43 protein-coding genes (1 of these 43 only partly in view) are annotated in these 45,161 nt (G+C 35.3%); 5 read left to right on the forward strand and 38 right to left on the reverse strand.

Going from position 1 to position 45,161, the window contains the following annotated elements:
• The 3 genes from pth to TY13_RS18650 form a co-directional block, all read right to left on the reverse strand.
• Positions 1-425, reverse strand: the 5' portion of a protein-coding gene (gene pth / locus TY13_RS18640) for an aminoacyl-tRNA hydrolase (RefSeq protein ID WP_042479071.1). It extends 139 nt beyond the left edge of the window; the window shows 425 of its 564 coding nt (coding positions 1-425); it begins with the start codon at positions 423-425; its stop codon lies beyond the left edge, outside the window.
• Between the two features lie 649 nt (positions 426-1,074).
• Positions 1,075-1,539, reverse strand: a complete 465-nt coding sequence (locus TY13_RS18645; protein ID WP_230199481.1) for a DUF6389 family protein — start codon at positions 1,537-1,539, stop codon at positions 1,075-1,077.
• A 131-nt stretch (positions 1,540-1,670) separates the two neighbouring features.
• Complete coding sequence (locus tag TY13_RS18650; RefSeq protein WP_042479072.1) at positions 1,671-2,501, reverse strand: hypothetical protein; 831 nt, start codon at positions 2,499-2,501, stop codon at positions 1,671-1,673.
• Positions 2,502-3,218: 717 nt separating this feature from the next.
• Here TY13_RS18650 and TY13_RS20785 point away from each other — a divergent pair.
• On the forward strand, positions 3,219-3,407 hold the full coding sequence (locus tag TY13_RS20785) for a hypothetical protein (RefSeq protein WP_154661644.1): 189 nt from the start codon (positions 3,219-3,221) through the stop codon (positions 3,405-3,407).
• Between the two features lie 442 nt (positions 3,408-3,849).
• Here TY13_RS20785 and TY13_RS18655 read toward each other — a convergent pair whose 3' ends face one another.
• From TY13_RS18655 to TY13_RS18670, 4 genes are all read right to left on the reverse strand, one after another.
• On the reverse strand, positions 3,850-4,401 hold the full coding sequence (locus tag TY13_RS18655; protein WP_042479073.1) for a hypothetical protein: 552 nt from the start codon (positions 4,399-4,401) through the stop codon (positions 3,850-3,852).
• Between the two features lie 1,075 nt (positions 4,402-5,476).
• Positions 5,477-6,748 carry a hypothetical protein gene (locus tag TY13_RS18660; protein ID WP_042479074.1) on the reverse strand — a complete coding sequence of 424 codons (1,272 nt, stop codon included), beginning with the start codon at positions 6,746-6,748 and terminating at the stop codon, positions 5,477-5,479.
• Positions 6,749-6,759: 11 nt separating this feature from the next.
• Entirely contained in the window at positions 6,760-8,430 is a 1,671-nt protein-coding gene (locus TY13_RS18665; RefSeq protein ID WP_042479075.1) for an HlyD family efflux transporter periplasmic adaptor subunit, read from the reverse strand.
• 11 nt (positions 8,431-8,441) lie between these two features.
• The gene (locus tag TY13_RS18670; protein ID WP_042479077.1) at positions 8,442-10,634 is read right to left on the reverse strand and encodes a peptidase domain-containing ABC transporter; all 2,193 of its coding nucleotides are present in this window, start codon (positions 10,632-10,634) and stop codon (positions 8,442-8,444) included.
• 385 nt (positions 10,635-11,019) lie between these two features.
• Between TY13_RS18670 and TY13_RS18675 the strand changes: the two genes are divergently transcribed.
• The 3 genes from TY13_RS18675 to TY13_RS18680 all read left to right on the forward strand — a co-directional run bounded on the left by TY13_RS18675 (position 11,020) and on the right by TY13_RS18680 (position 14,868).
• Positions 11,020-11,220 (forward strand): hypothetical protein, encoded by a 201-nt coding sequence (locus tag TY13_RS18675; protein ID WP_042479079.1) that lies wholly within the window; start codon positions 11,020-11,022, stop codon positions 11,218-11,220.
• A 28-nt stretch (positions 11,221-11,248) separates the two neighbouring features.
• Positions 11,249-11,410: a hypothetical protein gene (locus tag TY13_RS20790; protein WP_154661645.1), complete on the forward strand. Its 162-nt coding sequence runs from the start codon at positions 11,249-11,251 to the stop codon at positions 11,408-11,410.
• Positions 11,411-12,603: 1,193 nt separating this feature from the next.
• Positions 12,604-14,868 carry a S9 family peptidase gene (locus TY13_RS18680; RefSeq protein WP_052344388.1) on the forward strand — a complete coding sequence of 755 codons (2,265 nt, stop codon included), beginning with the start codon at positions 12,604-12,606 and terminating at the stop codon, positions 14,866-14,868.
• 50 nt (positions 14,869-14,918) lie between these two features.
• Here TY13_RS18680 and TY13_RS18685 read toward each other — a convergent pair whose 3' ends face one another.
• From TY13_RS18685 to metG, 18 genes are all read right to left on the reverse strand, one after another.
• A complete protein-coding gene (locus TY13_RS18685) occupies positions 14,919-15,533 on the reverse strand; it encodes a response regulator transcription factor (protein ID WP_042479081.1) in 615 nt (204 codons plus the stop codon).
• 7 nt (positions 15,534-15,540) lie between these two features.
• Positions 15,541-17,706, reverse strand: coding sequence for an ATP-binding protein (locus TY13_RS18690; RefSeq protein ID WP_042479082.1), 2,166 nt, complete (start codon positions 17,704-17,706; stop codon positions 15,541-15,543).
• Positions 17,707-17,739: 33 nt separating this feature from the next.
• Positions 17,740-17,904, reverse strand: coding sequence for a competence pheromone ComX (gene comX / locus TY13_RS20795; RefSeq protein WP_326586623.1), 165 nt, complete (start codon positions 17,902-17,904; stop codon positions 17,740-17,742).
• An 11-nt stretch (positions 17,905-17,915) separates the two neighbouring features.
• Positions 17,916-18,812, reverse strand: a complete 897-nt coding sequence (locus TY13_RS18695) for a polyprenyl synthetase family protein (RefSeq protein ID WP_230199482.1) — start codon at positions 18,810-18,812, stop codon at positions 17,916-17,918.
• A gap of 921 nt (positions 18,813-19,733) precedes the next feature.
• Positions 19,734-20,924, reverse strand: a complete 1,191-nt coding sequence (locus TY13_RS18700; RefSeq protein WP_042479083.1) for an MFS transporter — start codon at positions 20,922-20,924, stop codon at positions 19,734-19,736.
• Positions 20,925-21,059: 135 nt separating this feature from the next.
• Positions 21,060-22,019, reverse strand: coding sequence for a ribose-phosphate diphosphokinase (locus tag TY13_RS18705; RefSeq protein ID WP_042479084.1), 960 nt, complete (start codon positions 22,017-22,019; stop codon positions 21,060-21,062).
• A 24-nt stretch (positions 22,020-22,043) separates the two neighbouring features.
• Positions 22,044-23,408, reverse strand: coding sequence for a bifunctional UDP-N-acetylglucosamine diphosphorylase/glucosamine-1-phosphate N-acetyltransferase GlmU (gene glmU, locus TY13_RS18710; protein WP_042479088.1), 1,365 nt, complete (start codon positions 23,406-23,408; stop codon positions 22,044-22,046).
• Positions 23,409-23,560: 152 nt separating this feature from the next.
• On the reverse strand, positions 23,561-23,851 hold the full coding sequence (gene spoVG, locus TY13_RS18715; RefSeq protein ID WP_042479090.1) for a septation regulator SpoVG: 291 nt from the start codon (positions 23,849-23,851) through the stop codon (positions 23,561-23,563).
• A gap of 281 nt (positions 23,852-24,132) precedes the next feature.
• A complete protein-coding gene (locus TY13_RS18720) occupies positions 24,133-24,507 on the reverse strand; it encodes a RidA family protein (protein WP_042479091.1) in 375 nt (124 codons plus the stop codon).
• Positions 24,508-25,335: a pur operon repressor gene (gene purR / locus TY13_RS18725; RefSeq protein ID WP_042479092.1), complete on the reverse strand. Its 828-nt coding sequence runs from the start codon at positions 25,333-25,335 to the stop codon at positions 24,508-24,510. It lies immediately after the preceding gene.
• Positions 25,336-25,638: 303 nt separating this feature from the next.
• Complete coding sequence (gene ispE, locus TY13_RS18730; RefSeq protein WP_042479094.1) at positions 25,639-26,505, reverse strand: 4-(cytidine 5'-diphospho)-2-C-methyl-D-erythritol kinase; 867 nt, start codon at positions 26,503-26,505, stop codon at positions 25,639-25,641.
• 328 nt (positions 26,506-26,833) lie between these two features.
• The gene (locus tag TY13_RS18735; protein WP_042479095.1) at positions 26,834-27,022 is read right to left on the reverse strand and encodes a small, acid-soluble spore protein, alpha/beta type; all 189 of its coding nucleotides are present in this window, start codon (positions 27,020-27,022) and stop codon (positions 26,834-26,836) included.
• Positions 27,023-27,155: 133 nt separating this feature from the next.
• Positions 27,156-27,413 (reverse strand): biofilm formation stimulator Veg, encoded by a 258-nt coding sequence (veg, locus tag TY13_RS18740; RefSeq protein ID WP_042479096.1) that lies wholly within the window; start codon positions 27,411-27,413, stop codon positions 27,156-27,158.
• Between the two features lie 146 nt (positions 27,414-27,559).
• Positions 27,560-28,447 carry a 16S rRNA (adenine(1518)-N(6)/adenine(1519)-N(6))-dimethyltransferase RsmA gene (gene rsmA / locus TY13_RS18745; RefSeq protein WP_042479098.1) on the reverse strand — a complete coding sequence of 296 codons (888 nt, stop codon included), beginning with the start codon at positions 28,445-28,447 and terminating at the stop codon, positions 27,560-27,562.
• Entirely contained in the window at positions 28,440-29,003 is a 564-nt protein-coding gene (gene rnmV / locus TY13_RS18750; protein WP_042479099.1) for a ribonuclease M5, read from the reverse strand. Before rnmV ends, rsmA begins: the two co-directional genes overlap by 8 nt.
• Positions 29,004-29,531: 528 nt before the next feature.
• Positions 29,532-30,731 carry a G5 and 3D domain-containing protein gene (locus tag TY13_RS18755; protein WP_042479100.1) on the reverse strand — a complete coding sequence of 400 codons (1,200 nt, stop codon included), beginning with the start codon at positions 30,729-30,731 and terminating at the stop codon, positions 29,532-29,534.
• 133 nt (positions 30,732-30,864) lie between these two features.
• Positions 30,865-31,641 (reverse strand): TatD family hydrolase, encoded by a 777-nt coding sequence (locus tag TY13_RS18760; RefSeq protein WP_042479102.1) that lies wholly within the window; start codon positions 31,639-31,641, stop codon positions 30,865-30,867.
• A gap of 252 nt (positions 31,642-31,893) precedes the next feature.
• Positions 31,894-33,852 carry a methionine--tRNA ligase gene (gene metG, locus TY13_RS18765; RefSeq protein WP_042479104.1) on the reverse strand — a complete coding sequence of 653 codons (1,959 nt, stop codon included), beginning with the start codon at positions 33,850-33,852 and terminating at the stop codon, positions 31,894-31,896.
• Positions 33,853-34,391: 539 nt separating this feature from the next.
• Between metG and TY13_RS18770 the strand changes: the two genes are divergently transcribed.
• Positions 34,392-34,670 (forward strand): AbrB/MazE/SpoVT family DNA-binding domain-containing protein, encoded by a 279-nt coding sequence (locus TY13_RS18770; RefSeq protein ID WP_042479106.1) that lies wholly within the window; start codon positions 34,392-34,394, stop codon positions 34,668-34,670.
• A gap of 61 nt (positions 34,671-34,731) precedes the next feature.
• On the opposite strand, the gene rsmI is transcribed toward TY13_RS18770, so the two are convergent.
• The 13 genes from rsmI to TY13_RS18835 form a co-directional block, all read right to left on the reverse strand.
• Complete coding sequence (gene rsmI, locus TY13_RS18775; protein WP_042479107.1) at positions 34,732-35,601, reverse strand: 16S rRNA (cytidine(1402)-2'-O)-methyltransferase; 870 nt, start codon at positions 35,599-35,601, stop codon at positions 34,732-34,734.
• 328 nt (positions 35,602-35,929) lie between these two features.
• Positions 35,930-36,217 carry a GIY-YIG nuclease family protein gene (locus TY13_RS18780; RefSeq protein WP_042479109.1) on the reverse strand — a complete coding sequence of 96 codons (288 nt, stop codon included), beginning with the start codon at positions 36,215-36,217 and terminating at the stop codon, positions 35,930-35,932.
• Entirely contained in the window at positions 36,201-36,950 is a 750-nt protein-coding gene (locus TY13_RS18785; protein WP_042479110.1) for a tRNA1(Val) (adenine(37)-N6)-methyltransferase, read from the reverse strand. The genes TY13_RS18780 and TY13_RS18785 overlap by 17 nt, the downstream gene beginning before the upstream one ends.
• Before the next feature lie 212 nt (positions 36,951-37,162).
• Complete coding sequence (gene yabA, locus TY13_RS18790) at positions 37,163-37,510, reverse strand: DNA replication initiation control protein YabA (protein WP_042479111.1); 348 nt, start codon at positions 37,508-37,510, stop codon at positions 37,163-37,165.
• A 109-nt stretch (positions 37,511-37,619) separates the two neighbouring features.
• A complete protein-coding gene (locus tag TY13_RS18795; protein WP_042479112.1) occupies positions 37,620-38,435 on the reverse strand; it encodes a PSP1 domain-containing protein in 816 nt (271 codons plus the stop codon).
• Positions 38,428-39,432 (reverse strand): DNA polymerase III subunit delta', encoded by a 1,005-nt coding sequence (gene holB, locus TY13_RS18800; protein WP_042479113.1) that lies wholly within the window; start codon positions 39,430-39,432, stop codon positions 38,428-38,430. Before holB ends, TY13_RS18795 begins: the two co-directional genes overlap by 8 nt.
• A gap of 119 nt (positions 39,433-39,551) precedes the next feature.
• Positions 39,552-39,989: a YaaR family protein gene (locus TY13_RS18805; protein WP_042479114.1), complete on the reverse strand. Its 438-nt coding sequence runs from the start codon at positions 39,987-39,989 to the stop codon at positions 39,552-39,554.
• Positions 39,990-40,044: 55 nt separating this feature from the next.
• Entirely contained in the window at positions 40,045-40,374 is a 330-nt protein-coding gene (locus tag TY13_RS18810) for a cyclic-di-AMP receptor (RefSeq protein ID WP_042479116.1), read from the reverse strand.
• Between the two features lie 70 nt (positions 40,375-40,444).
• Entirely contained in the window at positions 40,445-41,074 is a 630-nt protein-coding gene (tmk, locus tag TY13_RS18815; protein WP_042479117.1) for a dTMP kinase, read from the reverse strand.
• Positions 41,075-41,092: 18 nt separating this feature from the next.
• Positions 41,093-42,517: an aminotransferase class I/II-fold pyridoxal phosphate-dependent enzyme gene (locus TY13_RS18820; RefSeq protein ID WP_042479119.1), complete on the reverse strand. Its 1,425-nt coding sequence runs from the start codon at positions 42,515-42,517 to the stop codon at positions 41,093-41,095.
• Positions 42,518-42,801: 284 nt separating this feature from the next.
• Positions 42,802-43,680, reverse strand: coding sequence for a hypothetical protein (locus TY13_RS18825; RefSeq protein WP_042479121.1), 879 nt, complete (start codon positions 43,678-43,680; stop codon positions 42,802-42,804).
• Entirely contained in the window at positions 43,673-44,050 is a 378-nt protein-coding gene (locus TY13_RS18830; RefSeq protein ID WP_052344389.1) for an RNA polymerase sigma factor, read from the reverse strand. Before TY13_RS18830 ends, TY13_RS18825 begins: the two co-directional genes overlap by 8 nt.
• Before the next feature lie 97 nt (positions 44,051-44,147).
• Positions 44,148-44,345, reverse strand: coding sequence for a sigma factor (locus TY13_RS18835; protein WP_042479122.1), 198 nt, complete (start codon positions 44,343-44,345; stop codon positions 44,148-44,150).
• Positions 44,346-45,161 lie beyond the last annotated feature (816 nt).

The raw sequence follows: 45,161 nt of genomic DNA on the forward strand, positions 1-45,161 counted from the left end.
ACCTTCATACCTGCTGGTGGGCGGCTAACACCAATACGAATGCGATTAAATTCCTGTGTGCCTAAATGCTGAATTAATGATTTAATACCGTTATGCCCGCCTGCACTACCTTTTTGACGCAGACGCAGCTTGCCAGTTTCTAAATCTAAATCATCGTAAATAACGATAATATCCTCTACCTCAATATCAAAATAATCCATCATCGGGCGCACACACTCACCTGATAAATTCATATATGTCAACGGCTTTAATAGCATTACTTTTCCTTCAGGACGATGCACAGTTGCATACATGCCATTAAATTTCATTTGGTTTAATGGTGCTCCCCATTTCTCCGCTAACGCATCAATAACATCAAAGCCAATATTATGACGTGTATGTGCATATTGCTTACCAGGGTTGCCTAAACCAATAATTAATTTCATCTATTTTCACCCTTTTATTTTTTATCTAACTTATGCAATTCTAGCCTATTCTACCATAGAAACGAATGAGTGTCCTTTGTTGTTGATTTTCTCACAACACCGCAATAATTTTATGCGGAATCACGCAATTGCTTTTCAATTTGCTCTAGATAGAATTAAAAGAAAAGGAATGTACATATCTATGGCAAATAAAAAAATTACAACTGTACTACTGATAGTATGTGTTCTTGGTACAATTGGTACTTTCTATACCGCAATTTTAGATAGGAAGCTAGATTGGTCTGCTTGTTACTTAGCTTTATCATCAAGCTACTTTTTATGGTATATTAAACGCAAACGAACGAATAAGACAACTACTTAGCCTTAAATACACTTTCTCACATCAAACATAAGGAATAGGACTCTAAATAATGAATAAAAATGTATTAGCAAATCTATGCTTGATATTATGTGCGGTGATTTTCTTAAATAATCTCATTGCTATCTTGTTAAAAACAGAAATTAATAAAACAACTTTTATGATGTCCATGCTATTAGCTATTTTGTTACTTATTAACGGCATTGTATATAAACTAAGGACTAAAAACAATTAAGATTTTCAGTTATATTGGTTGATGTACTTAATAGAATATTGCCCTTTTTAAACGACTTACGGTGTGAGTGCTTTAAACTCTTCTGATCCATAGCCATCTTCTCCAAAGACTTCAGCAGGTATATTAGATTTTGTGCCACCATAGGATTTCCAGAGTTCTTCAAGCCATAGGAAGCAGGTATCTACAATCACGTCATTGACTTCAAATGGTGGATTGAACGAATTGAATAGCGGAACTTCAGGCTCTAGCTCCCCCTCTTCACCATATTGAACATCAAACAACGTTCGATATGCTTCAATCGCTTTATTGAGAACATATAAATCTGGTCCATCCAAATGAATCATAACAGTAAACGTACCGTCCTGTTCTTGATTTGGATGAATACCAATCTGAATAGCGCTTGTTTTTTCTGGTAAAACCGTGTCTAACGCTTGCAAGGTTATCAAGGCCTGTTCAGAATGGGCTCTAAGAATGGCAAGCAATTCTTTTTGGTAGCTTTCCACACTTATTAATTTATCCAATAGTAAAACCCCTTTCTTTTGTTTATTATCTAAATCTGCTCAATTATTTTCAATTAGCATCTAAATAACTCCACAACTCATATAACGATTAATTTTTTTAAATATTTGGGTGTTTTGATTTTCATAGTTCCTTAGCTATCAAATATCGAGAGTAATGCAGGCCAAATTTGTATCGGCACACCACACGAAAGACAATTTATTTCACTCGTCAAATATGGTAAATCACGAACGAGATTATGTTCACCAACCGTCTCTGCTTGCTCCATCAGCATCTTTTGCTCTACATTCGAAAATTTTGTAGAGGGGATAACAATGTGCGCCTCCTGTTCTTCATTAAATACAGGATCCTGCGCAAATGCATGTATGCATGTACCTTCTTCATTTGGCCATAAATATACATCTTGCGTGCATCTTGGGCATGCAAAAACGTACTCATCTCCCATTGTAAATGTCATCAACATATTCGCCACTTCATACAACCCTTGATAAGCTACGTTAGCACTAAGAATGTAACGCTTCTCCACATTATCCTCTACAGCATGTGTTGCATAAGCAAGCACCTTATGCCCTAGTAATGCCATCTCACGTATCGCTTTTATATATCCACTATAAATGTCTGCACAGGTCGATTCTCCGACATCCTCTGCTAGCTGTGTCCAAGTTGTTGGGAATGGTGCAGTATCATTTCGATCACGACTCGCTTCAATAATGCCGCACGTAGTAAATAGCTCAGACCTCACCTTAAGATCTTTTGTTGCACAAGCAATATGTGCCAGATAAGGAACGGCTGCATATGTAACTGTATAAATTGTATTTTGGTGAAACAAATATTCTTGAAAAAGCTCATCAGCTATTTCTTGATTGTATTCCTGCATCAATTGCTGTAATAGCGCTGGCACACCTTCCCCAGAGCCATATGGTCCCATCAGCTTGCCCCACACATCACTAGTCCATTCAAGCAAAACAAGCGCCTCCTTTTGTTAGGATCTATTTTATCTATTAATATACTACATCGACCTCTATTTACTAATAATTTAGATAATTCCATAACGAATCCTCTTTTTAAAAAGAGGATTTCGAGAGAAGGTTCTATTGTTTCATTACTTAAGTAAGAGAATGAAGTTATTGAAAGCATACGTTACTTGTGCAGAAATGTCTTTGATTAAATACGTTATCTACTGCCCTAGAATTGTGTTAAACGACCTGATTCACTAGCATAGATACTTCCTATTTTAGGACTTTTACTTTGTACTTTTTTATGATTATTAACCAAATAAATAACAAGTAGGAAAAAGGCGGCAAACAAACCCCGGAAAAATAAGCTTAAAGCTAAATTATATTCACTAAATAAATTATTGAATGCTACAAATGTTGATAAAAAGCAAATAACAAAAACTATACCATTGCGAATTATAATATTTACCTCACCTTCTGCACTTTAACTATTCACCGAGTAAAATAATCATGCAGTATTTTTCCTCTTGTTTTGGCAATAGCAATGTTTTCTCTATAGCTATATAAAGAGAAGTTTTTCTTAAATTATTTCATACTACCATTACCTATATCAAAATAGCCATTGCGTGATTCCGCATGAAATTTATGCGGAATCATGCAATTGTTAATGCGGGGCTAGTTATGTATATTTTTAACTAAGAGATAAACATGAAAAAGGAGCAAACATGAAACGGATTATAATTGGCATACTATTTGCCGTTTGCTTTATGTCAGGTATGTGGTTGATTGACCAATTGATGGAGAAGAATTTTTATAGATATTTAGCGGTTGGATTATTATGCTTCCTGCTCTATACAATCCATCGGTTATTTATCTCAATTAACAGCTATAAAAAAGTAGAGGGAAAGTGCTAAGGTATATGTTCAAAAAAATATTAATTATTCTACTATTTATTTTAACAAATATATGCGGTGGTCTAGCCATCAATCATTTCTTTAAAGATAACGGATATATTCGCTTTCTTTTTTCTCGACATATTCATTACAACACTGCTCACTGTATTCCAAGCTATAACTAGAAAAATATAAGAAAGGAGCTGCCCCATCACAATGTTCTCATTCTATAAACAAGACCCAACATATATTAAATGTTCACTAGTCAGCATGTTATTTTTAATAATGGTCTTCATAACCACAGCTATCCTTGCCATTATAGATAAAGATCTATTCTTTATTGCGCTTTATTTAACAGGGGTTTTAACAAGCTCTATTTCTAGTATAGTTTTATATCGCAGATATAAGAGGCTTCCGAAATGCTAAAAAACAAAATATATTTGTTTATATTTCAGGCTTACTCTCATCCGATATATCCTGCTAATACAAGAGCCTCTAAATATTCTTGAAACCATTCATCTTCTAAATTGATATCCTCTTTAGTAATTGTTGATCCCGCTACAAATAATTCTGCAGCAATTTTTTTACACTCACCTTGCTGTGTGTAACCTAATAAAGTGTTATTATCTTTACTTTCTAGTGCAATTCGAATTAATTTTCCTTGCATTATATTAATAGACAATAAATCATTTTCAGTTTCAACTATAAAATCTTCACTAGCTAGTGCTTTTTGTGTCTGTCTCTCTTCGTCAGAGTATAGGCTGTTTAATATATTAGAATCAGATATTTCATACATCTTAACAATATTACTTACATCAACCATTAGGTCATCAATTAAACCGAAATAAGTATGATCGTTTACTATTTCTTTAGCTAGATACTTATTTTTAAAAACCTCTTCTATCTCTTGTAATGTAAATGCTTTATAGGTTATACTCAATTTTTTATATTTTTCAAACAATTCTTTGATTCTTTCAAGGTACTTGTCATTTTCATCGTATCGTCTAAAATACATTGTGTTTCTCCTCATATTTAGTAGCATGCGCTTCAAGTGATGCATGGAACCTATCATTGCTGCTAATGATAATGTTTGTGTTTCATTTAAAGCAGCCAAATTAAATTTAAATCTTTTGTTTAGTAGATTTCTCATCAGACGCTAAATATCACCAAAATATAGATTCGCATTAAATACTATAGTGTATAGCTGGTTCTTTAACTTCTATGTTCTCTTCCTGCTATCAAACAAACCCCTTAAAAGAAAAAACACTACAAAAAACGCCAATGATTGTATAATATTTTCTCCCCATAAAATGTTTCCTGTCCTACGATAATCAAAAAAGATGAAGCTAGTAAGTAAAAGAATAAATAAAGGAATTAAAATCAAAACTCTTTTTATCTAAATCACATCCATAATTATCTATATAGTATTTTTTCTGGTATTCATAATTACTATAACACAATTCATATCTCTTAATTTTTTCAGCTCTACTAATCAAACTACATCTAAAGGAGGTGGGGGGACTCTTTCAGAAAATATGTAATAACAAAAATCGACATCACATTCCTATCGCTAAACATATGTATTAATCAACTACCCACGATGCCATTATTAACAAAACCCCTATTACAATGGTAATATATAGAGGGTTACCAATTTTGGATTTACTAAAAACTACGTATACTATTCCTGTAAGCCCCATTATTACAAATAATTTTATCATTTTCATTCCTCTACATACTTCGTTTTAGCCATATTTCTTACTCTACTCTATTTTAGCTCAAATAAATCAAAAGACAATTGGATGATACCGCACCGGAATCACGCAATTGTTAATGCGAGGATGAGTGTGTATAGTTTTGGGTATAGGCAGATTTAACAGGTATTGTGACAGACTCTATTTCGTTTATAGTTTTATATAGAAAATACGTAAAAGCTAAATGAATATTCTTCCTTGTACACTCATAATTCAACAAAAACAATTGTTTTGCCAAACATTTAATATAGAGACAGGGTATTTAGAAAGATTTTGCCATTCTAAACACCCTGATTTTTCAGCGGACATCGTAACTATATAAAAGAGGCAACTAATTTACATCAAATAGCCATTCAATGCTCGACTAAATTTTTCATACAATAAATAATATTGATACTTACACATATTTATTTTAGATTCGGCACGCTGTATATCGCGATTTATTTTATCTATTTCTATCCTTGTAACAAATCCTAGATTAAACTGAATTTCTAAATCCTCTTTATCTATTATTAAAGCCTCTTTAGACCCTTGTAAATCTTCCATCTGTGTGAATATCGTATCTTGCTCTAAATCTAATTTTTTTACTTTAGCCTGTATTTCTTTCAAAAGCGTTTCTTTTTCATATTGTGTCGCCTGCCAGTTATAATAGTAGTAGTCTTTTAAATGCGTTTTATCAGAATCAGTATTCGTATAATGTTCTTGACCTAATCGAATATCCTCCTCTATGGCTCTCACGCTAAACATCCTATTAATTTGACTTTCTAAATTGCTAATTGATAATTTTTCTATTGCTACATCTATTTTTTCAAGATTTATTTTTTGATCAAATGGTAATCCTATTTCCGATTTTAACTCTTCCATATAAAATTGATATGCTCTTTCTTTTTCACTCAATTTCTGTTCTAGCATTTGAATTTCATTACTCTTTTTTTCAAAATCCTTATAATGAATTAAGCCATGTTCCTTCATTACAGTAAAATCTTGAATATCACTTTGTATATACAATAACTCCATTTTAAGCTGCTCTATTTCTTCCTCCAATAATAGCAACGTAATATATTTTTGAGAAATATAATATTTAATTGCCTCGGTTGTTCGCTCTAGCTCAATTTGACTTTTATTTTTATCTATTTCAGCTGTAATAGCCGCTTTATTTAACTCTTCTCTTTGCAATTCGATTTTTTCCTGTAACGCTTGATTCTGCGCTAGTGTTTGTCCTTCAATTAATTGATTTAGTGATGTATTTATTAAAATTTGCGTTGTAATGAGTTGGTCCACAGCTATTTTCTCCTCTTCAGCCATTTGATCAAACTCTGGAAATTGCTCTATAAAAAATTCAATGCTTGTTGGTAACATATTTAAAGTTGGTTGTTCAATATTTTCTAATTCTTTTCGCTCATTTTCTATATAATTTTTTTGCGATTGCAATGCTTTTATCTTTACCTCCAAAAGTCTCACATTGCCCTGATTCTTTAATGCAAGGTCGATAGCCTCATCCTTCGTAATTATTGAAATAGGAATCTCTTCAACCGCTTGCACTACTTGCGATATAGGCAAATTACAAAACAAACAACAAAGGCAAGCTATAAGAAATTTCATTCGCATATTGCATGCTCCTAATCTATAAAATTAACTTTTTCTAAAAGGTAATAAATAATTTTTTTAGACTCTGTAATAACAGAGGCATCTGCTGTCATTCCAACCTTCACTTCTGCCTTTTCACCTTGTTTATTAGAGAGCTGTTTAGTTTTCAAAGAAGCTTTTACAGAATAGTAGCTCATGCCATTTTCCCCTACAGAAGAATCCGAACTAATTGAAGTAATTTCTCCAGTCAAATAGCCAAAATTTTGTTTTGGAAAAGCACTAAAATGAAAATTAACATTATCCCCAATGCGTATTTTTCCTATCTCTTGATTTGTTACAGCTAACATCACTTTGTATTCAGATTCATTATCAGGAATGATTGTTAAAATCGTTTCCCCAGATTGCACAAATTCCCCTACATTGATTTCCTTCACAATATTAATAGTTCCCGTAGTCAAGGCTGTAATCGCCCCATTATTTAATGCTATCTCGAGGCGCTCGATATTTTCTTCTATAGCTTTCTTTTTATTTTCCTCTACTTCTAACAAATTATTGATTTCTACAAACTTATCAAGCTTAAATTTATCTAAAGCTACTTGTTCACCTTGATTTAATAAACCTTGTTGATTGTTCATGCTTTGAATATTTTTATTTAGGTGTTCTTTTTCTAAATGTAACCCTTCATTATTCACCGTTAAATCGGTCATTTTGTTTAAGTTTGTTAAATCAGCTTGCACTTGCTGAAGTTGCTTTTCTAATTGCTTAATATTCGTATCTAACTCAAATAATGTCTTATTCTCGAAGCTTTCTAGCTCGATTAATGCATTTTCATACTGTGTTTTTTCTTTGTCGAGTTGAACTTTTGATACAAAGCGTTCGCCAAGTTCAAGTGAACGATCGTACACCTTTTTATAATCTTCAGCAGCAAGAGTTAATTGCTCTTTATTTTTTTGATAACCGATTAACTGTGCATTACGTACTGTATCACTTGGTTCCAGATGATTTTCTGACGTTACAATAGATTCTCTTAGTTTATTTTCGTTATCTAAATCAAATGTCAGTTGATTGATTTTTTCCTCTAATGTTGCTACTTCCACTTCATATCTATTTGTTTCATTTTTTAACGTTCTTTCATTTTCAAGTATATTAACATCAACTATTTCACTTGATTGCTCTAAACTTCTTCTTTTTTGTTCAACATCAATAGAAGCATTCTCAAAATCCAATTGTAATTTATTGTAATCAACTATGTATTGATCTACTAACTCAGAATATCGATTCTCCTCCGAGCGTTTAAAAAGATTTTTCTTTGCCTGAATACTTTCCTTATAAGTATTCAATAAAGTTAATTCTTTTTTTATTCCCTCAAGCTCTGCTTTTCTATTCTCTAACTCCTTCAAAACTTCAGCCTGCTCTATTGAAAATAAAGTATCTCCTAACTCTACCCTTTGCCCTTCCTTTACATACACCTCTTCAATTTTGCCGAAAAGAGGTGCCTGTACAGTGTGTATTTTTTCATTAGGGCGAACTATACCATTTGCCTTTGCGACTACATCCATCTCTCCGAAATAGCTCCAAATTAAAGCTCCTATAATGATTACCACTAGTATAGAAATGAACATCGGTACAAATGGATGTGGCTTAGACTCTAAAATTTCACGACTATCAGTTAATTCATTTAAATTATTTATTTTTACTCTCATTTGCCATCACCTTAATTAAAAACTAGCTCTTGCTGTTTTTCATTATCCGTCATTTGATTTTTCCATAGTTCATAATATCTTCCTTGGTTCTGCAACAATTCTTCATGTGTGCCAATCTCAATAATTTGCCCTTGCTCTAAGACACAAATTTTATCGCATTTTTTGATTGTGCTCAGTCTATGAGCAATTAATATGGTTGTAATGCCTTGGCAGTAGTCATCAATCATTTCAGATATTGCCTTCTCTGTTACCGAATCCAAATTGCTCGTCGCCTCATCTAAAATTAGTATGTCAGGCTTTTTCAAGATAGCTCTTGTAATGGATAATCGCTGTCTTTGTCCACCAGATAAATTAGAGGCATTCTCCTCTAGCATCGTACTGTATCGCAATGGCAATGTATTAATGAAATCGTGTGCCTTTGCCATTTTGGCTGCTTCAACAATATCTTCCAACGTAATCTCATCACCTGTTCCAAGCGATAAATTTTCTTCAATTGTGCCACTAAAAAAGAAGCTTTCTTGGGAAACATATGCCACCTTTTCACGCAATTGATGAAAGTCTAAATCTTGAATATTATTGCCATCAATTAAAATTTCACCTTTCTCAGGCTGATAAAAATTGAGCAATAGCTTAGCTAATGTAGTTTTTCCAGAGCCACTTTCTCCAACAAAGGCTATTTTTTCACCCTGTTTAATGGAAAGATTTATATCTTTTAAAATAAGGCTTCTTGAACCATATCTAAAGTCCAGTGCTCGAATGTCTATATCCCCTTTTAAGTGTTGAGGAGTCATTCTTTTTCCTTTATGCTTATCCTCTTCAGTTTCTAAATCTAGTATTTCTCCTAATCTTTGTGAAGCAACAACAGCGGATTGAAGCATCGGCTGCAAATTCACTAAGTTTTGTAAAGGGGATAAAAAATATGCTAGTAAAGCATTAAAGGCAATTAACTGCCCTGCTGTCATCTCACCTTTCAGCACTTGATAAGAGCCTATCCATAAAATAACAGTACCACTTGCTAAGCTTAAATAATTTTTTAATGAGTTTTGATAATTATCAATTAATCCATGCTTGAAAATACTTTTTAAAAACTTAATAAATCTCTTCTCTAGCTCAGCATTTACTGTTTTTTCAGCATTGTACGCTTTCAATGTTTCAATACCATTAAGCGATTCAACAAGATATGAAGTCAATTGTGCATTATCCTCCATTTCTTTACGATTAATATTTTCATACGCCTTTTTGAATGCCCAAACAATTAGAATATAGATTGGTACAATAACAAGCGTAACGCCAAATAAAAAGGTACTTTGTGCATACAGTATAGCAGCTCCAACAACCACCATAATTGTATCTAAGACGATAGTTAAGGTAGCCCCTGATAATGCCTCTCGTACCTTGGATGCATCCATGAAACGCGAGACAATTTCCCCAACCTTTCTTGTACTAAAAAAATTCATTGGTAATTTTAAAACATGATTGTAATAGCCCAAAATAAGTGAAATATCAAGCTTTTGACTTATATGCAGTAAAAGATAATTCCGAAAGGCGTCTAATAAAATTTGAAATGTGTAAAGTATAAGCACGCCTAAAGAAATAAAATGCAATGACTTCTCTAGATTAAATACAAGAATCTCGTCTATTAAGAATTGAAAATAAAATGCTCCTGCAATTCCTAGCAACGTATATAAAATAGAGCCAATAAAAATTTGAAAAAATAAGCTTTTTTGTGGCTTTAATAAATGCCAAAATCGTGAAATTAATCCCTGTGTTTCGTCACCTTTTTCAAAGTTAGTAGCAGGTGCAAGTAGTAGCAAAATGCCTGTCCAAATTTGAAAGAATTCCTCAGGTGTATATTTCACAATTCCCTTTGCAGGATCTGCAATAATGACTTGTGTTTTGGTGATTTTATGAATAACAACATAATGTAGAAATTGATTATCAATAACACAATGGGCAATTGCAGGTAATGGAAATTCTTGAAAAAAAGCTGTCGCATCTCCCTTCACAGCTTTAGCTGTAAACCCAATCTCTTCAGCAGCTTTTATTAAGCCAAGTACATTCGTTCCCTGCTTATCAGTACCTGCAACTTCCCTTAATTTTGAAATTGGCACTTTTAAACCATACTGTTTTGAAATTGTTGCTAAACAAGCAACACCACAATCCTTCTGATCGTGTTGCTTGATACAAATATATTTTTTAAACATCTACTTCTATCCCTCTACTCTTATTAAATTAGTTGAAGTAAGAAAATCAATTATGCCTTTAACCTACTTGTAAAAGCACTTTTGTTTCTATTTAAAGACTTAGCTTCATTCAGTGATTGTTTAAACATTCTATGAAGCTAAATAGAAATAAGTATTTATCCCTACATCTATAGAGCTAAAGATTTTCTACTTATTATTTATTCTTACCTCAAACTATTTTTACTTGAAGTAGACCAAAATACAATTGCGTGATTCCGCATAAATAACATGCGGAATCACGCAATTGCTAATGCGGAGGGTGGGTGTGTATAGTTTTGGCTAGAGGCAGATATCACTATCCTAAAGGATACTTTGTCTTCAAAATAAATTTTAGGGAGGTTTTAATTTGAATAAGTTAGGAACTTTAGAATTTAATTCATCTTTAGATGAATTAAATCAAACAGAATTGATTGAAGTTGAGGGTGGGGCTGTATCTGCTCTAACAGTTGCGGGACTTGTTGGTGGCGGAATTGTTCTTGTAAATGAGGTTTGGAAATTTTCTGGCGGATTGGTTCAAGGTTTCAAAGACGGTTTTTCTGGTAGATAATACATTTAATTAAAAAGGGGAGTTTAACATGGATTCTAAAAATTTTTCTAGCTTCAAAGAACTAACAGATCAAGATCTTTTACTAGTAGAAGGTGGTTTCGATATCTCAACAGACCTTGGATATTTAGTAGGGAAAGTCATTGGTAGTGCATTTAATCCAAAAAATCTAAAAAATTTAATTTTAGTTTAATTCTAGTTTATCAACTTTACTATTTACTCGCAAATAGTAAAGTTGATAATTTAAATGGAGAGATAAACCCCATTTTAAGGAATGACAGTATTAAAAAGCTTAATTAGAGTCATACGCCTAAATAGACATCTCTTTTCCATATATCGTTCAGGATTAAATAATTATCTGAAATACACCATTTTAATATATTTAAAATGAATAGAGAAAAATTATATTTACATAAGCTTTCTTACTAACATCTTTTGGTTCTAAGTTTGCTATAAATGAAGTTGTATAAAATCTAGATATACTTAATTATTCAAATAATGCTAGATTCAAAAGTAGGTGATTTTATTGAAAGCAAAAATAATATTATATTTTATACTGATATACGGAATCATTGGAGTTATATATACCTTGATAACTGCGGGAAGGTTTAATTGGTCCCCTTTTATTTTATCTTGTTCGGCCGCTTGTCTTTTATGGACTATTAAATTTAGGGAGCAGTAAAACCCTTTAAATTAAATTTTATTCATTGATGGAAGTGCCTACTTATTTGTATATAGCACGATACGCTTAGAGCAAATCAAAGTGTCACTAGGTAGTATGTTATCTTTATTAATGGTCTCCATAATCACCTCTATATTTGCCATTCTAGAAAGAGATTATTTCTTTATTATACTTTATTCAACAGGATTTTTGATAAGTTTTATTTCAAGTATAGCTATATATAGAAAGTATAGAGTACTTCAGAAGCCTTAGTTGTAGTCTCACTAAAAAAGGCAAGGAGCTATCTGAAAAAGTAGTAACTTTTCGGACAGCTTCTATGTGAGGGAGTTGTATATATGGTTTTGGATAGAGGTAGATACTCACTTTCAAAATGAAATCCAATAGTATTTTATTCCTTAGATGCTTTATTTGAAAGAAACCTAAATTAGTAATACAATACATTTATACACAAAAGGGATGTATCCATTAGAATTATTAATATAAAAATAATGATAAGTATAAATTGATACTAAAACTTTAACTAGATAAAAATCTTCTGAAATCTAAATTGCCCAATCTATTTTGAGAAGGAGACTCCCACTAAAATCATGGGATTCTCCCCCTCAATCTAATAAAAAAACAATACTTACTCAATAATCGTATACATACTACATTTCATAAAATTACACACTATCAAAAGTAAATAACAACATGGAGGGATTACATTGAAAAGAAAATTATTATCCACGTCTTTCGCTATTATTTTAGCGACATCTGCGCTTTATCCCGCATCTACACAGAATGCGCTCGCAGCAAATGACAATATTATAACAGTTGCGCAAACAGAGAGCCTAACAGCCAACACATTCCTTGATATGGCTGTTACTGCTTTGACATTCCAGCATAGCTCTGAAACGATGCGTCAACAAATCATTAATGAGTGGGTACGAGAAGGTGAATTGGCTAATTTAAGTGCTGAAATTCAACGTGATGAAATTGCTCGCATTTTGGTTAGAGCTGTTGGACAAGAGAAAGAGGAAAAAAGCTTAGAGGATTATCGCAAAAAGGCAGAGGAGCTTGCTTTATTTGCTGGCATTACAAGTGATACATTTTCCAAAGAGGATGCCGTAAAAGCGTTAAACAATGCAAAAAATATTAAAAATAAAGTAAGCAATGAAGCAGTAGCAGAAATTGCTGTCGAAGATTTCGTGAAAAATCCCGGAAATTTTGCTTATGAGCTTTCGCCAGATGGTCAATACATTACATTTATTTCTGGTTGGGAAAATCGCGCAAATGTATTCGTCAAAAAAATGGGCGATGATAGTGAGCCAATTCGTGTAACAAGCTCGACAGATCGTGATATTGCAGGATTCTTCTGGAAGGATGAAACATTGCTTTATTTCAAAGACAATGGTGGCGATGAAAACTTCCATATTTACTCATCTACTTTTAACGGCCATACAGAAAAGGATTTAACGCCTTACCCAAATGTCACTGTCAACATTCTAAATGGTTTACTTGACGTAAAAGACGAAATCTTAATTGCCATGAATAAAGAAGATGCAACAGTATTTGATGTCTATAAATTAAATGTGAAAACAGGAAAATCAACGCATGTTGCAAAAAACCCTGGTAATATTGTTGGTTGGTTAGCTGATAGTAAAGGTGCTATTCGCATTGCCGCTGTTTCTGATGGTGTTGAAGGAACTATCCTATATCGTGAAACAGAACAAGAGGAATTCAAACCATTTATTGAGGTTCAGGCTGGAGATACAGTACAAGCACTAGGCTTTTCAAAAGATAATCAGCACATTTACGCTACTTCCAATGTCGGTCGTGATAAAGTAGCCATTGTTAAATATGATTTACAAGGTAACGAAGAAGTCGTATTCTCAAACGATGATGTAGATGTAGCAGGTATTTTACACGATAGCGCTAAGGACAAATTTTTATTTGGCACATATGTTACAGACAAAGTGCATTATGAGTTTTTCGATGAAGACTTTGAGCAGTTATTCCGCAAAATTCAAAATAAACTAGGTGTACAAGAAAGTGAACTAGGTATCAATGATTACAATAAAGAAAAAACAAAATTTATTGTAAGTGTTTCTAGTGATACGGTATATGGTAAGTATTATTATTACGATTCATTGACAGATGAATTGACGGAATTAGCTACACTTGCTCCGTGGTTAGAGGAAGAAGCTATGGCAAAAATGCACCCTATTTCTTATAAGAGTCGTGATGGTTTAACAATTAATGGTTATTTAACTTTACCTAAAAATAAAGAAGCAAAAGATCTACCATTAATCGTTAACCCTCATGGTGGTCCATGGGCACGCGATATATGGGGCTTTAACCCAGAAGCACAGCTTTTAGCAAATCGTGGCTATGCTGTATTACAAATAAATTTCCGTTCTTCTACCGGCTATGGTAAGGAGTTTTTACAGGCAGGTAATAAACAGTGGGGTTTAAAAATTCAAGATGATATTACGGATGGCGTTCAATGGGCTATCGACCAAGGTATTGCAGACCCTGAGCGCATTGGTATTTATGGAGCATCTTTTGGTGGCTATGCTACATTAGCTGGTATCACATTCACACCTGATTTATATGCTGCGGCAGTAGATTATGTAGGTGTTTCAAACATCTTCACATTGCTAGACACAATTCCTCCATACTGGGAAACAATGCGTCAGCAATTTTATGAGCGTGTAGGTCATCCAGAAAAAGATAAAGAATTACTAACGGCAGTTTCACCTGTTTTCCACGTAGATAAAATTAAAACACCTTTGTTTGTTGCACAAGGTGCCAATGACCCACGTGTAAATCAAGCTGAATCTGATCAAATTGTTCAAGCATTGCGCGCAAGAGGCGTAGATGTTGAATACATGTTAAAAGATAACGAAGGTCATGGCTTTAATAATGAGGAAAATCGCTTTGAATTTTATAATGCCATGGTTAAATTCTTTGATAGTCATTTGAAGTAGTCATAAAAAAATCGTAGGGAAGTGTAGACTCTCCCTGCGATTTTTTTATATCAAATTAACTTTAATTCTACCGCTTTCACTATAGCATCCGCGCGCGTACTTACATTTAACAACATATAGATTTGTGATAAGTTGCTTTCAATTGTACGTTGTGCTAAGTCTAATTCAAGTGCAATAGCTTTATTTGTATACCCTGCTTTAACTAACTCCAAAATTCTCTTTTCACGCTGATTCAACTGTAATTTCTTTTTCGTTGATCTTTGTGGCTGTATATAGTCAATAAAGTTTTTCGGCAAGAGCACTTCATTATTTATCGCTGCATAAACTGTCCGCAGAATCGTATCCTTTGTAGCTGTTTTCGAAACAACATTGTCAATTTTCTTCTCAAAAATCAGTGAATAATAATCCTCCACTTTCTCGCCTGTATACAAAATAACGATCGCTGTTGGATATTTAGCTCTTACCTGCTCAGCAAGCTCTAAACCATTACTCGCACCTAAATTAATATCAAGTAAAAATACATCATACTGAGTACCTGCAAGCACTTGAGGAAATGCCTGCACATCAGCCAATATGTCTGCAACAATATCTGGCACGTCGCCAAAAATTTGTTTACTGCCCTCTAAAATCAGTGGATGGTCATCTACTAATAATAGTTTAATCATTCGTATATTACTCCTCTATTTTTATACGTATATGCATACCTTCATCTGGTGCAGATGTCAACTCAATCAAGCCGTTATATGCATACACGCGCTCTTTCATCCCTTGTAGCCCCATTGAATTTTTCAGCCCTACTTCAGATAAATCACAGCCTATACCATTATCAAAATAGACTAATTCAAAGCCTTGTGACGTATTGGTTAGCGTAATTTTGACGTAGGTTGCTTCTGCATGTTTTAACGCATTATTTAACATCTCCTGGATTGTGCGGTAAATTAATAGTGGCAGTTCCAGTGAATCAAGTACTACCTCCTCTATTTCATGGATAATGATAAAATCCGCTTGTTCCTCTACTTCTATGAATAACTTATTTAACGCTACGTGCAAACCTTGCTTATCTAGCAATGGTGGCTTTAATTGCTCGCAATACTGACGCAAATCAGCATTCAATTGGATTAAATATTCTCGATGACGCTCAATTAGCTGTATATCCATTTGTGCAATATCTAGCTCTCGTATTAAATACAGCTGCTGTTGTAAAATCGTGTCGTGTAGCTCTTGTGCAAGCTGTGCTTTCTCATTTTCGAGCTGTATCCAAACGAATTTTTTCAGCCATGCTGGAGAACCTTGTTGCGACATATCTAGTTGCTCAATAAGCCGCTCGACAAATTGCGTATTATCAATGAAATTACTAACATACATCAATAATAACTCCAAGCTTAATAGCTCTTCCTTATTTAAATAAATTCCGCCATCATTTTCAATCGTTACAATATATTTTTTGTCCAAAGTTTCATGTAAACAGCCAATATAGCGCCGCTCCACCTTTTTCACAGTACCTAACTTCAAGCTTTCAATTATTTTGGGACTTGCCACTATTTCCTGCGCTCCATCACTAGCTGAATATATATGCACTTCAACATGGCTTACAGATAATTGCTGTGCCAATGCCTCACTAAAGCGCTTTAATAACTTATCAACTGAAGGCATATTCTTAATATGCTCAATTGTTTTATAGACAAAATGCACATAATCGCCTTTAGGTGAATATAAAATTTTGCGGCTGGCATAGTCTATTCGTTCTTTCAAATAGAGCATCGCAAAAATAACGATAAATAATAAAAGAAAGCTTTTAAAAACATCTAGTTGCTGTATATCCAGCATAAAATAAAGACTTATTGCAACGACACTAGAGGCAACTAGAGAAAGTATACTATAGTAGCGTATTTTTGAAATTTCATAATCAATATCAAACAAGTAATCTGGTAATTGTGTGACTAATAATAAAATGGGAATCAAAAGTAAAACTAAGAAACAACTAAGAGCACTAAATATATACTGATTAAATAACAGCAACGGTAATGCATAAAACAATAGCATTGGTATAAGAGGTCCAACTAAACAAAGTAACAATGCTAATAGCTGCTTTTTTTTAGTTTTTATATATGTGACTAGTAAAATAAACAATGTGTAGGCAGTAAGCACCAACATAATAATTAAAAGAAACTGTGTATTCCATTGATAAATAGCGGGAACGACTTTTTCTAACAACATCAACATACAGCTTATAATCAAAAAACCATATAAATAAATAGGCTTTATAATTAATGCATGCTCTATGTTTAAGTGTCGCAAGTAATTAAGAAGAAAATGCAGTAGTAAAATGAGAATTACCACGCCCCCAATACTCGAAATAAACATTCCGACACTAGAAAGGTGCGCTGTTGCCCCGATACTGCCGAATTCTAATGCAGTGGTTAATATAAATAATGTAAAAACCATAAAGGAATGAAAAGAATCTTTTCGATTAAAATATAAATAGATACAAACTATTAAACACATTATATAATAAAGAAGTGGAATCAATATAAAATAAAGAAGTTGGGGTTTAAAATCGCTATAGGTGATTTCAATAAACTTTTTATCGCCCTGCGCATTTTGGATTAATATGCTACTTACTCCTTTAATCTTAGTTATATCATCCATTATTTGCTGCTGATTAACTTCTAATACTATATCCCCTCGTTCAATATTGTAACGTGCAGCCCAATCAGTATAAGTAAAATCTTTTATAATCAATTGATGCTGAACTCGTTCCACACTAACATCAATAACGGGTGTCTTTATAGTAATCGTTATTAAATAAAGAAAAATAATTGTATAACAAACGATCACTCCCCAAAAAACTCCGTTGTGTCTATTCATTGCTTATTGTCGCCAACTATAGGAAAATACTTTCATCGGCCCTTTCATCGCCTCAGTAATCGCCTGTTGCTCCCATTTTGAAACACCCACAAGTGATAATTTATCTTCTTGTAATAACTGAACTAATTGTGGATTCTCTTTTAAATATTTAATTAATTTACTCACCATAATAAAATCTCCTATTCTATAAATGTTTTTAAATAAGTTTTGTCCGCATGGCTAAATGGCATCGCCTCTACCATATGTAATGCCTTATACTGGTATATATTTTTTATAGCGAGCGCATAGTTAATTGCGCCACTTTCTAATAATATTTCTTTAAAATATGTAGTATCTATCTCCTTCTTTGAGCCTTTATAGTAATTTCTCAAAATATCTGCATATTGTTCTGGCTGTTCCAATAAATAAATGATTGGCAACGAAAGCTTTCTATTAAGCAGATCATTTTTCTTTTCCCATGATTTCAAGCCTTGAATATCATTTAATATTTGTTGAACTACACCAATGCATATTGAGTATTCAGTTACCCTTTCATCCACTTTACCTATCGCTAGGCTAACACCTATCGAACTACTTAGTGCTATTAATGCACCTGATTTAGCCTCCGTCATTTTTAGATAAGATGCCTCATCCTTACCATAATTACGAATATCGAGGTACTGGCCATTAATACTCTTCAATGCAAAATTATATAACACCTGTATTGCTTGCGCCCTGTATGGAAAAGTACTTTCTTGAATACATTTCACTGTTAAAAATAGCATTGCTAAAACCGCATTCATTGCAATTACAGGGTCTTGGCACCATAGATAGTCTGCATCACCATCCTGTAAATCGTCTATTATATCGAAGCTTAATATTAATAATTCAACAGCCGCGGCAACAAAAATAATACGTTCATCCGCTTTTTGTTGTAAAAACGCTTGATAATGCAGCACACAAAGTTCCCCAAAAGACATGGAGTAATCCTTCTTCTCATTTATATAACTTAATAGAGTTGTTTTGAAGGACTCTTCTATATTTTCTAACAAGATAATTTCTTTCATTTTCTCTACTATCTCATTTTTATATGCCAACTTTATCAACCACCTTACTACGAAATTATAGTACCATTGTCTTATGATTGTATCAAGAGAATAGAGTATAATTCATCATTTTATATATTAATTTTCAAATTATGGGCTGTATTTAACAATTATGTGGCAGCCATCCATAAATAATTGGTGGAAAATAGCACGTCCGCTACGGAATCACGCAATTGTTAATGTGGTATATGCAGTGCTAAGATGAAATTAACTCAAAGATAAATAAATTAAATCTTGTAACAAACAATTAAAATGAAATTATTACATGGGAAGTAATTGAAGATGCAGTAGTAACTCCTGCATGTTATCCTGCATATAAATGTATGTCTCAGTCTTCTCTACCTGTTAACTATGAGTTATATTACAGCAATCTAGACAGATCGCTAGGCATATATCTTGGTGGAGTTGCAATCGGTGCCGCGGGATTTATTCCTAGGATGGCTGCTGCCTCTTTTTAAGCGCTGTTGGTATAAGTGCTAAGGAAACATTTTCTGGTTATTTATCTTATAAGGTGTATATGAAGAGAAGTACTAAATCTGGCGTAATCGAGGATATTATGACTGTATATTACGAGAATAAAGATTTTACAGGCAAAACTAAAAATGTTTATAGTAGCTTTTAATTAGGGGGGATTCTTATGAGAAGCTATTGGATTTTTAACATACTTATCACTTTATTATTCATAGTTTCTACAACACTCTTCTACAGAGTTGGATTTAATAAAACTGGTTTTATGTTTTATTTAGGTGCCACAATATTTTTAGTTATCTTGAGTAGTATTAACTATAAGGTTAATTATAAAAAATGAATAAGTAAGTTTTGTAAGAAGAACGTAGTTAAAAGTCTCCTGATACTTTTAACTACGTTTTTTATTGTCTTATTATTACATTAGTGTTACTCATAATTGCAACTCTAACTTCTTCTATTCTTCATCCACACATAAAGAAATCCAAACGCCGCAGCCAGCCGAACCATTGAACTTATATTCATTGCAATATTCATCGTAAATGTTTCGAGTAACCAAATACCGATTTGCGGTGCAATAAATGCGATAATTGCTAGTAATACATTGTAGCTTGTAATACAATACGTTCGATTTTCCTTCGGTGAATTTTCTAATAGCAAATTAAATAAAATTAATGTCGTGCCTGATACGAATAAGCCTGATTGTACCGACATCAATGTTAAATATATGAGATTTGTTGATAGTGACATTGCAAATGGCGCTACCGCCATTCCGAAAGCAACCCAAACAAAAACTCTCATATTGCCATACTTTTCTGACCATTTGCGCCATAATGGGAAGGAAAAAATTTGTGCCAGCATATTTGCCGCGCTAAACATACTAATCCAAAAAATTGTCGCCTCAGCATAGCGCACATTATAAATATTAAAAAGCCCCCAGGCAATTTGCCAGCCAAAATTAAAAAGTAGAGCTACAAATAAAAATCGTACATAATTAGAGTCTTTGAAAATTCCCCAATTCATAGCCTTATTTCGTTCCTTTTTCTGTACAGGCTCCCCTTCCTCATGCTTTAACAAAAAATAAACCTCTAACAAGCCAAAGCAAAAGGCGATTGAAAATAAGAGCTGGTAAGCAAAGGTGCTATTCGTAGCATCTCGCATAATAATGCCAATTGATAATGTTGAAATAAGCCCTACCATTGTTAGCAAGCGATTGCGATCACTAAAAAATTGCCCACGCCTTCTATCTTCAATAATATTACCGATTAATGCTTGCCACCCCATAGTTGCGGTCGTATTAGGAATACTCATCAGCGCAATAAGTGCTAATAATGCCCAGGCAGCAATTGATTGTGGTATGTACGCAATAAATATTAATAACATAAAAACTAGCCTTGCCGTTAGCACGGAAAAAGCAACAAGCTTCTTTTGCTCTACCGCCTTATTCAATAGTATTGCTGCAGGAACAGTCATCAGCAATGTAACTAAAGGCGGAATGGAGCTAATTAAGCCTACTTGATAATTGGTTGCCCCTAAAATCGCTATCGAAAAAATCGGAATATAATTTGCTGTAGTATTAGCAGCAAGCGTGGAGGCCATGCCATGATAAATACTCATTTTCTCATTATATGTTTTCATCTAAACGCTACTTTCTATTATTGTTAATTTGATTATAGCGAATGTCAGCTACTACACAACTACTTTCAAAATAAAAACAGCAAAAGCTGTATGGAAAGTAGTACGTTAGCCTACTTTCCATACAGCCTTAAATTATTAGTCAAATAATGTACTTACTGATTTATTTTCATAAACACGAGAGATTGCATCTGCCATTAATTTTGCTACAGAAAGCTCTTTAATTTTTGGCGATTTCTTTTCTTCTGATAGTTGGATTGTATTTGTTACAACTAATTCTTTAATTGATGAGTTCTCGATACGCTCAATTGCTGGACCAGATAATACAGGGTGTGAACAGCAAGCATAAACTTCCTTCGCACCAGACTCCATTAATGCGTTCGCACCAATTGTAATTGTACCAGCTGTATCAATAATATCATCAATCAAGATACAAATTTTCCCTTCAACATTACCAACGATATTCATTACTTCAGCAACATTTGGCTTCGGACGGCGTTTATCAATAATCGCGATTGGTGCTTTTAAGCGCTCCGCCATTTTACGTGCACGCGTTACACCACCATGGTCTGGTGATACGATAACCACTTCATCTGAATTGAAGCCTTTTGAACCGAAATAGTCAGCAAGCAATGGTACTGCTACTAGGTGGTCGATTAAAATATCGAAGAAACCTTGAATTTGTGGTGCATGCAAATCTAACACGATAACGCGTGTTGCACCAGCTGTTTCTAATAAGTTTGCTACTAATTTTGCAGTAATTGGCTCACGTGCTTTTGCTTTACGATCTTGACGAGCATAGCCATAGTAAGGCATTACAACATTGACAGTACGTGCAGAAGCGCGCTTAACTGCATCCACCATAATTAAAAGTTCCATTAAATGTTCATTTACAGGTGCAGAAGTTGACTGCACAATGAATACATCGCAACCACGAATACTTTCTTCAATGCTAATTTGAATTTCTCCATCACTGAAATGTTTTACAGATGATTTACCTAACTCCACACCCATCTCTTGTGCAATTTCTTGAGCAAGTGGATTGTTTGAGTTTAGTGAGAAAAGTTTTAGTTTTGAGTCAGCGTAATGATATGGCATGATGCCCTCCTGTTTATATATATATTATTTTAATTTGTTCATATAACCTAATTTATTTTCCTGTCTAGCACGTGCAATTGCTAGTGCATCTTCAGGCACTTCTTTTGTAATCGTAGAGCCTGCTGCAATAAAAGCATTTTTACGAACCGTTACTGGCGCAACTAGATTCGTATTGCATCCTACGAATACGTCGTCTTCTATAATTGTTTTATGCTTATTTTTACCATCATAGTTAACAGTAATAGAACCACAACCAACATTCACATTTTTGCCAATTTCAGCATCACCAATATAGCTTAAATGCGATACTTTTGAGTCATCATTAATTTGGCTTTTCTTCACTTCAACAAAGTTGCCGATTTTCACATGATTGCCAAGTGTAGACTCAGGGCGAATATGCGCAAATGGACCAACTGCTGCCTCTTCACCGATTACGCTACTTTTAACTACAGAGCTATGAATCGATGTGCTGTTACCAATCTGGCTATCTATAATATGACTATTTGGCCCGATTTGGCAGTCTGCACCAATTACTGTATTACCTTCAATAATTGTTCCTGGAAGGATTATTGTGTCACTACCGATTTTCGCATCTGCACTAATATGTGTCGTTATAGGATTGATGATTGTTACACCATTACGCATATGACGCTCGTTAATACGTGCGCGCATTAATTCCTCTGCTTGTGATAAGGCAAAGCGATCATTAATACCCAGCGTTTCATTAAAATCCTTTGTCACATAAGCCGACACGATTTCCTCTTGCTTTTGCAAAATTTCAATAACGTCAGGTAAATAATACTCACCTTGCGCATTATCGTTGTTTACAAGCTTTAATGCTTCAAATAATAGCTTATTATCGAAACAATATGTACCTGTATTAATTTCCTTTACAAGATGTTGCTCTGGCGTTGCATCCTTGTGTTCTACGATTTGTGCTACTTGCCCGCCCTCATTACGAATAATACGTCCGTAGCCTGTTGGGTCCTCGGCAATAGCTGTTAAAATTGTAGCTTTCGCATTTTGCTCACGATGGTAATCAACTAAAGCTTTCATCGTTTCTGGTCGTATTAACGGCGTATCACCACATACGACAAGTGTTATTCCTTCAAGCTCACTTAAAATGCCTTCTGCTTGCTGAACCGCATGTGCTGTCCCTAGTTGCTCAGCCTGTAGTACATATTCACTTTTATCGCCTAGTTGCTCCTGTACCTTTTCAGCACCATGACCAACTACTGTTACAATACGGTTTACGTCCAGTGTTTCAATATGGTTAACGACATGCTCTACCATTGGCTTCCCACAAACAGGGTGTAGTACTTTATATAATTTGGACTTCATACGTGTTCCTTGACCTGCAGCCAAAACGATTGCATAAATATTTGTCATATAAGTCCTCCAATTTAACTCTAAGTCTCATATTGACTATATAGTAAATCATCGTGTTTTTCAAGGTATAGTGACTTGACAAAACGATGACATAATTAAGGCTGTAAAGAAATATTCTTTTCCTTACAGCCTCACTAGTTTCACTTATAGCTTTACGCGTTTGCTTGCTCAAGCTCTAGCGTATCATCTTCACTGGACGCATGGTATGCAGCTAATACGCTTTCTTGAATTTTGTTGCGCGTAGTCGACTTAATTGGATGTGCAATATCACGGAACTCACCGTCTGGGGTACGTTTACTTGGCATTGCCACAAATAAACCCGTATTGCCATCTATTACGCGAATATCATGTACAACAAATTCGTCGTCTAGTGTGATGGAAGCGATAGCACGCATACGCCCTTCTAGTTGTACACGTCTTAATCTTACATCTGTTACTTCCATTCTTTCACCCCCTCAATCTAAGATGCCTATGTTGGAATATAATATTCTTTTTATAGAATATTAATTCCTACTTTAATAGTACTAAACTTTTAAAATATTTCAAATATTAAAAATATTTATATTGGAATTTTGTAATAAGTGAGCAAAAAATGTGATAATCGATGGTTTTAATATGTAATATATACCATGCAAAACACCGAATTTAGTCTATTCTGAGCCTAACAAAAAAAGCTACGAGAAAGTCTTTCTTCGACTTTTTCGTAACTCCTATAGCGATTAGCTTATTTCACTAATGCAATAACTTCGATTTCTACCTTCACATCTCGTGGCAAACGTGCAACTTCAACAGTTGAACGAGCTGGTTTGTGCTCTCCAAAGTGAGAAGCATATACTTCATTCAATGCTGCAAATTCATTCATATCTTTAATAAATACTGTTGTTTTGACAACTTGATTTAGCGAAGAGCCTGCTTCTGCAAGAACTGCCTTTAAATTTTCGAATACTTGATTTGTTTGGTCAACAATATCACCATCAACTAACTCGCCTGAAGCTGTTAATGGAATTTGACCTGATGAATAAAACATATTGTTGACAATCATGCCTTGTGCATATGGTCCAATTGCTGCTGGTGCTTTTGCTGTTGATACTGTTTTCATTTACAATCTCCCCTTTTGAAAATAATTGCCCTCGCTAAGTTCAATAATACGATCCTTCTCATTTACTTCATGTAGCTTAACTAAAGAATAATAATCATCCACTAGTCTTTCATCCGCATGCTCCGCTTCAACTAAAACGGCAATGCCTGCTAGCTCACATTCAAATTCCTCAAGTAAGCTTTTCATACCATTTACCGTACCGCCTACCTTCATAAAGTCGTCGGTGATAAGTACACGTTGCCCACTTTTCATGCTACGTTTAGATAAAACCATCGTTTGAATACGACGCGAAGAGCCTGATACATAATTAATACTCACTGTTGAGCCTTCAGTTACTTTGCTATCTCGACGAACAACAACAACTGGCACATTTAAATGACGTGCTATCGCATGTGCTATGGAAATACCTTTTGTTGCTACTGTCATAATAACATCGATTTGTTGCTCAGCAAAGACACTTGCAAATACTTTCCCAACACGATTCATAAAGTCTGGATTACCAAGTAAATCCGTCATAAACAAATAGCCACCTGGCAATAAACGATCTGATTGCCCTAACTGCGTGATCAACTCTTGAATAATATCTTTTACTTCCTGCTCAGACATTTTCGGGATGTATTTCACCCCTCCTGCTGCACCAGGTACTGTTATTAAAAGCCCGATTCCCTTCTCCTCAAACGTTTCTTTCACAATCGTTAAATCCTCACTAATAGAAGACTTGGCCGATTGATACAAATCCGAAAAGTAAGTAAGGGGGATCAATTGGTGGGGATGTTCAAGCAAGTAGTATGTCATATCGACAAGTCGTTCACTACGCTTCCATTTCATAGTATGACCCTCTCCTATCAATTACGCCCCAGCTAACTAAGGGAAGTTAACCGAAAACCATTATGTCCCGTAACCATGGTTAACTAATCTGCGCAATGCAGCCCTCTTTAACAATCTTTTACATCCGCTGGAGACTTTATCTTCATTCAGTGAGTGTTTGTGCACACACTAAATTAAAAGCAAAATAAGCATTCATCTCACCATCTATAGAAATGGGAGCCTTCTACAGAATTATAATAATAATTTCCTCATTCTGTTAAGAATACGAATATTTTATACGTAAGTTAACATAAATGTACGCATTTACGCAAGTGGATTCCTCTCACCAAGCAAACGAACTGTGTACACTTCATCACAAAAACCTCTTAGCCCATTATATATTCTTGCTGTGCGTGCTTCATTATCTACTAACCCAAAAACAGTTGGTCCGCTGCCACTCATTAGCACTGCATCTGCACCAAGTCGATGCATATGCTCCTTAATCATAGCAACTTCAGGATGCAGCTTTAACGTCACGCTTTCTAATACATTACTAAGTGAGGTACATAATGTTTCATAATCTTTATTCTCAATTGCATTTATTGCCTGTGCTGTTTTTGGATGCTCTACATAATCTAGCTTCAATCCACCATATACATCTGCTGTAGATACACCAATTTTGGGCTTTGCTAAAACAACCCAACAATTTGGTGGGGCTGGGAGTTCCTCAATCTTCTCTCCACGCCCTGTTGCGCGAGCTGTTCCTCCATATACGCAAAAAGGCACATCTGAGCCAATTTGCGCCCCAAGCTCCGCCAACTCATCTATTGTTAATCTTAAGCTCCAAAGCTCATTTAATCCTCGGAGCGTTGCTGCTGCATCGCTACTTCCACCAGCCAATCCAGCAGCAATGGGGATTTCCTTATCAATTGTAATGGATACACCTTCTTTAATACCGTATGTATCTTGTAATAGCTTCGCTGCTTGATAAGCAAAATTGCGCTCATCATTCGGTACAAAGCGATCTGCTGAAATAATTTTAATTAATCCGTCCTGACGTGTTTCCAAACCAATTCTATCTGACAAATCAATCGTTGTCATTATCATATCAACTTCATGGTAGTTATCTGGTCTTTTATATAGTACATCTAGAGTTAAATTTATTTTAGCTGGAGCTTTAATGTAAAGCATATTTAAATTCCTCCCTAATAGAGCTCTCTTATACAATTAGTATTTATATTTTATCATATTCATTGTCTGGAAAACGAAATAGAAATAGTTCGAAAATAAAAAAATGCAAGGAGCTCTAGCAAGCTAATTATTGTTTTCTGAAATGTTGTCCAGCTAGAAAAGTAATCACCCTTTTTGAAGAGCTAAGAACACTAGATTTAAATTATAGTTTTGATTGATTCTTAATATTATCCTTGCTCAAAAATAAAAAAGAGGTGCCTAAAATAATTTTTAGACACCTCTTGCCAACTATTCTATATGATGGGTTTCCTTAAGTTAAAATCACTCGCTACTTTGTATCTGTAGCTTGTTGCTCAGCAAGAAGCTTTTCTGCTTTCTCAATCGCATATTTAACCATATTCCCTGCATCACGGGTAGTAATACCACCCCAGCCTTCACGTTCTACTACATCATAAAATCCAAGCTCTTTTGCAATCTCTTCCTTCAGACGATTCGACATGATGCCTTTTCGTGCCATGCAGATGACCTCCCTTTCTAAAGTTCAGTTGGCTACATTAGTATGTTTAAAACGGCAACTTTTATACAACCTCTTTAAAAACAAAAAACACTCAAAATCTGAGTGCCTTTTACATATAAAAAAGTATTAGGAATTATTTACCGACCGCGATTGCGTCATCTAAAAAAGTAATTTCTACTGCTTCTGTTAAAATATCTGTGTAGCTGTAAGAAACACGTTTACACGCATTATCTTTTTGATCGAGCTCTACTACAAATACTGCTCGATGTGTTTCACTTAGTATACCTGCACACTCAACCGTTTTTTTACGGCTACCGTTCGCTCTTATTTGCAAACGTTTGCCTAAATGACCATCTAGAGCCTTTTTAATATTGGCAATTGTTTTTGGCATTTCGCATACACCTCACTGTATATTAGTGTATCACGTTTTATAAACAATGTCAAAAATAATATATTTTATCACCATACAATTATTTTAGTCAACTTTTTTCTCGAAAAAAATTTTATTTTTTTTATTATTGTCTAAAGTTAGGCAAATTATTGTTGTTTTGCAAAGCTTGGATAAAGCGCATCCGCCAATTTACCAAATTCTTGAATTGTTAACGTTTCTCCTCGGCGTGTCGGTTCTATTTCGCTACCAGCTAAAGCAGCTAAAATTTCATCTTTCTTTTGTTTACCATTTGGTAGCCCTGCCTGCAAATTATTCAAAATCGTTTTACGACGCTGAGCAAATGACGCGCGAGTTACCTCAAATAAAAATTCTTCATCAATGACTGTTACTGGCGGTGCCTCATGTTTAATTAATCGTATAACCGCTGATTCAACGTTTGGCTGTGGCATAAACACTGTTTTTGGTACAACCATTGCAACTTCTGCTGTCACATAATATTGAATAGCGATAGAAAGAGAACCGTACTCCTTCGTACCAGGCTTAGCTGTAATACGATCTGCAACTTCCTTTTGCATCATTACAACAAAGCCACGAATAGGTAGCTGATCATGCAAAAGCTTTAATAAAATTGGTGTCGTCACATAGTATGGTAAGTTTGCAACGACCATGATATCTTGGACATCTGGCATTTCCTGGGCAATCACTTGGGCAACATCAGCCTTTAAAATATCAGAGTGCACAATCGCTACATTATCATAAGGGCTTAAAGTATCTTCAAGTACTGGCAATAAACGTTGATCGATTTCGAATGACACAACTTTTTTGGCCGCACGCGCTAAATGCTCAGTTAATGCCCCTATTCCTGGGCCAATCTCAATTGCACCACTATTTTCTGTTAGCTGTGCATGACTGACGATATTTCGTAAAATATTTGGGTCTATTAAAAAGTTTTGTCCTAAGCTTTTCTTAAACGAAAATCCATACTTATTTAAAATTTCCTTTGTGCGAATAGGTGTTGCAATATCTTTATACATTTTGTTCCTCCTGATCTAACTGTGCAATTGCTTGTGCAAATTGTATTGGTGTAATTTGAAACATTTTTAACCGTTTATGCAACTGCTTACCGTTTGTCATCCCTATATTTAATATTTCCCCTAAACGATTACGGCGTGGCTTTGATTGTGGATGTCCGATAAGGCGGGCTAACATTAAATCCTCTAGTGTAATTTCTTCTGTTTGGATATGCTCGTTCGGCGTGTATACATTTTCAAGTGCTTGGCGAATATCCTCATCACTTGCATGCTCAATGCCAAGACCTTTTCCGTTTTTAGCAATGGTTTTATTTTTCTCTAAAAATGCATGCTTTACACTTGGTATACGCTCTTCGATAATTGCTCGTATTCGACGCCCTGGATAATCTGGGTCTGTGAATACAATTACACCGCGCTTTTCATTTGCATGCTCTATACGGCGTAATATTTCCTCATTAATTGCTGAACCATTCGTTTCAATTGTATCAGCACCAACAGCACGCTTAATCGCTGTCGTATCGTCCTTACCTTCTACAACGATTATTTCTCGTATATCCAAAAATGCCCCTCTTTTCTATTGTTGTTCTTTTTCAAATTTAATGAACAAATGATAGAGCCATTTTATCATAATTTTATCTATATGTATTTTTCCATAAGTTATGTTTAGGCCATTGAAAAAAGCTTTCTCGCCTTTATAAAAGCGAGAAAGCGTTTATGAACATTTTGGCATTACTATAGTTTATTGTTGTTCGCTTGTTTTTAAACATGTAGAAATTAGCTATACTCCTAACTATTACATCGAGTTAGAAGTACAACTCTAAATCAATTTTGTTTTGATTTTTTTGAGCGCACTAATGGAAGTCAACTTAGAAACGTAATGATACGCGTCAATAGTTAACTGACCTGTATCAACAGGCCTGCTCTCTTCAAAATTTATGACATCTGATGGGACCTTGTTTCAATACGATGTTAGTTACTCCACCACCACGCACATGTGTTGCGCGTAGGCTGACTCTCTTTATCAATAAGTGTTTAGGCACTTTTCGTATTAATAGCCCATCGAGTATTCATCTTCTTGCCTATAGATTTAATTTAAAACCTTAATGCGGACTTTTTTACGTCCCCAGCTATATGCTTGTTGCTTTGTTTGTACAAGAATATCAATTTTATTTCCTTTAATTGCGCCACCTGTATCTCCTGCAATTGCATAGCCATAGCCTTCAACCCACACCTTTGTTCCTAATGGAATTACGCTTGGGTCTACAGCGATTAATTTTAAATCAGAATCGCTACGTAAGTTAATACCTGCTGCCGAAATGCCTGAACAGCCGTTACAGTACGGTGTATATGCTGTTGCTGTAACATAAAACTCCGTACCGCCAGTAGGTGCATTACTACGAGAAACACTCGCAGTGACAACTTTTGTTCCTACAGCAACTACTTTTGTTGTCGGTTCCTTTGTCACCTTTTCAGATTTCAATTTTTTATCGACAACTTTACCATTTTCTTTTACTACTACGTAAGTGCGCTCTACATTTCCTGCGACACCTTCTGTTACTACTTTCTCTTTGCCCTTAAGCAACGAAGAATCGTTTTTCTTTTCGACTGCGAAATCAACGGATTCTTCCACTACATCGGTAACCTTTTCTACGCGAACAACTACGATTTTTTCTGCTGGAGTGATAACGTTCTCCAGTTTATTCTCGACACGATCAAATTCACCTAATTGAATTCCTTGTTGTTTTAAAAAGTTAGCGACCGTAGTCGAAGTGGACCAAACTTGTCTCTCTTCTAAGCCATCGACAAGCGTTAACTGAAACGCCTTTTGAATATCGATTTTGTTATCTGCCTCTATTTCAGTATTTAAGCTTTGTGATATTTTATCGTGCTCTGTTACCTCGATATTTGCTTCTTCCAAAATGTTCTTCACTACTTTTTCAGTTGTCCATACATTTGACTCTTTCCCGTCAACTGAAACGATTACTTCTTTTGCCTGTTCCCATTCAATCGTCATTCCACTAACGATTTTGGTATCTACTGAGGGTGATACTTTATCATATTGTGATACGTTAATGTCGCTCGCTTCTAAAAGCTCGCCAACCGTTTTTGCGTGTGTTGATACTTTTTGTTCTTCCCCGTTCGCCATAATAACGACTGGTGATTTCGTTCCTTGGAAAAGAACGAATGAAATTACAGCTGCAAACAAGACAAACGATAATATTTTTGTTCTTGTTTCCTTGCTCCTCAATGATCCTAAGAACTGGCTTTTCATGGAATTATTTGACATGAAAATACGCCTCCTTGATACTCGCTGAATTATACGGACTAGATTTCACGCTGTCAACTATAAAGTTTTTTAGCCGTTAAAAAACACTTTAAAAAAAGTGTTCTAAACGCAGTATTGGAGGCATGTTCATGATTTAAACATCCAACTTAAAAAAACGGATTGCATTTGCCGTCGTAACGTTGGCAACTTCTTCCAAAGAAACTTCTTTTTGTCTCGCAATTTCCTCCGCTACTAACGTCACATAAGAAGGCTCATTTCTTTTCCCTCTATATGGGTGCGGAGCTAAATATGGCGCATCTGTTTCAATTAGTAAATGCTCTAATGGTATTTCCTTTGCCACTTCTTTTGGTTGACGTGCGTTTTTGAATGTCACGGGTCCACCTAAGCTAATCATGAAATTCATATTTATACATTCACGTGCAGTTTCCACGCTGCCTCCAAAGCAATGCATAATACCTCCAACAGTGGCGGCATTTTCTTCACGTAAAATACGCACAACATCTCCTGTTGCATCTCGATTGTGGATGATGATTGGTAAATTTAATTTTTGCGCTAACTTAATTTGTTTGCGGAACCAAAATTCCTGTACATCCTTTGGTGATTTGTCCCAATAATAATCAAGCCCAGTTTCTCCAATACCGACTACTTTAGGATGTGCTGCAAGTTCTTCAATCCATTCTAGATCCTGCTCTGTGCAATCAATCGCATCAACAGGATGCCAGCCAATTACCGCATAAATAAAGTCGTACTTTTCTACCAACTGCATAGCCCGCTCTATTGTTTTGCGGTCAAAACCAATTACAACCATTTTTTCAACTTTTGCTTCTATAGCACGGTCTATTACTTGCTGTAAATCATTATCATATTGTTCTGCATTTAAATGCACATGTGTGTCTATAAAAGTTACCATTTTTCTATTACTCCTGACGTATATTTTATTTGATTGAATTATTTCTTAGTTTTCAGAAATATTACATTTGCATTACAAAAATTCTGCCCTTTGTGACATTATATATAAGCGGAAATTAAAATTGGTTATATAGAACTAATAAATATCCTTTTTCAGGGTATTTTAATTATGCCAATATAATTTAATACACATTTTTATTTTTAAATAGCAAGAGCCTGTCGTAAACAAAATTCCCAACAGACCCTCCTTGCATTATTTTACTTTCGCTCCATTTTCAAGCTTCGGATCTACTGTAGCTAATGTTAGCACTCCATCATGTGAGCCAGCTAAAATCATTCCTTGTGATAATTCCCCACGTAGCTTCACTGGTTTTAAATTCGCAACAACAATCACCTTTTGACCAATTAATTGCTCTGGTGTGTAATGCTCTGCAATACCCGAAACAACTTGACGTTGCTCATACCCCAAATCAACCTGTAGCTTTAATAATTTGTTTGCTTTAGGGACAGGCTCACAAGCAGTAACTGTTGCTACACGTAAATCAACTTTCATGAAGTCATCAATAGAAATTTCAGCAACCTCTTCAACCTCTTGCTTTTTCGGTTGCTCCTGTGGCGTTTGTACTGAACTTTGCATTTGTTCACGAATATAATTAATTTCCACTTCATTGTCTAAACGAGGGAAAATTGGCGTTCCTTTTTCTGCTACTTTTACGTTTGGTGCAATAATATTGCCGAATGTTTCAATTGTATCCCATGCTAATAATTTGTTATCTAAACCTAGCTGTTCCAAAATACGCGCTGGTGTTTTTGTCATAAATGGCTGCAGCATTACTGCAATATGACGCAGACTTTCTGCTAGATTCGCCATAACAGATGCTAATTTTGGTTTATCCGCCTCATCCTTTGCTAATACCCAAGGGGCTGTCTCGTCAATATATTTATTTGTACGAGAAACTAGTGACCAAAGCTCCGCCAAAACGACGCTAAATTGCATTTTTTCCATACTTTCTTCATATTTAATACGTGTTTCGTTTGCATGTGCTTTTAAAGCTTCATCAAACTCCGTTGGCTGTAAATCATTTGTTGGAATAATGCCGTCAAAATATTTATTCATCATCGACACAGTACGATTTAATAAATTTCCTAAATCATTTGCTAAATCAAAGTTTGTGCGCTCTACAAATGATTCTGGAGAGAATACTCCATCTGAACCGAATGGTAGCTCACGTAATAAGAAGTAACGTGCTGCATCTAACCCATAACGTTCTACAAGCATTTCAGGATATACGACATTGCCTTTTGATTTCGACATTTTTCCGTCTTTCATCATAATAAAGCCGTGTGCAAATACCTTTTTCGGCAGCGGTAAATCAAGCGCCATTAAGAAAATCGGCCAATAAATAGTGTGGAAGCGTACAATATCCTTTCCTACCACATGCACATCTGCTGGCCAATATTTATTAAATAGCTCTTCATTATCTGAGCCGTAGCCTAATGCTGTAATATAGTTTGAAAGTGCATCTACCCATACATAAATAACATGTTTCGGATCACCAGGTACTTTAATTCCCCAGTCGAAAGATGTACGTGAAACAGATAAATCCTCTAATCCCGGTTTAATGAAATTGTTAATCATTTCATTTTTACGGGATTCTGGTTCAATAAATTCTACATTGTTTTCATAATACTTAAGTAAACGGTCTGCGTATTTCTTCATATTAAAGAAGTATGATTCTTCCTTTACCTTTTGTACATCTCGACCGCAATCAGGACATTTGCCATCTACAAGCTGTGTTTCCGTATAATATGATTCACAAGGCACACAATATAGGCCTTCATATTCACCTTTATAAATATCGCCATTATCTAAAAATTTCTTGAAGATTTTTTCTACACTCTTTGTATGACGCTCCTGTGTTGTTTGGATAAAATCATCATATGAAATATCCATTAATGCCCAAAGCTTTTTCGCTGCATCGGCAATTTCATTTACATAATCTTGTGGATTTTTGCCTGACTCAGCAGCTTTTTCTTGAATTTTTTGCCCATGCTCGTCCATACCCGTTAAAAAACGTACATCAAATCCGCGCAGACGTTTATAGCGCGCAATCGTATCTGATGCTACTGTCGTATACGCAGTACCAATATGAAATTTACCACTCGGATAATAGATAGGGGTTGTTATATAAAATGTTTGTTTTTCGTTCACGTAAAGTGCCTCCAATTACTTTGCAATATAGTATCTATTCTATCGAAGTCCGAATTTCGTTTCAATGATAGAATATTACAGCCTATTAAATGACTTATCCCCAAAAGATATGAGTGACAGAATAAGTACACTATTCAATCCATTAAAATATAATTTTTGATAAAAACGAAATATCCCTTTTTTTGGTATAAAGAAGCTTAATAAACCATTGACTTTCATTACAGTAGTTTCATTTTTCATGTTCATAGGCTCCAGCTAATTTTTTTCACAATAAATATTAAATAAATCGACAAATAATGTCGAATTTTGTAGAATTACGCCGATACATAAATAGAACCTTAATCTTATTATATCCTAAATTTTCTCAATAAACCGCGATTATAGCTTGTTTTTTAACAAATCATTTATAAAGTAACTTTTTTTTCAAACTAATTTATTGACGATTATGTAATTACTTGGTATGATTCATCTTAGACAAGCAATTCATGTCGAATTTTGTAGAATTGTTATACAATTTATTTTAAGGAGGAACTAATATTATGAAATCAACTGGTATTGTTCGTAAAGTAGATGAATTAGGACGTGTAGTAATTCCGATTGAATTACGCCGTACATTAGGTATTGCAGAAAAGGATGCTTTAGAAATTTATGTGGATGACGATAAAATCATCTTAAAAAAATACATGCCAAATATGACATGTGCTGTAACTGGTGAAGTATCTGACGATAACCTACGTCTTGTAGGCGGTAAATTAATTTTAAGTCCTGAAGGCGCAGAACTTTTAATTAAAGAAATCGAAGCAGGCTTAAAAAAATAAAATAGAAAACGGAGCTATGAAGAAAGGAATTCTTTCTAAACAGCTCCGTTTTTTTATTTCATTACTTATGATACATCTGATATACATCTCGCTTTGCTAAATTGCGTTGCTTCGCCACTTCTTTAATCGCATCCTTCGATGATATTTGCATTTCTTCTATTATATAGTCTACATGCTCTTCAATCGTTAAGTTTGTCCAAAACGCTTGCTCATCCTCTTTAATATCCTCTGAGCTACCTTCTAATACGACACAAAACTCTCCTCGAATTTCATTGTTCGTTGTCCACTCCAGCGCTTCGTTTACAGTACCACGTAAAAACTCTTCGAATTTTTTTGTTAACTCACGCGCTAAAGTAATTTGGCGGTTGCCAATAACAAGCTCAATATCCTTCAAAGTCTCCTTCAAACGATGTGGTGCCTCATAAAAGATTATTGTTTCTTGACGTTTCTTTAAGCTTTCAAGCTGTAAACGGCGGTCCTTTTTATGGCGATTTAAAAAGCCGAAAAAGTAAAATGGCTGTGGTGTAATCCCAGAAGCAATAAGCGCCGTCAATGCCGCATTCGCTCCTGGAATTGGAACAACAGCAAAGTCCTCTGCAATTGCCTTCGTTACAATATCAGCACCAGGGTCCGAAATACACGGTAATCCTGCATCGCTAACAAGTGCAACCGATTTCCCTTCACGTAAATATTGCAAAAGCTTTTCTCCACCAGCTTCTATATTATGTTCATGGTAGCTTACAAGCGGTGTTGTAATCTCAAAATAATGACAAAGCTTTTTCGTATTACGTGTATCTTCAGCCGCAATAACATCTACTTCCTTTAAAATACGTAATGCTCGCATCGTCATATCTTCCAGGTTGCCAATTGGTGTTGCCACTAAATATAAGCATGCACCTGCCTCATGCTGGCTACTTTTTTGTGATTTCATGCTTATTCCTCCCTAACTATCATCATCTAAGTATACACCATTATGCTATAATCAAACAAAAAAGCGAGGAATGCCAACTGAGAAGGTGTCCAGAAAGCTAATATTACTTTTTCGTACAACAAAAAATTGTCCGAAAAAAAGCGCGTCAGCCTGCTTTTCGGACAACCTTGAATAATAAAATTATAAATCTTTAATAACTAACATATTAGATGCACCAAGTGCCCAATAATATCCATATAGATCAGTGAAATAACCACCATCCTATTCTTCTTTGGCTATTTAATAGTTTTAGCTCCCATCATCCTTGCACTGTTTAAAACTAAACATTTCATTGTTCAGAAATGATTCCGACTTTTTGGTTAGCACTATTTATGTAAATTTCCTTTTTTTCACGCGTTAGCTGTTTAAATGCGTACTCCTGCTGCATCGCCTCTCGCTTTGTTACAAACTCCTCAAAATAAATGCATGTGACAGGTAAGCGAGCTCGCGTATATTTTGCCCCTTTGCCAGTATTATGGACAGCCACTCGCCGTTCTAAATTATTTGTATAACCAGCATATAATGACCCATCTTTGCATTGAAGGACATAGAAATAATACTTAGCTTCGTTCTCCATATAAAAGCTCACTCACTTCTGCTGTATAATTATTGGCCTCATCATACACATAAAGGGGTGGTAAAATTTTCAAATCTGGCTTTCCATCTTTAATTCCTTCTATTAATAATGTATTTGCTTCCTTCCCCATTTTCGGATAAACAAAGCGAATACGCTTCGGTTCTATACGATGTGCTCTCATAGCAGTAACAATATCGAGCAGTCGACCCGGACGGTGTACAAAAGCAGCTTTACCACCCTGCTTTAATAAACGGCTTGCAGCAATTACTGCTTCCTCTAATGTTAAGTGAATCTCATGACGCGCAATCGCATGATGCTCGCTTATGTTTTTATCGCTCATCTCATGTGCTAAAAAATATGGAGGATTACATGTTACAGCATCATATTTTTCAATACCTAATTTATCTGCTACTTCCTTTACATCATCTAATGTCATTGTAATTTGCTGTTCTAATCCATTATAGCGCACACTTCTACATGCCATATCGTATAATCTTGGCTGCAACTCTACCCCTGTAATTTGTGCCTTTGTACGCGCACTTAAAAATAATGGAATTACACCATTACCTGAACATAAATCAACAATATGTCCTTTACTTTTTGGTATATTCACAAAACGTGCCAACAGTACTGCATCTAGGGAAAAAGAAAATACAGAGGGACTTTGAATGATACGCAAATCCTCTGCTAATAGATAATCTAAGCGCTCATCACCTTGTAACCATTGTTCCATTTCTAACACTTCCTTCAAGCTATTTCTTTATGATGAACTAACAAAAAAGAGGGACTGTTAGGAAAGCAAATGTTCATCTGCCATCCCATCAGCCCTTCCAAGTTTTTATAAAAAATTATGCAATCTAAAAAATATAGTACAACATTCTCAAAGTATTGCTCATTACAAAGGGAGTGTCCGAAAGTTATTTTGAGACACTCCCTTTTCATTATCTATGTTGTTTTATTTAAAAACGATAGGCAAAACAAGCAATCCTCACCTTTTCGCGAGCTGCCAAAATGAACGTGGCACACATGAAATCCTTCATGATAAAGACGTGCTAGGTTATCATAACCCTCACCAATATCCGCCACATCACTTTTGCGCTCCTCATTTTGTATCGCTTCATTCGATTGCAATTCATCTAAGCGAGCACGTAGGTGAAGATTTTCCGCTTGAAGTGTTTGATGCTCCTCCATCATATGTGCAACAAACTGTTTTAAATAGTTAAATTGCTCTTGTATCGCTTCAAGTTGTTGTTCGAATTCCATAACGGTATTTAAGAAATTACGGTCCTTCACTCAAGCCACCCCATTAAATCTTTATCTTTTTCAGCAGAAGTCTATCACCTTTATCAATTACATCTAAACTTTTTCACGTAATCTTCTAGAAAAGTTAGACGTACTGAGTCTATATAAGATTTCCTTCACATTGCAATATTTCATCGAGCGTATACTCTACTGTTCGCTCTTGTTCCTGTAAATATACTTGAATTAAACGTTCTAATACATTTAAGCCTATTACTTTTCCGATACCATTTGGCGTCATTGTCGTTTCGCCAATATCCGGCATCCCTTCCTTAGCTGTTTCGTATTCGTCATTCTCATATTTTAAACAGCACATTAAACGACCGCAAAGTCCTGAAATTTTCGTCGGATTTAAAGATAAGTTTTGATCTTTAGCCATTTTTATTGATACGGGATCAAAATCACCTAAAAATGTTGAACAACATAACATTCGACCGCATGGACCGATACCACCTAATAATTTTGCCTCATCGCGGACACCTATTTGACGCAGTTCAATACGCGTACGGAAAACTGATGCGAGATCTTTTACAAGCTCACGAAAATCTACGCGTCCTTCCGCAGTAAAATAGAAAATAATTTTATTGCGGTCAAACGTATATTCAACATCGACTAGCTTCATATCTAAGCTATGCTCGATAATTTTAGCATTAGCTAAATCAAACGCACGTTTTGCCTCTGCTTGATTTTCATCTACTTGAATACGATCACGCTCATCCGCTGGGCGTACAACTTGCTTTAATGGTAATACAACATCATTTTCCCCAACTTCCTTAGTAGGTATAATGACTTTACCATATTCAATGCCTCGCGCTGTTTCTACAATGACGTATTGATTTTCCTCTAATTCGTACATTGCTGGATCGAAATAATATATTTTGCCCGCTTTTTTAAAGCGAACACCAACTACATTATACAAATGTGTACCCCTCCTGCAGATTCAGCATAAGCTGCTCCATCAACAACGTCCTATTCATATTACGTTGCAGCTGCTGTCTAGCTTGTAAAATTGCCTGCATTTGATTTGATAATTGCTCGTATGTCGTGTGTAAGGCTATCTCTTTAAAAGTTTGTAGCATATCTGGATAAGTGCAAGCAGATTCCATATTTGCTTTTAATGCGACAATATCGCGGTAAGCAAAAAGCAGTAAATCAAGCGCCTGCTCCATTTCGCTTTTTTCTTTAAAGGAAGGTAGCCACTCTTCATGTACGATTAACATCGCCTCATGGACATTTTTTCTGACAGCTTCTATTAATTTTAACACTGTTTTTCTCGCGTGTGCAAATAGGTCAGCTTTTGCCAAAAAAAGTGCCGTTTCTATTTCATTTGCTACCATACTCACCGTAGCCGCCATTGACTGTGTAATACCTTGCTCTACTAATTGCTGCATAATAACTTGTCTCGGTATTTGTGAAAATTTTATATGCTGACAGCGCGAACGTATCGTTGGTAACATCGATTGAATTTGCTCCGTTAATAAAATCGCTATCACATCGCCATCTGGTTCCTCTAAAAACTTTAGCAGTGTATTAGCGGAAGCCACATTTAATTTATCTGCGTGATGAAGCACATAAATTTTTCGTCCTTTTTCCACAGCCGTCATCGTCATTTCAGAAATAAGCTCTCTCACTTGGTCAACCTTAATAAATTGTCCATCAGGTTCTATTTGTCGAATATTTGGATGATTACCTGAATCTACCCTTAAGCAGTTTCGACATGTTTCACATGGAACATTATTCGACACATTTTCACATAATAAAAGCTTTACAAAAAACTGCATTACAGCTTTTTTTCCGCTACCTTTTTCGCCATCAAAAATATAGGCATGAACCATTCTATTTTTCTCGTAAATTGTTTGAATTTGCTTTATGACTACAGGCTGTAGCGTCTCTAGCTCATTCATATTATGTGCCATTTGCTTCACCTTTTCACATCTTCAAATTTATTTCGTATTAGCACAAAGACTCAACTGATTGAAGCGTCATTTTATCCATCTTAGAAAAAAGCCCGTGTCATGTGGTGGAGACACGGGTTTTACATATATAGATTAATTAATAATCCTTTAATTTCACCTATTTTAGCTAATAGGTCGATCGTTTCCTTTTCTTCATCTAACAAATCTTGCGCCAATTCAACCAGGCGTTCATCGATTGTTTCGATGATTTTTAAACGACGCCCTTCGCCAAAGCGATTCCACGTATGTGATTGCTTCATTTCGAGACCATAATCAACAGCTTCTTGTAAAAAGCGTTTGATAAGCATTTTATAACGTGTCAGCTCACGTAAATTACGCGACCTCGCTACACGCTCCCCTGCTGCCGAAATATCACCAAGTAAACGTGTTAATTGCTCTGTTTGCATTTTAGAGCCTTGCTTTACAACCATCTCTCCAAAACGATTAGCGCCTTGTGTTGTAGGCCTTAGTTCATTGCGATTTGTGTTTATAACACGTAGATCTTGATTGATTTTCAATGAATTTCCCTCCAGCGCTACTACTAATTATATGTTAGCTATCATTCGTTCGGAATTAGAAATGATGGAATTGCTCAATTGGCAGTACAAATACCGTAGCGCCCCCAACTTCTACCTCAACAGGATATGGGATATAGGAGTCTGCATTGCCTCCCATCGGTGAAACTGGTGCTACCATTTGTTCTCGTGCCCGACAGTTTTCTCGGATAATATCTAAAAGCTTCGGTATTAGCGAATCATCTGTACCAATTAAAAATGTTGTATTTCCTGAACGTAAAAACCCACCTGTACTTGCTAGTTTTGTTGCTCGGTAATTATTTTTAGTTAATGCATTCGATAAACGGTTACTGTCTTGATCTTGTACAACGGCTACTACTAATTTCATCCGCCCTCACCCCTTCAATAAAATTGATAGTACTATTATAGCACAATACTGTCATGCAATTCATTTACTTTTAAACTATAACCTCTTTTAAAATTTCCCAAACATCTTCAATTACTTCATCCAATGACTTCGAGGCATCTACTGTACGAATTCGTTCTGGATAACGTCGTAGCACCTCTTCATAACCAGCATGTACTTTCTCATGAAACGCTAAACTTTCGGCATCTAAACGATTAATTTCATCTGAACGATTCGCTTGAATTCGCGCCAATCCAACCTGTGCCTCTAATTCAAAAAAGATTGTTAAATCAGGCATTCTTTTACCTATCGCAAATTCGTTAATACTAAGCACTTCATCCACACCAAGCTCTCTAGCATAGCCTTGATATGCTAGCGAGGAATCAATAAATCGATCACATAACACATGCTTCCCAGCTTGAAGCGCTGGTGTAATTTTTTCATAAAAATGCTGGCTACGCGCTGCAGCATACAGCAATGCTTCTGTATGCGCATCCATTTCCTTATATTCTGGATTTAAAATAACTTCTCTAATATTTTCAGCAATGCGAATTCCTCCTGGCTCTCTCGTTGCTAAAAAATTTATATTATGTTGCTTTAAGCGTTGTACAATCTCTTTTAGCACAGATGTTTTTCCAGCTCCATCTGGCCCTTCAAATGTAATAAATAAATTGCTTACCATGTTGTTATATTCCTCCGACTACTGCTTTATGACATAAATATGTTTTTTGTTTAATTGATGATCCCCTTGAAACGCTGCCCCTATCGCTAGTAGTTCCTCTAATTGACTTAGTTTTGCGACAGTAATTTTTTCCCCAGGTATGAACAATGGAACCCCAGGCGGATATGGAATAATCATCGATGCCGCAACACGCCCTATTGCACGCATATAAGGTATCCATTCCTTCTCAAGCTGCTCTACTTCCTCAAAGCTATATTCTGGCATTACGATTTTAGTTAAGCTAAATTGTTCACTTAATTTTGGTAATGCCTCTTTCTCTGTTGTTAGTAGCACTGCAACAGCTTCTTTTATACGTATACGCATATCTGCAAAAGGATATGCATCTCCTCTTTTAAGAAGTGGTAAAATTACTAACACTTGCTCTGCATCCGCAAGTTCTACATATAATTGGTTTCGCTCTAGCTGTTCCTTAAACTGAAAGCCTGTATATCCTCGTACACGTAATAGCAATTTTAAAGGGTCATCTACCTCAATAACAAGCAGCTCGTCAATCGCCCGTAGCGATTCTATCCATTGCATCCGCTTTTCCATTAAATAATGTGCATCTGCTTCAATATATGTGCTAACATAATGCCTCGCATCATCTAAAGACGCTAACAATAGATAAGAGGGGCTACTCGATTGCAGCATGCGTAAATATTTATTCACTTTTTCACTTTCCACAAGAGATGATTTCACATGTAAAAATGAAGCCATTGTCATTGCTGGTAATGTTTTATGTGCCGATTGTACAACAATATCTGCTCCTAACGCTAAAGCTGACATAGGAAAGCTATCACTCGCAATAAAATGCGCTCCATGAGCCTCATCCACTAGCACTGGAATTTTATATGTATGACATAAATCTATAATTGATTTTAATTGTTCGGTTACAACACCGTAATATGTAGGTGATGTTAAAATAACTGCCTTCACGTTTGGGAAATGCTGCAAAGCTTCTTTCACTACATTTAAATCAATATGTGTAGGAGTAAATGTATACTCGTCCCATTCTGGCGCTAAATAAACAGGCTGTACACCAACTAGCTCTAGTGCATGGAAAATCGATTTATGCGCATTACGTTGAACAAGAACTGTATCGCCTCTTTGACATGTTGCATAAATCATCGCTAAGTTCCCAACAGTTGAACCATTTACTAAAAAAAAGCTGCGGTCTGCTTCATACGTTTGACGTAGCAATTCCTCCGCTTCAGCAATAGCCTCCTCTGGTTGATGAAAATCATCTAATCCTGTCAACTCTGTCATATCATAGCGTAAGGCCTGCTGCATTTCCTTTGGTAAATTTGAAATACTACCATTTTTATGCCCTGGTACATGCAAAGAATGCGGCTCTTGCCCAGCGAATTTTTGCAAAGCTTCCACAAGCGGACGCTCTCGTTTCATCTTCCTTCACTCCGTTCGTCTTTCTGCTCTTATTATATCAAAAAGAGCGTCTGGAAAATACCAGCGCCCTTAATATCAGTTACGTTTCAACCCCAGATTCTTATCGAACTGATTCTAAAATCATCACTACTCGCTGCTATGCTAGTCTCCCTCCGAAATCTGTGATACCTCAGAGGTTTCGGATTAACAGGGAAATAAAGGCTCAATCATCCCAACATTTAGGGGAGAAGTCACATTGGTCACTAATACAAAGACGTTTCTCGTCGCAGAAAATCTTTACTGAATCAAGATAAAGCCACGCCCTGATAAATAATGAAATACCATACTATGAGAAGAAGGACAAAACGATAAATCATGATTTTGTAACGCCACGCCTCATTCGTGTAACTCGATTCTATTTTAATTTTTAAAAACCATCCAATAACAATACATAGGAGGCTCCAAAATACGGATGGATTGCCCTTCATAAGTAAAGTAACAAATATTATAAGTATTATACAAGCGTCAATTAGATGCTGCCATATCGTTGAATACAGCTTTAATTTTTTCCCGTCATGTCCCTGTTGCCAAATATGCCTCTCCGCTATTTTCAGTACAATAACTAGTAAAAGTATCACAATATAAGTCATGCTACTTCGCTCTGTTATTGGGAAATATAAAGCCGCAAACGTCTGATAAAGCTCGACATCATCAATCACAAACCATTGCTCTTTCGCATCCTTGAAATATATATATGACCTCTCCGCCCATTGCATATAATAACGCTCTACTGTACGGTCCGCATACTTTAACTGTATTGCATATGTAACTTGAGTATTTTTCGGTACAGTAATAGGTTGCATTTCGCTTAAAGCTCTCTCAAAACTGGAAATCAATGCATCGCTCGTTATATTTTTTACACCAAATCGATAAATAGAGCTTGGATTCCCATCACCTAAAGTACCTAAAATCTCAACGATCGAACTTTCTGCAGTCGCAGTTTGTTTAAATTGCTCAGTAGGAAACGTTATAAACAGTAAAAAAGCAATAAGCATACTGAGAGGGAGCAATACAGTCGGTAGCAAAGCTGTTTTCTTTTTTTGCAACCGTTCTTCTAGTAAACGATATTGTTGCTCCTTCTTTTCTTTACTAGGCTTTACAGCTAATTGTTTAAAATCAAACATCTTCTTCCCTCCCCATTATATTACGCAATGCTTTTAATCCCTGTGCCGTATAATTTTTTACCTGTACCTCTGATAATTCTAAATAATGAGCAACCTCTTTCACCGATAATTCTTCAATATAACGAAGGACAATCACTTCACGATAATTTATTTTAATTTTTGTTAGTGCCTTATATAATTCTTGTACTTCCTGTGAACGCAGCAGTAGCTCCTCAGGTAATGAGGCTTCATCCGCATAATCTTTTTTCGGTAAAGGTAGCCATTTTAAATGCCTTTTGCGCCTGAAATGGTCGTATACTAAATTTCGCGCGATTCGAATAAGCAATGCCTTTTCATTTTGCACTTGCTTTGTGTGATAAAAGCAAATCAATTACGCCTTGGCGTAATTGCGTCCAGATTTTTTTCGAGCTTGCTCGAAAAACTCCTCTTCAAAAATCTGTGACATCCGCCGGGGCGTTTATCTTGATTCAGTGAGTATTTGGACACCCACTGAACCATAGAAAACAAAATATAGCATTCATCTCGCAACCTGTAGAGGTGGTAGTTTTTTGCTGAATCCAGATAAACGTTTCTTGAACAAAATCATCAACAATTGCTGGATTTGTTGTTAAAAAGAGTATGTATTGATAAATTGCTTCATAGTGTCGCTCATATACAATCTGCACACCATCCCTCCTTCTCTTCTATAATTAAAGACGAATAAACTAAGTATTGGAATTAGTAAACGTGAAAAAGTTTTAAGAATATGCATAAAAAAGGGCTGCCTTTTAGCTGCCTTTTTTATCTTGATTCAACGAATATTTTTTGCGACCAGTAACCGCAGAAGCAAATGTTTTTGTACTTTTCATAGATTTTGAAAGGGTTTCCTTCGCAAGCTCGAAAGAAATCTTAACTTAAGTTAGTCAAAGCGTAATTTATCATCAATCCAGAAGCAGTTTTGGAGAAGGTACTTGTTATTTTTTATAATGACACTTTTGACTGATAGATAAAATTCGTTTTTAGGGGTTTTTATGTTTTTTGACAAGCAAGGAAATAAATCAATTTTATTTTAAGGCATGTGTAAATATTGATTTCTATGGGATATATTTTAATGAAACGTCATGTATTAAAGTTATTTTTCACTATGATTTAAGGTAATTGCTTACCAGTAGGTGGATATCTGAAAATCAATTAGGTTGAGACTAATTCTTTTTAGGGTGACCAAATAAACTCTTTTTGAGTTGTTCTATCAGGAATTTGTGCATTCCTATCAGTAACTTTAAGGTTTCTATTAGTAAGTTTTTGAGTTCTATCATTAACTTTTGCACTTCTATCAGGAAAGCCATAGAAAATTCTATGTGCATACAAAAAATTGCTTATCTGCACTGCTTCATATGGTATTCGCTTGAAAGGTATAGTCATTGTTTGTTTACGATACCACGCCGAGCTGACCTTTTCGGTCTTTGGTAGTTAGGGGCTTCCCTTTTTTTAAACAAAAAAAC

This window comes from Bacillus ndiopicus (assembly GCF_000612805.1).
GTDB lineage: Bacteria > Bacillota > Bacilli > Bacillales_A > Planococcaceae > Metasolibacillus > Metasolibacillus ndiopicus.

Bases quoted from the DNA above. Each gene is read 5' to 3' on its own strand.
- glmU (WP_042479088.1), bottom strand. From the start codon at position 23,408: ATGACAAATATTTATGCAATCGTTTTGGCTGCAGGTCAAGGAACACGT.
- TY13_RS18660 (WP_042479074.1), bottom strand. From the start codon at position 6,748: ATGCGAATGAAATTTCTTATAGCTTGCCTTTGTTGTTTGTTTTGTAAT.
- TY13_RS18685 (WP_042479081.1), bottom strand. From the start codon at position 15,533: ATGATTAAACTATTATTAGTAGATGACCATCCACTGATTTTAGAGGGC.
- holB (WP_042479113.1), bottom strand. From the start codon at position 39,432: ATGGCACATAATATGAATGAGCTAGAGACGCTACAGCCTGTAGTCATA.
- rsmA (WP_042479098.1), bottom strand. From the start codon at position 28,447: ATGTATAAAGATATTGCAACACCTATTCGCACAAAGGAAATTTTAAAT.
- TY13_RS18760 (WP_042479102.1), bottom strand. From the start codon at position 31,641: ATGGTAACTTTTATAGACACACATGTGCATTTAAATGCAGAACAATAT.
- TY13_RS18720 (WP_042479091.1), bottom strand. From the start codon at position 24,507: ATGAAAACAGTATCAACAGCAAAAGCACCAGCAGCAATTGGACCATAT.
- TY13_RS18810 (WP_042479116.1), bottom strand. From the start codon at position 40,374: ATGAAATTAGTAGTAGCCGTTGTACAAGATCAAGACAGTAACCGTTTA.
- TY13_RS18755 (WP_042479100.1), bottom strand. From the start codon at position 30,731: ATGTCAAATAATTCCATGAAAAGCCAGTTCTTAGGATCATTGAGGAGC.
- TY13_RS18780 (WP_042479109.1), bottom strand. From the start codon at position 36,217: ATGGAGAACGAAGCTAAGTATTATTTCTATGTCCTTCAATGCAAAGAT.
- TY13_RS18655 (WP_042479073.1), bottom strand. From the start codon at position 4,401: ATGTATTTTAGACGATACGATGAAAATGACAAGTACCTTGAAAGAATC.
- TY13_RS18670 (WP_042479077.1), bottom strand. From the start codon at position 10,634: ATGTTTAAAAAATATATTTGTATCAAGCAACACGATCAGAAGGATTGT.
- comX (WP_326586623.1), bottom strand. From the start codon at position 17,904: ATGGTGAGTAAATTAATTAAATATTTAAAAGAGAATCCACAATTAGTT.
- purR (WP_042479092.1), bottom strand. From the start codon at position 25,335: ATGAAATGGAAGCGTAGTGAACGACTTGTCGATATGACATACTACTTG.
- TY13_RS18785 (WP_042479110.1), bottom strand. From the start codon at position 36,950: ATGGAACAATGGTTACAAGGTGATGAGCGCTTAGATTATCTATTAGCA.
- TY13_RS20785 (WP_154661644.1), top strand. From the start codon at position 3,219: ATGAAACGGATTATAATTGGCATACTATTTGCCGTTTGCTTTATGTCA.
- TY13_RS18705 (WP_042479084.1), bottom strand. From the start codon at position 22,019: ATGCCATATCATTACGCTGACTCAAAACTAAAACTTTTCTCACTAAAC.
- tmk (WP_042479117.1), bottom strand. From the start codon at position 41,074: ATGGTAAGCAATTTATTTATTACATTTGAAGGGCCAGATGGAGCTGGA.
- TY13_RS18820 (WP_042479119.1), bottom strand. From the start codon at position 42,517: ATGAAACGAGAGCGTCCGCTTGTGGAAGCTTTGCAAAAATTCGCTGGG.
- TY13_RS18735 (WP_042479095.1), bottom strand. From the start codon at position 27,022: ATGGCACGAAAAGGCATCATGTCGAATCGTCTGAAGGAAGAGATTGCA.
- TY13_RS18770 (WP_042479106.1), top strand. From the start codon at position 34,392: ATGAAATCAACTGGTATTGTTCGTAAAGTAGATGAATTAGGACGTGTA.
- TY13_RS18700 (WP_042479083.1), bottom strand. From the start codon at position 20,924: ATGAAAACATATAATGAGAAAATGAGTATTTATCATGGCATGGCCTCC.
- ispE (WP_042479094.1), bottom strand. From the start codon at position 26,505: ATGCTTTACATTAAAGCTCCAGCTAAAATAAATTTAACTCTAGATGTA.
- TY13_RS18825 (WP_042479121.1), bottom strand. From the start codon at position 43,680: ATGTTTGATTTTAAACAATTAGCTGTAAAGCCTAGTAAAGAAAAGAAG.
- rsmI (WP_042479107.1), bottom strand. From the start codon at position 35,601: ATGAAATCACAAAAAAGTAGCCAGCATGAGGCAGGTGCATGCTTATAT.
- TY13_RS18665 (WP_042479075.1), bottom strand. From the start codon at position 8,430: ATGAGAGTAAAAATAAATAATTTAAATGAATTAACTGATAGTCGTGAA.
- veg (WP_042479096.1), bottom strand. From the start codon at position 27,413: ATGCCAAAAACAATTGCCAATATTAAAAAGGCTCTAGATGGTCATTTA.
- spoVG (WP_042479090.1), bottom strand. From the start codon at position 23,851: ATGGAAGTAACAGATGTAAGATTAAGACGTGTACAACTAGAAGGGCGT.
- TY13_RS20790 (WP_154661645.1), top strand. From the start codon at position 11,249: ATGGATTCTAAAAATTTTTCTAGCTTCAAAGAACTAACAGATCAAGAT.